At 73.0% G+C, this 57,671-nt stretch carries 49 protein-coding genes (1 of these 49 running past the window's edge); 31 read left to right on the forward strand and 18 right to left on the reverse strand.

What is annotated here, in order from left to right; all coding sequences use genetic code 11:
* Positions 1 to 670: 670 nt before the first annotated feature.
* Both FH609_RS22050 and FH609_RS22055 read right to left on the reverse strand, forming a co-directional pair.
* Positions 671 to 2,578, reverse strand: coding sequence for an ATP-binding domain-containing protein (locus FH609_RS22050; protein ID WP_226961878.1), 1,908 nt, complete (start codon positions 2,576 to 2,578; stop codon positions 671 to 673).
* A complete protein-coding gene (locus tag FH609_RS22055) occupies positions 2,575 to 3,561 on the reverse strand; it encodes an aldo/keto reductase (RefSeq protein ID WP_139670778.1) in 987 nt (328 codons plus the stop codon). The genes FH609_RS22050 and FH609_RS22055 overlap by 4 nt, the downstream gene beginning before the upstream one ends.
* 85 nt (positions 3,562 to 3,646) lie before the next feature.
* On the opposite strand from FH609_RS22055, the gene FH609_RS22060 reads away from it, so the two are divergent.
* From FH609_RS22060 to FH609_RS22075, 4 genes are all read left to right on the forward strand, one after another.
* Entirely contained in the window at positions 3,647 to 4,696 is a 1,050-nt protein-coding gene (locus FH609_RS22060) for an LLM class F420-dependent oxidoreductase (protein WP_139670779.1), read from the forward strand.
* Between the two features lie 125 nt (positions 4,697 to 4,821).
* Complete coding sequence (locus FH609_RS22065) at positions 4,822 to 5,514, forward strand: MSMEG_4193 family putative phosphomutase (protein ID WP_139670780.1); 693 nt, start codon at positions 4,822 to 4,824, stop codon at positions 5,512 to 5,514.
* A gap of 109 nt (positions 5,515 to 5,623) precedes the next feature.
* Complete coding sequence (locus FH609_RS22070) at positions 5,624 to 6,217, forward strand: DUF3090 domain-containing protein (RefSeq protein ID WP_139670782.1); 594 nt, start codon at positions 5,624 to 5,626, stop codon at positions 6,215 to 6,217.
* A complete protein-coding gene (locus FH609_RS22075) occupies positions 6,178 to 7,023 on the forward strand; it encodes an SCO1664 family protein (protein ID WP_139670784.1) in 846 nt (281 codons plus the stop codon). Before FH609_RS22070 ends, FH609_RS22075 begins: the two co-directional genes overlap by 40 nt.
* Before the next feature lie 64 nt (positions 7,024 to 7,087).
* Here FH609_RS22075 and FH609_RS22080 read toward each other — a convergent pair whose 3' ends face one another.
* A complete protein-coding gene (locus FH609_RS22080) occupies positions 7,088 to 7,648 on the reverse strand; it encodes a hypothetical protein (RefSeq protein WP_139670787.1) in 561 nt (186 codons plus the stop codon).
* A gap of 401 nt (positions 7,649 to 8,049) precedes the next feature.
* Between FH609_RS22080 and mshC the strand changes: the two genes are divergently transcribed.
* Positions 8,050 to 9,279: a cysteine--1-D-myo-inosityl 2-amino-2-deoxy-alpha-D-glucopyranoside ligase gene (mshC, locus tag FH609_RS22085; RefSeq protein ID WP_139670788.1), complete on the forward strand. Its 1,230-nt coding sequence runs from the start codon at positions 8,050 to 8,052 to the stop codon at positions 9,277 to 9,279.
* Between the two features lie 110 nt (positions 9,280 to 9,389).
* Here the strand turns inward: mshC and FH609_RS22090 are convergent, their stop codons facing one another.
* The 10 genes from FH609_RS22090 to FH609_RS22135 form a co-directional block, all read right to left on the reverse strand.
* Positions 9,390 to 10,370, reverse strand: a complete 981-nt coding sequence (locus tag FH609_RS22090; protein WP_139670790.1) for a PAC2 family protein — start codon at positions 10,368 to 10,370, stop codon at positions 9,390 to 9,392.
* A gap of 178 nt (positions 10,371 to 10,548) precedes the next feature.
* Positions 10,549 to 11,607 carry an LLM class flavin-dependent oxidoreductase gene (locus tag FH609_RS22095; protein ID WP_139670792.1) on the reverse strand — a complete coding sequence of 353 codons (1,059 nt, stop codon included), beginning with the start codon at positions 11,605 to 11,607 and terminating at the stop codon, positions 10,549 to 10,551.
* The gene (locus FH609_RS22100) at positions 11,604 to 13,277 is read right to left on the reverse strand and encodes an ABC transporter ATP-binding protein (protein ID WP_139670795.1); all 1,674 of its coding nucleotides are present in this window, start codon (positions 13,275 to 13,277) and stop codon (positions 11,604 to 11,606) included. Before FH609_RS22100 ends, FH609_RS22095 begins: the two co-directional genes overlap by 4 nt.
* Positions 13,274 to 14,140 (reverse strand): ABC transporter permease, encoded by an 867-nt coding sequence (locus tag FH609_RS22105; RefSeq protein ID WP_139670797.1) that lies wholly within the window; start codon positions 14,138 to 14,140, stop codon positions 13,274 to 13,276. The genes FH609_RS22100 and FH609_RS22105 overlap by 4 nt, the downstream gene beginning before the upstream one ends.
* Positions 14,137 to 15,087 (reverse strand): ABC transporter permease, encoded by a 951-nt coding sequence (locus FH609_RS22110; protein ID WP_139670799.1) that lies wholly within the window; start codon positions 15,085 to 15,087, stop codon positions 14,137 to 14,139. The genes FH609_RS22105 and FH609_RS22110 overlap by 4 nt, the downstream gene beginning before the upstream one ends.
* 13 nt (positions 15,088 to 15,100) lie before the next feature.
* A complete protein-coding gene (locus FH609_RS22115; protein ID WP_226961879.1) occupies positions 15,101 to 16,750 on the reverse strand; it encodes an ABC transporter substrate-binding protein in 1,650 nt (549 codons plus the stop codon).
* A gap of 76 nt (positions 16,751 to 16,826) precedes the next feature.
* Complete coding sequence (locus FH609_RS22120) at positions 16,827 to 18,425, reverse strand: glycerol-3-phosphate dehydrogenase/oxidase (RefSeq protein ID WP_139670801.1); 1,599 nt, start codon at positions 18,423 to 18,425, stop codon at positions 16,827 to 16,829.
* Positions 18,426 to 18,431: 6 nt separating this feature from the next.
* On the reverse strand, positions 18,432 to 19,976 hold the full coding sequence (gene glpK / locus FH609_RS22125; protein WP_139670803.1) for a glycerol kinase GlpK: 1,545 nt from the start codon (positions 19,974 to 19,976) through the stop codon (positions 18,432 to 18,434).
* Between the two features lie 81 nt (positions 19,977 to 20,057).
* Positions 20,058 to 20,873 carry an MIP/aquaporin family protein gene (locus tag FH609_RS22130; RefSeq protein WP_139670805.1) on the reverse strand — a complete coding sequence of 272 codons (816 nt, stop codon included), beginning with the start codon at positions 20,871 to 20,873 and terminating at the stop codon, positions 20,058 to 20,060.
* Positions 20,874 to 21,022: 149 nt separating this feature from the next.
* Positions 21,023 to 21,787, reverse strand: coding sequence for an IclR family transcriptional regulator (locus FH609_RS22135; RefSeq protein ID WP_139670807.1), 765 nt, complete (start codon positions 21,785 to 21,787; stop codon positions 21,023 to 21,025).
* A gap of 221 nt (positions 21,788 to 22,008) precedes the next feature.
* Here FH609_RS22135 and metH point away from each other — a divergent pair, with 221 nt between their 5' ends.
* The 3 genes from metH to FH609_RS22150 all read left to right on the forward strand — a co-directional run bounded on the left by metH (position 22,009) and on the right by FH609_RS22150 (position 28,168).
* A complete protein-coding gene (gene metH, locus FH609_RS22140) occupies positions 22,009 to 25,521 on the forward strand; it encodes a methionine synthase (RefSeq protein ID WP_139670809.1) in 3,513 nt (1,170 codons plus the stop codon).
* 204 nt (positions 25,522 to 25,725) lie between these two features.
* Complete coding sequence (locus FH609_RS22145; protein ID WP_139670811.1) at positions 25,726 to 26,478, forward strand: HAD family hydrolase; 753 nt, start codon at positions 25,726 to 25,728, stop codon at positions 26,476 to 26,478.
* Positions 26,479 to 26,620: 142 nt separating this feature from the next.
* Positions 26,621 to 28,168: an ABC transporter substrate-binding protein gene (locus tag FH609_RS22150; protein WP_139671122.1), complete on the forward strand. Its 1,548-nt coding sequence runs from the start codon at positions 26,621 to 26,623 to the stop codon at positions 28,166 to 28,168.
* A 32-nt stretch (positions 28,169 to 28,200) separates the two neighbouring features.
* Here the strand turns inward: FH609_RS22150 and FH609_RS22155 are convergent, their stop codons facing one another.
* Positions 28,201 to 28,869 (reverse strand): response regulator, encoded by a 669-nt coding sequence (locus FH609_RS22155; protein WP_139670813.1) that lies wholly within the window; start codon positions 28,867 to 28,869, stop codon positions 28,201 to 28,203.
* A 52-nt stretch (positions 28,870 to 28,921) separates the two neighbouring features.
* Positions 28,922 to 29,956 carry a RecB family exonuclease gene (locus FH609_RS22160; RefSeq protein ID WP_139670815.1) on the reverse strand — a complete coding sequence of 345 codons (1,035 nt, stop codon included), beginning with the start codon at positions 29,954 to 29,956 and terminating at the stop codon, positions 28,922 to 28,924.
* Between the two features lie 125 nt (positions 29,957 to 30,081).
* Between FH609_RS22160 and FH609_RS22165 the strand changes: the two genes are divergently transcribed.
* From FH609_RS22165 to FH609_RS22175, 3 genes are all read left to right on the forward strand, one after another.
* On the forward strand, positions 30,082 to 31,377 hold the full coding sequence (locus FH609_RS22165; protein ID WP_139670817.1) for a site-2 protease family protein: 1,296 nt from the start codon (positions 30,082 to 30,084) through the stop codon (positions 31,375 to 31,377).
* Between the two features lie 100 nt (positions 31,378 to 31,477).
* Entirely contained in the window at positions 31,478 to 32,371 is an 894-nt protein-coding gene (locus FH609_RS22170; RefSeq protein WP_122182585.1) for a tRNA (adenine-N1)-methyltransferase, read from the forward strand.
* A 208-nt stretch (positions 32,372 to 32,579) separates the two neighbouring features.
* Entirely contained in the window at positions 32,580 to 33,158 is a 579-nt protein-coding gene (locus FH609_RS22175; protein ID WP_139670819.1) for a hypothetical protein, read from the forward strand.
* Positions 33,159 to 33,202: 44 nt separating this feature from the next.
* Here FH609_RS22175 and FH609_RS22180 read toward each other — a convergent pair whose 3' ends face one another.
* Positions 33,203 to 33,520 carry a ferredoxin gene (locus FH609_RS22180; RefSeq protein ID WP_139670821.1) on the reverse strand — a complete coding sequence of 106 codons (318 nt, stop codon included), beginning with the start codon at positions 33,518 to 33,520 and terminating at the stop codon, positions 33,203 to 33,205.
* 247 nt (positions 33,521 to 33,767) lie between these two features.
* On the opposite strand from FH609_RS22180, the gene arc reads away from it, so the two are divergent.
* From arc to prcA, 5 genes are all read left to right on the forward strand, one after another.
* A complete protein-coding gene (gene arc, locus FH609_RS22185) occupies positions 33,768 to 35,552 on the forward strand; it encodes a proteasome ATPase (RefSeq protein WP_405379071.1) in 1,785 nt (594 codons plus the stop codon).
* 194 nt (positions 35,553 to 35,746) lie between these two features.
* Positions 35,747 to 37,258, forward strand: a complete 1,512-nt coding sequence (dop, locus tag FH609_RS22190; RefSeq protein ID WP_139670825.1) for a depupylase/deamidase Dop — start codon at positions 35,747 to 35,749, stop codon at positions 37,256 to 37,258.
* Positions 37,259 to 37,381: 123 nt separating this feature from the next.
* Entirely contained in the window at positions 37,382 to 37,600 is a 219-nt protein-coding gene (locus FH609_RS22195) for a ubiquitin-like protein Pup (RefSeq protein ID WP_097230087.1), read from the forward strand.
* Positions 37,601 to 37,741: 141 nt separating this feature from the next.
* On the forward strand, positions 37,742 to 38,584 hold the full coding sequence (gene prcB, locus FH609_RS22200) for a proteasome subunit beta (RefSeq protein ID WP_139670828.1): 843 nt from the start codon (positions 37,742 to 37,744) through the stop codon (positions 38,582 to 38,584).
* A 67-nt stretch (positions 38,585 to 38,651) separates the two neighbouring features.
* Positions 38,652 to 39,440 carry a proteasome subunit alpha gene (gene prcA, locus FH609_RS22205; RefSeq protein ID WP_139670830.1) on the forward strand — a complete coding sequence of 263 codons (789 nt, stop codon included), beginning with the start codon at positions 38,652 to 38,654 and terminating at the stop codon, positions 39,438 to 39,440.
* A 29-nt stretch (positions 39,441 to 39,469) separates the two neighbouring features.
* Here prcA and FH609_RS22210 read toward each other — a convergent pair whose 3' ends face one another.
* Positions 39,470 to 40,510, reverse strand: a complete 1,041-nt coding sequence (locus FH609_RS22210) for a LacI family DNA-binding transcriptional regulator (protein ID WP_226961880.1) — start codon at positions 40,508 to 40,510, stop codon at positions 39,470 to 39,472.
* A gap of 115 nt (positions 40,511 to 40,625) precedes the next feature.
* On the opposite strand from FH609_RS22210, the gene FH609_RS22215 reads away from it, so the two are divergent.
* The 12 genes from FH609_RS22215 to FH609_RS22270 all read left to right on the forward strand — a co-directional run bounded on the left by FH609_RS22215 (position 40,626) and on the right by FH609_RS22270 (position 53,198).
* Entirely contained in the window at positions 40,626 to 41,885 is a 1,260-nt protein-coding gene (locus FH609_RS22215) for an MFS transporter (protein WP_139670832.1), read from the forward strand.
* Between the two features lie 9 nt (positions 41,886 to 41,894).
* Positions 41,895 to 43,256: a Pup--protein ligase gene (pafA, locus tag FH609_RS22220; RefSeq protein WP_139670834.1), complete on the forward strand. Its 1,362-nt coding sequence runs from the start codon at positions 41,895 to 41,897 to the stop codon at positions 43,254 to 43,256.
* Positions 43,257 to 43,341: 85 nt separating this feature from the next.
* The gene (locus FH609_RS22225) at positions 43,342 to 44,337 is read left to right on the forward strand and encodes an FKBP-type peptidyl-prolyl cis-trans isomerase (RefSeq protein ID WP_139670836.1); all 996 of its coding nucleotides are present in this window, start codon (positions 43,342 to 43,344) and stop codon (positions 44,335 to 44,337) included.
* A 76-nt stretch (positions 44,338 to 44,413) separates the two neighbouring features.
* On the forward strand, positions 44,414 to 44,785 hold the full coding sequence (locus FH609_RS22230) for an FKBP-type peptidyl-prolyl cis-trans isomerase (RefSeq protein WP_139670838.1): 372 nt from the start codon (positions 44,414 to 44,416) through the stop codon (positions 44,783 to 44,785).
* Positions 44,786 to 44,936: 151 nt separating this feature from the next.
* Positions 44,937 to 45,890 carry a helix-turn-helix transcriptional regulator gene (locus FH609_RS22235; RefSeq protein ID WP_139670840.1) on the forward strand — a complete coding sequence of 318 codons (954 nt, stop codon included), beginning with the start codon at positions 44,937 to 44,939 and terminating at the stop codon, positions 45,888 to 45,890.
* A gap of 75 nt (positions 45,891 to 45,965) precedes the next feature.
* Positions 45,966 to 46,934 carry a helix-turn-helix transcriptional regulator gene (locus FH609_RS22240; protein WP_139670842.1) on the forward strand — a complete coding sequence of 323 codons (969 nt, stop codon included), beginning with the start codon at positions 45,966 to 45,968 and terminating at the stop codon, positions 46,932 to 46,934.
* Between the two features lie 3 nt (positions 46,935 to 46,937).
* Positions 46,938 to 47,177, forward strand: a complete 240-nt coding sequence (locus tag FH609_RS22245; RefSeq protein WP_193318003.1) for a hypothetical protein — start codon at positions 46,938 to 46,940, stop codon at positions 47,175 to 47,177.
* Between the two features lie 141 nt (positions 47,178 to 47,318).
* Positions 47,319 to 47,585, forward strand: a complete 267-nt coding sequence (gene tatA / locus FH609_RS22250; protein ID WP_139670844.1) for a Sec-independent protein translocase subunit TatA — start codon at positions 47,319 to 47,321, stop codon at positions 47,583 to 47,585.
* A gap of 82 nt (positions 47,586 to 47,667) precedes the next feature.
* Positions 47,668 to 48,570 carry a twin-arginine translocase subunit TatC gene (gene tatC, locus FH609_RS22255; protein ID WP_139670846.1) on the forward strand — a complete coding sequence of 301 codons (903 nt, stop codon included), beginning with the start codon at positions 47,668 to 47,670 and terminating at the stop codon, positions 48,568 to 48,570.
* Between the two features lie 19 nt (positions 48,571 to 48,589).
* Complete coding sequence (locus FH609_RS22260) at positions 48,590 to 49,489, forward strand: diacylglycerol kinase (RefSeq protein ID WP_139670847.1); 900 nt, start codon at positions 48,590 to 48,592, stop codon at positions 49,487 to 49,489.
* Between the two features lie 117 nt (positions 49,490 to 49,606).
* Complete coding sequence (locus tag FH609_RS22265) at positions 49,607 to 52,417, forward strand: DEAD/DEAH box helicase (RefSeq protein WP_139670849.1); 2,811 nt, start codon at positions 49,607 to 49,609, stop codon at positions 52,415 to 52,417.
* A gap of 190 nt (positions 52,418 to 52,607) precedes the next feature.
* The gene (locus tag FH609_RS22270) at positions 52,608 to 53,198 is read left to right on the forward strand and encodes a VOC family protein (protein WP_139670851.1); all 591 of its coding nucleotides are present in this window, start codon (positions 52,608 to 52,610) and stop codon (positions 53,196 to 53,198) included.
* A gap of 210 nt (positions 53,199 to 53,408) precedes the next feature.
* On the opposite strand, the gene FH609_RS22275 is transcribed toward FH609_RS22270, so the two are convergent.
* Entirely contained in the window at positions 53,409 to 54,314 is a 906-nt protein-coding gene (locus tag FH609_RS22275; RefSeq protein WP_139671132.1) for a 5'-3' exonuclease, read from the reverse strand.
* Positions 54,315 to 54,585: 271 nt separating this feature from the next.
* Here FH609_RS22275 and FH609_RS22280 point away from each other — a divergent pair, with 271 nt between their 5' ends.
* From FH609_RS22280 to FH609_RS22290, 3 genes are all read left to right on the forward strand, one after another.
* Positions 54,586 to 55,785 (forward strand): cation:proton antiporter, encoded by a 1,200-nt coding sequence (locus FH609_RS22280; RefSeq protein ID WP_139671135.1) that lies wholly within the window; start codon positions 54,586 to 54,588, stop codon positions 55,783 to 55,785.
* A gap of 216 nt (positions 55,786 to 56,001) precedes the next feature.
* Complete coding sequence (locus FH609_RS22285) at positions 56,002 to 56,931, forward strand: DUF2510 domain-containing protein (protein WP_139670853.1); 930 nt, start codon at positions 56,002 to 56,004, stop codon at positions 56,929 to 56,931.
* Positions 56,932 to 57,001: 70 nt separating this feature from the next.
* A protein-coding gene (locus FH609_RS22290) for a hypothetical protein (protein WP_226961893.1) crosses the window boundary here: on the forward strand, positions 57,002 to 57,671 show its 5' portion. 341 nt of this gene lie beyond the right edge of the window; only the first 670 of its 1,011 coding nucleotides appear in the window; it begins with the start codon at positions 57,002 to 57,004; its stop codon lies off the right edge, out of view.

The raw sequence follows: 57,671 nt of genomic DNA on the forward strand, positions 1-57,671 counted from the left end.
CCGGGTCGCCGGGTCGCCGGGTCGCCGGGTCGCCGGGTCGCCGGGTCGCCGGGTCGCCGGGTCGCCGGGTCGCCGGGTCGCCGGGTCGCCGGGTCGCCGGGTCGCCGGGTCGCCGGGTCGCCGGGTCGCCGGGTCCCCGGGTCGCCGGGTCGCCGGGTCCCCGGGTCCCCGGGGAAGGCGGGCGTGCCCCTCCGCCGGACGCGCCCCCCGCCGGGTGCGGCTTCGCCGCGCCGGACGCGCCCCCCACCGGGTGCGGCTTTGCCGCGCCGGATGCACCCGCGCTGGAAGCGGCCTCTCCCCGCCGAGAGCGGCTCCCCTCCCCGCCAGCCGCACCGCGCCGGATGGGCCCCGCCGGAGGCGGCTTCGCCGCGCCGGATGCGCCCCCCGCCGGGGGCGGCCTCTCCCCGCCGGATGCGGCCGTGTCGCTCCGCCGGCCGCACTGCGCCGGATGCGCCCCCCGCCGGGGGCGGCCTCTCCCCGCCGGATGCGGCCGTGTCGCTCCGCCGGCCGCACCGCGCCGGACGCGCCCCCCGCCGGGGGCGGCCTCTCCCCGCCGGATGCGGCCGTGTCGCTCCGCCGGCCGCACCGCGCCGGACGCGCCCCCCGCTGGAAGCGGCCCCCCGCCGGAGGCGGGCGGTCGTGGCCGGGCCGCCCGCGGCCCGGGCTCCGGTCAGCCCGCCGCAGGCGCCGGCGCCTCGTTCAGCAGGGCCCGCAGCCGCGTCGTGCGCTCGCCGGCCGGCGGGGCCGTCACGGCCCGGGCCAGCGCCGGCCCGCAGCCCTGCACCACCGACAGGTGCCGCTCGGCGCGGCCGAAGGCCGTGTACACCCAGCGCCGGTCGAGCGCCCCCGCCGCGTCCCCGGGCAGCACCGCCACCACGGCGGGCCAGCGCTGGCCCGCCGCCTGGTGGGCGGTGATCGCCCACCCGTGCCGGAGCGTCTCGGCCACCCGCTCCCTGGGCACCACGAACCGGCCGTCCTCGTCGGCCACCCACAGCCCCCGTTCGTCCGCCTCGGCCACCCGCACCAGCCGCAGCCGGCCGGGCGCGGGGGAGTAGGCCGCCCGGTCGCCGGGGTCGAAGCCGCCGAACGCGCCGGGGCCCGGGTTCAGCCGGTCCTTGAGCGCCGCGTTGAGCGCCCGGGTGCCGGCCGGCCCGCCGTGCCCGGGGACGATCACCTGGACCCGCTCGGCGCCGACCTCGAAGGCGCGCGGGATGGACTCGACGACCAGCTGAACCGTGCGGTGCACCGCCTCGCCCGGCTCGGCGACCGGAACGATCACCACCTCCCGGTTCGGCGCCTCGACGGCGAGCAGCTCGCCCACGCCGATCCCCGAGACCAACTCGCCCACCGGGCCCGGGTCCGGCGTGCGGGAGACGACCCTGGGGAAGCGCCCGGAGGCCAGCACGTCGGCCAGCACCTGGCCGGGCCCGGCCGAGCCCAGCAGCAGCGGGTCACCGCTGAGCACCAGCCGCGCCCCGTCCGGCAGCGACTCCACCAGCGCGGCGCCCGGCTCGGCCGCCAGCTGCGCCGCGTCCAGCACCACCAGCAGGTCCAGCGGGAGGTGCCCCTCCGCGTCCCGCTCCGGCCCCTCGGCGCCGGCCAGCAGCCCGGCCACCGTCACCGCCGCCACCGGCGCCTCGGCGCCCAGCGCCGCCGCCAACCGCCGCCGCCCGTCCGCCTGATGGGCCGCCACGGCGGCCCGAAGCCCCAGCCGGGCCGCGGCCAGCGCCAGCGCCACCGGCTCCGCCCTGGCGGCCTCGCCGCCCGTGTGCGCCACCACGGCCGCGCCCGCCGCCGCGCGGATCAGCTCGCCGGCCGACGCGCTCGGCGCCGCGCCGGCCGCCTCCGCCCAGCCGCCGGCCGCCTCGCCCTCCGGCGCGGCGAACGTGCCGTGCAGCCGGGCCAGGCCGTCGGCCAGGCTCTCCTCGGCCAGCGCATGGTGTTCGAGCCCGACCAACACCCGCACCTCGGCGGCCGGTTCGTCCTCACCGGCGGGCGCCTCCAGCGGGGCGCCCCGGTCCTGGAAGACCAGCACCGCGCCCTCCTCGATGGCGGTGCTGACCGCAGCCTCGGGCTCGGGTACGCCCTGCTCGCGCAGCCCGGCGGCCAGCTGGCCCGGCTCCAGCACGGTGTGTCCGGCGAGCGCCGCCCGCTCCAACAGCCAGCCGACCAGCGCCTGTCCGCGCCGTTCGTCGCCCGGGCCCGCCTCGTCGCCCAGCAGCGCCCTGGCGAACTCGTCGGCCTGGCCCGGCGGAACGCCCGGCGTCGCCAGCAGCAGCCACGGGTCGGCGCGCAACTGCGCCTCCGCGCCCTCCCCGAGCGCCAACGCGACCCGGGGCGCGAGCGCCTCCGGCGCGCCCCCGGCGGCCAACAACGCCGGCAGCCCCTCCGGCACGGCCACCGGCCCCGCCTCGGCCGCCGGCGGGCGTGGCCCGCCCCGCTGGGCCGGCTTCGGCGGCTTCGGCGGCTCGGGCCGGTTGAAGAACGAGGCGGCGGGGCGCTCACCGCTCTCCACGGCCCGCACGGCGGCCCGCAGCTCCGCCGCCGCGTCGGCGGGGGTGGCGTGCTCGGAGGTCACAGCGAACTCCAGTCCTGGTCGGGATAGTGGTGCACCGGCGCCGAGACGTCGTCCAGGGCCCGGCGAATCTCATCGGGAAGACTAAGCGCCTCCACTGACAACGCCTCCTCCAGCTGGCGCGCCGTCCGCGCGCCCAGCAGCGGCGCCGCCACCCCGGGCCGGTCCCGCACCCAGGCGAGCGCGACCTGTGCCGGCGTCACCGCGAGCCCGTCGGCCGCTATGGCCACCGCGTCCACGATCCGGCCGGCCGCCTCGTCCAGATAGGGCGCGACAAAGCCCGCCAGCACCTCGGATGCGCCCCGGGAGTCGGCCGGCCTGGCGCCCTCCCGGTACTTGCCGGTGAGCACCCCACGCCCCAGCGGCGACGACGGCAGCAGCCCCAGCCCCAGGTCCAACGCGGCCGGCAACACCTCGCGTTCCACGCCGCGTTGCAGCAGCGAGTACTCCATCTGCGTGCTGGCCAGCCGGGTCCGGCCCAGCGGCGCCGCCAGCTGCCAGGTCGCCGCCTTGGCCAGCTGCCAGCCACAGAAGTTGGAGACCCCGGCGTACCGGGCCCGGCCGGTGGCGATGGCCACGTCCACCGCCTGGAGCGTCTCGTCGAGCGGCGTCTCGGGGTCGAAGGCGTGGATCTGCCACAGGTCGACGTGGTCGGTGCGCAGCCGCGCCAGGGAGGCGTCGAGCGCCGCCAGCAGGTGGCCGCGCGAGGTGTCGAAGCGGCGGTCCGGGTCCGGCACGCTGCCGGCCTTGGTGGCGATCACCAGGTCCTCGCGCGGCACCGAGCCGCCGACCAGCCGGCCCAGCATCCGTTCCGCCTCGCCGTCCGCGTAGACGTCGGCGGTGTCGACCAGTGTGCCGCCGGCGGCCCAGAACGTCTTCAGCAGCTCGGCAGCGTTCCGCTCGTCGATCTCCCTGCCCCAGGTGAGGGTCCCGAGCCCGAGGCGGGAGACGCGCAGTCCGGTACGGCCGAGGTGCCTGAGATCCATGGGCGTTGAGGGTACTTGCGGGCACGCGCTACAGTCCGGGGGACCGGTGCGTTACCGGTGAGTAGGCGGCGGTGAAGGGGAACTCATGCGGCTCGGAATCAACCTCGGCTACTGGGGCGCCGGGATGGACGCGGACAACCTGGCGGTCGCCCAGGAGGCGGACCGCCTCGGGTACGCGGTCTGCTGGGCGGCCGAGGCGTACGGTTCCGACGCCCCGACCGTACTGTCCTGGGTCGCGGCCCAGACCGAACGCATCGACGTGGGCTCGGCGATCCTCCAGATCCCGGCCAGGACCCCGGCGATGACGGCGATGACGGCGGCCACCCTGGACAGCCTCTCCGGCGGCAGGTTCCGGCTGGGCTTGGGCGTCTCGGGGCCGCAGGTCTCCGAGGGCTGGTACGGGGTCCGCTTCGACAAGCCGCTGGCCCGCACCCGCGAGTATGTGGAGATCGTCCGCAAGGCCATGTCCCGCGAGCGGCTGACCCACCAGGGCGCGCACTGGACGCTGCCGCTGCCCGAAGGGCCGGGCAAGCCCATCAAGCTGACCGTGCACCCGATCCGCGAGCGCGTTCCCCTCTACATCGCGGCCATCGGCCCGAAGAACCTGGAGCAGACCGGCGAGATCGCCGACGGCGCCCTGCTGATCTTCTTCTCGCCCGAGCACGCCGAGGAGACGACGCTGGCGCCGCTGCGCGCCGGGCGGGAGCGGATCGGTCAGACCTTGGACGGCTTCGATGTGGTGCCGACCGTTCCGCTGGCCATCGGTGACGATCTGACCGCGCTGGCCGACCACTTCCGCCCGTACACCGCGCTCTATGTGGGCGGGATGGGCAGCCGCACGCAGAACTTCTACCACCGGCTCGCCCATCGGATGGGCTTCGGCGAGGCCGCCGACACCATCCAGGAGCGCTATCTCGCCGGGGACCGGGACGGCGCGGCCGCCGCCGTGCCGCACGAGCTGATCGACGCGACCACGCTGATCGGCCCGGTGGAACGGGTCGCCGACCGGATGCGGGCCTTCGCCGACGCCGGCGTCAGCACGCTCTCGCTCGCCCCGGCCGGGTTCACCCGCGAGGAGCGGTTCGCCGGCCTGCGCGCCGGCGTCGCCGCCCTGGAGCGCGCGGGCCTCGCCTGAGGCGCGCGGCGGCTCTCCGCGCGCCGGTGAACGGATGGCCGCCCGTTCAACAGCCCACCCCGCACGGGGGACAGCGCCTCGAAGCCCCGGTGGCCGCGTTGCCCCGCTGCTCTACCCTGGTCGCCATGCCCACGCTTCTGCTGCTCCGGCACGGCCGGACCACCGCCAACTCCTCGGGGCTGCTCGCCGGCCGCACCCCCGGCGTCGACCTCGACGACTACGGGCAGGAGCAGGCGCGGGCGCTGCCAGGACGGCTGGCCGGGGTGCCGCTGGCCCTCGTCGTGCACAGCCCCCTGCTGCGCTGCGCGCGCACCGTCGCCCCGCTGCGCGAGGCGCGCCCCGAGCTGCCGGTCCACGCCGACGAGCGGGTCACCGAGTGTGACTACGGCCGGTGGACCAACCGGCCGCTCAAGGAACTGGCCGAAACCGAGCTGATGCGCACCGTCCGCGTCCAGCCGTCCGCCGTGGTCTTCCCCGAGGGCGAGGCGCTGCGCGACGTCCAGCACCGCGTGGTGGCGGCCGTCCGCGAGTGGGACGCCCGGGTCGCCGAGGAGCACGGCGCCGACGCGGTCTGGCTCATGTGCACCCATGGTGACAACATCAAGGCCGTGGTCGCCGACGCGCTGGGGATGCATCTCGACCTGTTCCAACGGCTGTTGCCGCACCCCGCCTCGGTGACCGCGATCCGCTACACCGAGCCCCCGATGTTGCTGCGCTTCGGGGACACCGGAGACCTGGGCGAGTTCGTGCCGCAGACCGAGGCGGCCACCCGGGACGTCGCCGAGACCACCGAGTCCCCGGTGGGCGGCGGCGCCTAGGCACAACGTGGGCCGCACCCGGTGGCCGGCCACGGACGGTCCCGGGCACGGTGATCGCGAAGCGCAGTAGGGTGCACGTGTCCCAGCAATCGATCCCCCGGAGCAGTACGTGTCCCGTCAGGTCTTCCTCTACGACCCTCCCGAACGCTTTGTCGCCGGGACCGTCGGGTTGCCTGGCCGCCGCACGTTCTTCCTACAGGCGTCGGCGGCCGGCCGTACCACCAGCGTCGCGTTGGAGAAGGCGCAGGTGGAAGCGCTCGCAGAGCGCATCGACGAGTTGCTGGACGAGGTCGTCCGGCGCTCGGGAGGCAACACCTCGGTCCCGGCCGTCGCCCCCTCCGAACTCACCGACACCGCGCCGCTGACCTCGCCAGTCGACGAGGAGTTCCGGGTCGGCACCATGGCCCTGGCCTGGGACGGCGAGGCCGAGCGCATGATCGTCGAGGCGCAGGCGCTGGTCGAGCTGGAGGCGGACTCCGAGGAGGAGTTCGCCGAGGCCGAGGAGCGGCTGCTGCGCGACGACGAGAACGGCCCGCCCATGCTGCGGGTCCGGCTCAGCGGCACCATGGCGCGCGCCTTCGCCAAACGCGCCCTGGAGGTCGTCAACGCCGGCCGCCCGCCCTGCCCGCTGTGCAGCCTGCCGCTCGACCCGGAGGGACACGTATGTCCGCGCCAGAACGGATACCGTCGCAGCCGGGCGTGAGCACGTACGAGGTCCTCGCCGAGGGCGAGTTGACGATCCTGGGGCAGATCACCGACGCCTCCAACGCGGTCCTCTACGCCACCGTCGAACGGGCCGGCCGCACGCTGCACTGCGTCTACAAGCCGGTGTCCGGCGAACGCCCGCTGTGGGACTTCCCCGACGGCACCCTCGCCGAGCGGGAGGTCGCCGCCTACGAGGTCTGCCGCGCGCTGGGCTGGGACCTGGTGCCGCCGACGGTGCTGCGCGAGGGGCCGCTGGGCGTCGGGATGTGCCAGCTGTGGGTGGGCCCTAAGCCGGACGCGGCCGACTTCGGCCGGGGTCCCGAGCGGCTGCTGGCCCTGGTCGAGGGGGAGGAGCCGGGGCCAGGCTGGAAGGCCGTCGGCTTCGCCGAGGTCGCGGAGGGCCGGACGGCGCTGCTGGTGCACGCCGACGACGCGCGGCTGCGCCGGCTGGCCACCCTGGACGCGGTGATCAACAACGCCGACCGTAAGGGCGGCCACCTGCTGCCGCTGGACGACGGCCGGCTGCACGCCATCGACCACGGGGTCAGCTTCCACGCGGAGAACAAGTTGCGGACGCTGCTGTGGGGTTGGGGCGGCGAGCCGCTGCCGGCGGAGATCCGCGCGGCCCTGGCCGGGCTGGGCGATGAGTTGGCCGACGGGCGCCCGCTGGCGAAGCGCCTCGCGGAGCTGCTGACCGGGGAGGAGTGCGAAGCGCTCCGCGAACGGGTTGCCGACCTGCTCGCCACCGGCATCCACCCCCTCCCCGGCGGCGAGTGGCCCGCGATCCCCTGGCCCCTGATCTGACGGCCCCTGATCTGGCTGGCCCCTGATCTGGCCGGCCCCTGATCTGGCCGTGGGCGGCGGTCCCTCAGTCCTCCTCCGGGCCCTCCGGGCCCTCGGGGTCCGTGCGGGAGAGCGCCTCCGCGACCATGCGGGTGGCGAAGTCCGGGTCGTCGGTGACGCGGTTGATGTGTTCGGCGAGGAGGAGGGCGGTGACCTCCAGGGGGGTCATCTCCTCCTTGGTCCAGTCCCCGTACTGGAGGCGCCACAGGTTCGGGCTCAGGCCGGTGCCGGCGGCGATGACCAGACCGGCCATGGTCGGGATGGTCTCGGGCCGGACGCTCCTGGGCATCATCCGCATCGTGCTCACGAGGGTGGGGACCACGTACTCGATGACGTCCTTGTCCTCGTCCTCGTGGGCCTGGCGCAGCCAGCTCATGAACATGTAGATGAGCGAGCAGGCGCCCTCCAGGACGTCCCGGGCTCCCTTGGGGCTCAGGGAGGCGGTGAACTGGTCGATCATCGCCTGGTGTTCGGGGTCGGTGCCGTCTTTCCCGGCGTGGAAGCTCTTGAGCCGGGAGTCGATGATCATGAGCGCCGCGCCCACGTCACCGGTCGGGGAGTGTTCGGGGCCGTAGGGCGAGGACACGGGATCTCCTTCTCAGCTGTCTGCGCCGCGTGTGGACGGTGCCGCGCGACATCGCCGCCGCGCGTGACCGGTGCCGCGCGTGACGGCGGTGCGCGACACGCCGCGTCCGTACAGTAACGGCCCGACCGGCCGGCCCGGCAGGGCCCCGGCCCGCCCGCCCGTGTGCCGTGCCTCCGTCGAACGGGCGCCGGCGCGGCGAAACCACTGCTCAACTCGGGGAACGCCGGGCCGGCCCGCCGCGAGCGCACCCGGAGCCCGTGGCCAGGAGCGTCCGCCCGCACAGAAGTCCGATGGTGTGACGGGCGCCGGCGGGGCCCTCGGCGGAGCGGCGACGACCGGGGCCCGCCCCCGGGGGGCTCCCGCCGGGACGGGGCTCGGCCCAGGACGTTAGGCTCGGTGGCATGTATGCCTGGCCTGCCTCCAAGGTCCCCGTTCTGCCCGGTCAGGGCCCGGATCTGACGATCCACGACACCTCGGCGCGGCGGTCGGTGACGCTGCCGCCCGGGCCCGTCGCGCGGCTCTATGTCTGCGGCATCACCCCCTATGACGCGACCCACATGGGGCACGCGGCCACCTACACCGCGTTCGACCTCGTGCAGCGGATCTGGCTGGACTCGGGGCGGCAGGTCGAGTACGTGCAGAACGTCACCGACGTCGACGACCCGCTGCTGGAGCGGGCCGAGGCCACCGGGGTGCCGTGGACCGAGCTGGCGGAGCGCGAGACCGCGCTGTTCCGCGAGGACATGACCGCGCTGCGGATGCTGCCGCCCGACCACTACGTCGGCGCGGTGGAGGCCATACCCCGGATCGTCCCGCTGATCGAACGGCTCCGGGAGGCCGGTGCCGCCTACGACGTGGACGGCGACACCTACTTCTCGGTGGCCTCCGACGCCCGCTTCGGATCGGTCGCCGGGCTGGACGCCGCCACGATGCGCGAGCTGTCCGCCGAGCGCGGTGGCGACCCGGACCGGCCCGGCAAGAAGAACCCGTTGGACCCGCTGCTGTGGCGGGCCGCCCGCCCGGGCGAGCCGTCCTGGGACGGCGCCAGCCTCGGTGCCGGCCGGCCCGGCTGGCACGTGGAGTGCGTGGCCATCGCGCTGGACCACCTCGGCATGGGCTTCGACATCCAGGGCGGCGGCTCCGACCTCGCCTTCCCGCACCACGAGATGGGCGCCTCGCACGCCCGCGTCCTCACCGGCACCCACCCGTACGCGCACGCCTATGTGCACGCTGGGATGGTGGGCTACGAGGGCGAGAAGATGTCCAAGTCCAAGGGCAATCTGGTGCTGGTCTCCCAGTTGCGGAGGGACCACCGGGACCCGGCGGCCATCAGGCTGGCGCTGCTGGCGCACCACTACCGCGCCGACTGGGAGTGGACCGACGACGTGCTCGGCGCGGCCGAGGCCCGGCTGGCCCGCTGGCGGCACGCCGTCTCCCGGCCCGAGGGCCCGCCGGCCGAGGCGCTGGTGGCCGAGGTGCGGGCCGCGTTGGCGAACGACCTGGACGCGCCGGCCGCGCTGCGCGCCGTCGACCGCTGGGCCGAGGCCCAGGACCGCGACGGCGGCGACGACCCGGGCGCGCCCGGCGTGGTCACCCGCGCGGTGGACGCGCTGCTGGGCGTCGCCCTGTAGGCGCGCCGAGGGCCCCCGCCCCCGGCCGAAGAACCAGCGACGCGCGACAACTTCCCGCTCATACAAGGAAGTTGACGCGCGTCGCACAGGCCGATCGACCGCCGGGGTGGCTACTCCTCCGGCTCCTTGCCGCCCCCGTCCTGCGGGCCGCCCTCGCCCTCGGGCGGGCGCGGCCGGCGGGGCCGGTGGCTGCCTGGGTCGCGCAGATAGGAGCCCTGCTCGCCGCTGCCCGGCGGCTGCCCGTCGCGGCGCCGCAGATACCGTTCGAACTCCTTGGCGATGGCCTCACCCGACGCCTCCGGCAGCTCGGCGGTGTCCCTGGCCTCCTCAAGGGACTTCACATACTCCGCCACCTCGCTGTCCTCGGCGGCGAGTTGGTCGACGCCGATCTGCCAGGCGCGGGCGTCCTCCGGCAGGTCGCCCAGCGGGATGCCCAGGTTCAGCAAATCCTCCAGCGCGTGCAGCAGCGCCAACGACGCCTTCGGGTTGGGCGGTTGGGCCACATAGTGCGGCACGGCCGCCCAGAGCGTCACCGCCGGGACGCCGGCGTGGCCACAGGCCTCCTGGAGGATGCCGACGATGCCGGTCGGTCCCTCGTACCGCGACTCCTCCAGGTCCAGGGTCCTGGCCAGGTCCTCGTCCGAGGTGACGCTGGTGACCGGAACGGGACGGGTGTGCGGGGTGTCACCCAGCAGGGCGCCCAGCACCACCACCATCTCCACGCCCAACTCGTGGGCGAAGCCCAGGATCTCGTTGCAGAACGAGCGCCAGCGCATACTCGGTTCGATGCCCCGCACCAGCACCAGGTCCCGCCGCCTGACCGGGCCGTCGTCGGAGCCGATCCGGACCACGGAGAGCCTGGTCGTGGGCCAGGTGATGCGTCGCACCCCGCCGTCCAGCCAGATGTGGGGACGGTTGACCTGGAAGTCGTAGTAGTCCTCGGCGTCCAGGGCCGCGAACACCTCGCCCTTCCACTCCCGTTCCAGGTGTGCCACCGCTGCGGAGGCGGCGTCACCAGCATCGTTCCAGCCTTCGAACGCGGCCACCATGACCGGGTCAACCAGCTCGGGAACTCCGTCGAGCTCGATCACCCAGCGCCTCCTCCCGGCCGGGACGGGACGGTGTTGTCCGACCCGGCTGCATCAAGTTTCCGTGCGGCCCCAGCCTACGGCGTGACCGTGCCCAGCCGGCCGTCCTCGTACGCCTGCCCGGGGCAGGCTTGTCGCCGAACGGCTCGCCCCCGGGTCCGGAACGGCTCCGACGGACCGTTCATTCCCACAGGGCGGTGGGCGCCTCGCGGCGCAGCACGGGGGCGACCTCCTCGGCGAACCGGTGCAGCGTCTCGATCTGTTCGGAGCGCCCGGCGCCGAGCCCGTCCACGGTGAGGGACAGCAGGTCATGGCGGTAGGAGGCGTGGAAGCCCAGGATCTTGTCGATCACCCGCTGGGGGCTGCCGATCAGCGCCGGGCCGCTCTCCACTGCCTCCTCGACGGTGGTGAACGGTGTGTTGTAGCCGGCCCTGCCCACCAGGTGCGGCTTGAACGACTGGCGCACCCGGGCCTCGTAGAGCGCGCCGTAGCGCTCGATCGCGCGCTCGGTGGTGTCCGCGAGACACAGCCCGCCCGAGCCCGCGCCGAGGAACGCCAGGGCCGGGTCGTGGCCGTGCGCCGCGTACCGCTCCCGGTAGTGGTCAACCAGCCGAACGTACGCCTCCCTTGGCTGGATCGCATTGGCCGTGAAGAGCGGGTCGCCATAACGGGCCGCCAGCTCCGTGGAGTTCTCGCTGGTGGCCGAGCCGTGCCAGACCCGGGGCGGCCCGTCGAACGGGCGCGGCACGGTGGTGACGCCGTGCAGGGGTGGCCGGAACTCACCCTTCCAACTGACGTTCTCCTCCCGCCACAGCCGGCGCAGCAGCGCGTACTTCTCGGCCAGCAGGTCCCACTGCCGCGCCTCGTCCAGCCCGTAGAGCGAGAAGTGGCCGGCCTCGGCGCCCTTGCCGATCACCAACTCCAGGCGGCCGTGCGCCAGTTGGTCGAGGGTGGCGTACTCCTCGGCGACCCGCACCGGGTCCAGGACGGAGAGCACGGTTACTCCGGTCAGCAGCCGCACCCGGGAGGTGCGGGCGGCGATCGCGGCCAGGACGACGGCCGGGCTGGAGGACAGGAAGTCGCCGGCGTGGCGTTCGCCGACGGCCACCGCGTCGAAGCCGAGCCGCTCGGCGGCGACGGCCACCTCGACCACGTCGGCCAGCCGCTCGGCGGCCGGCGTCACCGCCCCGGTCAGCGGGTGCGGGGCGGAGCCGATCAGCGACAGCACCGAGAACCTCATGCGGTGGGCACCTCCTTCGGGTCCCGGCCGGGCCGGGCCCGGGTGCCGGGGATGGCGGCCAGCAGCTCGCGGGTGTAGGGGTGCGCGGGCTCGGCGAAGATCCGGCCGACCGGCCCCTCCTCGACCACCTCGCCCCGGCGCATCACCGCGACCCGGTGCGCGATCCGGCGCACCACCGCGAGGTCGTGCGAGATGAACAGGTAGGCGAGCCCCAACTGCTCCTGGAGCGTGGCCAGCAGGTCCAGGATCTGGGCCTGTGAGGTCACGTCCAGCGCGGAGACCGGCTCGTCGCACACCACCAGGTCCGGCTCCAGCGCCAGCGCCCTGGCGATGGCGACGCGCTGCCGCTGCCCGCCGGACAGCTCGGCCGGCCGCCGGTGCAGGGTGCGGGCGGGCAGGCCGACGCGCTCCAGCAGGTCGGCGGCGCGGGCCTGGCGGACCCGGCGCGGACCGACGCCGAAGGCCCGCAGCGGCTCGCCGATCACCTCGCCCACCGAGAAGCGGGGGTTCAGCGAGGCGTACGGGTTCTGGTAGACGATCTGCGCCCGGCGCCGCAGCCGGCGCAGGGCCGAGCCGCGCAGCGCGGTGATGTCCCGCCCGTCGAAGTCGATCCGGCCCGAGGTGGGGTCGGTCAGCCGCACCAGCATCCGCGCGGTGGTCGACTTGCCCGAGCCCGACTCGCCGACCAGCGCGAGGGTCTCGCCGGTGCGCACCGCCAGGCTGACCCCGGCGACCGCCCGGGTCGGTGCGGCCCCGCTGCCGCGCGGCGCGGGGAAGACCTTCACCAGGTCCTCGGCCCGCACCAGCGGCGGCCGCTCCGGGTCGGCGGCCGGCGGGCGGGCGGCGACCGGGCCGCCGTCCAGGCTGGGCGCGGAGCGCAACAGGGCCTTGGTGTAGGGGTGTTGGGGGTCGCCCAGCACCCGCTCGGCCGGGCCGACCTCCACGATCCGGCCCTGCGACATCACCGCGATCCGCCGGGCCCGGTCGGCCGCGACGCCCAGGTCGTGGGTGATCAGCAGCACGGCGGTGCCGGTGGAGCGGGTCAACGTCTCCAGGTGGTCCAGGATGTGCCGCTGCACGGTCACGTCCAGCGCGCTGGTCGGCTCGTCGGCGATCACCAGGCGCGGGTCGGCGGCCAGCGCGATGGCGATCAGCACCCGCTGCCGCAGGCCGCCGGAGAGCTGGTGCGGGAACTGCCGGGCGCGCACGGCAGGTTCGGGCACGCCGGCGCGCTCCAGCAGGGCCACGGCCCGCTCCCGCGCCTCGGCCCGGTCGGCGAGCCGGTGGATCAGCAGCACCTCGGCGACCTGGCGGCCCACCCGTTGCACCGGGTTGAGGGAGACGGTCGGGTCCTGCGGCACCAGGCCGATCTCCCGGCCGCGCAGCGAACGCAGCCGGCGCTCGTCGGCCCGGGCCAGGTCCGTTCCGTCGAAGTCGATCCGGCCGGCCACCCGCACCCCGCCCGCCGGCAGCAGCCCCATCACGGCGTGCCCGGTGCTGCTCTTGCCCGAGCCGGACTCGCCGACCAGCGCCACCACCTCGCCCGGCGCGACGTCCAGGCTCACCCCGCGCACCGCCTCCTCGACCCCGCCCCGGGTGCGGTAGTTCACCCGCAGGTCGGCGATCGACAGCAACGGCCGCTCGGCGACCCGCTCCTGAGGTTCCGTCACGACGCCTCCCCCGTTCCCCGTTCCAGCGCGCGGGCGACCCGGTTCGCCGCCAGCACGGTCAGCGCGATCGTCAGCCCGGGCAGCGTGGTCAGCCACCAGGAGGTGGCCAGGTAGTCGCGGCCGCCGGCGACCAGCGAGCCCCACTCGGGCTCCGGCGGCACGGCCCCGTAGCCGAGGAAGCTCAGCGAGGAGATGGCCAGCACCACCGTGCCGAACTCGACGGCCGCGAAGACCACGACCGGTCCCCACGCCCCGGGCAGCACATGGCGCAGCAGCACGCCGGGCCAGCGGGTGCCGGAGGCGTGCGCGGCCTCCACGTAGTCGCTCTCCCGCACCCGGAGCACCTGCGCGCGCATCACCCGGGCGAAGCCCGCGATGCTGACGGCGCCCACCGCGACGGCCACCCGCGTGGTGCCGAAGCCGAGCGCGGTGATCAGCGCCAGCGACAGCAGCAGCCCGGGGATCGCCAGCAGCACGTCGGCCACCCGCATCAGCACGTCGTCGACCACGCCGCCCACCGCGCCGGCCAGCAGCCCGAGCAGCGAGCCCGGCACCAGGCCGATGGCGATGGCCAGCAGCGCGGCGCGCAGCGTCGGCGCGGTGCCGTGCACCGTGCGCGACAGCAGGTCGCGGCCCAACTGGTCGGTGCCAAAGGGGTGTTCGAGGCTGGGCGGCAGCAGCTTGTCGGCCGGCACCCCGGTCAGCGGGTCCTGCCCCGTCAGCAGCCCGGGCACCAGCGCGGCCAGCCCGACCAGCACCAGTAGCACCACGGACAGCACCAGGCCCGGGGCGCGCAGCAGGGCCCGCGCCCGGGACGGCCACGCGGCGGCGGGCGAACGTTCCACGGTCGTCTCGGACGTCATCGCGCCACCGCCCCGCCCGTGGTCACCCGGGGGTCGAGCAGCGGGTAGACCAGGTCGACCAGCAGGTTGGCCAGCACGAACGCCACCGCGCCCAGCACCACCAGGCCCTGCACCACCGGAATGTCCTGCACGGTGACCGAGGTCGCCGTGATCCGCCCCACCCCCGTGCGGGAGAAGACCGTCTCCACCACCACCGAGCCGGCCAGCAGGTTGCCCACCAGCACGCCGAAGACCGTGAACGCCGGCAGCGAGGCGTTGCGCGCCGCGTGCCGCAGCGTCACCCGCGCCCGGCTGGCGCCCTTGGCCAGGGCCGTCTCCACATAGGGCTCGCGCAGCGCGTCCCGCAGGCTCTTGGCGAAGACCTGCGCCAGCACCGCCGAGGTCGGCAGCGCCAGCGTCAACGCCGGCAGCACCAGACTGCGCCACCCCTGGTCGCCGATCGCCGGCAGCAAGCCCCAGCGGAACGACACCAGTTGGATCAGCAGCAGCCCCACCCAGAAGGTGGGCGCCGAGGCGCCGACCGAGGGCAGCGACAGCAGCAGCTGCCGCAGCCAGGGCCGCCGGGTGTGCGCGCCGGCCAGCGCCACCGCCGAGCCGAGCAGCAGCGCCAACGCCCCGCCCGCGCACGTCAGTTGGAGCGTCGCCGGCAGCTGCTCGGCGACCATGGCCGAGACCCGCTCCCCGGTCTGCACCGAGGTGCCCAGGTCCCCGGTGAGCGCCGCGCCCAGCCGGTCCAGGTACTGCTCGGCCAGCGGCGCGTCCAGCCCGTACTCGGCCCGCACCGCGTCCAGTTGCTCGTCGCTGATCTCGGTGACCTCGCCGCCGCCGGCGGCCATGATCTCCACTGGGTCGCCGGGCAGCAGATAGAGCACCGCGAAGGAGAGCGTGTAGGCCGCCCACAGCACCAGCACCGCCTGGAGCAGCCGGCGCGTCACATACCGTCCCATCCCTGGCCGCCGCTCAGCCGCGCCAGGTGTCGTGGAACTGGAGCCGCGAACTGGCCTCGAAGTCCAGGTCGTGGACGTCCCCGTCCAGACCCAGCACCGTGGTCAGCTCGAAGACCGGCACCAGATAGCCCTTCTCCAGCAGCTCCCGCTGGAGCCGCTCCACCAGCGGCCCGCGCACCTCGGGGTCGACGGAGGCGTTCTGCTCGTGCAGCAGCGCCTCCAGGTCGGGGTCGTCCACCCGGGAGAGGTTGGCCAACTCACTGGAGAACGCGGCCCGCAGGATGTCCGGGTCGGTGCGGGTGGTGTTGGACCAGGCGTAGTCGTAGTCGCCCTCCTCGCGGACGGCGTTGTACTCCGCGATGGTGACCGTCCGCAGCGTGACGTCGATGCCGACCTCCCGCAGCTGCTGCTGGATCAGCTCCAACGAGGGTTGGTTCGGGCCGAAGTTGGCGCCCCACACGATGTCCAGGTGCAACGGCTGCCCGTCCCGCACCCGGATGCCGTTGGGCCCCTCCTCCCAGCCGGCCTCCGCCAACAGCGCCTCGGCGGCGGCCGGGTCGTGGGCCAGCAGCTCGGAGTGGTCGGCGTACAGGTCGGTGGTCGAGGCCAGCGAGCTGGTCGCCGGCCGGTAGGACTCCGACAGCACGGTGTCCACGACCTCCTGCCGGTCGATGGCCAGCGAGACCGCCTGCCGCACCCGGGGGTCGGCCGGGATGGGCCGTTCCAGCTGCGGGAAGAGGGAGAACGGCAGCCCCGGGTTGGCGCGCCGGTCCAGCGTCAGGCCCGCCGCCTCCAGCGTCGCCTCGTCCTGCGGGGCCACGCCGCCGATCGCGTCCACCTGCTGCGAGGACAGCCCGCCGGTGCGCACCCCCGACTCGGGGATCACCTCGAACGTCAGCCGCTCCAGGCGCGCCGGTCCCTCCGGCTCGTCCCACAGCGAGGAGCCCCAGGCGTAGTCCTCCCTGCGGACCTGCCGCACGAAGCTGTTGAGGCGGTACTCCTCCAGCGTGAACGGGCCCGAGCCCACCACCGTCACGCACCGGTCGGCCGGGTCGCTCTCCAGGGTGGCCGGCGACAGCAGGCCCAGTGCCGGCGTCGAAGTGGCCTGGAGGAACTGGGCGTTGGGCCGCTCGAAGGTGACCTCTGCGGTCAACTCGTCCAGCACCTCCGTGTCCTGGTAGCCCGTCAGATAGCTGGTGGCCAGCGGCGCCCTGGCGCCCAACTCGACGATGCCGTCCAGGTTCCGCCGCAGCGCCTCGGCGTCGAGCGGCGCCCCGTCGCTGAACGTCACGTCCTCGCGCAGGGTGAACGTGTAGACCGTGGCGTCCTCGTTGACCTCCCAGGACTCCGCCAGCCAGGGCACGATCTCCCCGGTCTCGGGGTCCTGGTCGGTGAGCGAGTCCACCAGCTGCCTGGCCGGATAGATCGAGTCGTTGGTGCCCGCCTGCTGCGGGTCGGCGCAGGTCGGCGCCGAGGCCAGGGCGAAGGTCAACTCCCCGCCCGAGATTGGCTCCCCGGCTTCCTCACCGGAGCCGGAGGACGAGGCGGCCGAGGAACAGCCGGAGACCAGCAGCGCGCCACACAGCAGCGCCGCCGGCACGACCGGCCGGCGGCGGGCGGCGGGGAACAACGACGGAGACGACGACGAGAGACTGAACCGCACGGGCGACAACTCCTTCAGGTCGCAACGCAGTTCAGTCTCTCGCCGTCGTGTTGACGGGGTATGAAGGGAAGATGGTCTAAACGCCGGTGCCCAGCACCCGCTCGACCTTCTCCCGCACCTCCGGCGTGTCCAGGCCCCTGACGGTCAACGTGGTGCGCCGGCGCAGCACGTCGTCCGGCGTCTCGGCCCACTCCCGGTCCCTGGCGTAGACGAGCTGCGCCATGATCTCCGGGCTGTCCGGATGCACCCGCTCGCCCAACGCCCGGTCCTGGCGCGCCAGTTCGGCGACGTCCAACGCCAAGGAGCCGTAGTGGCCGGCCAGATGAGCCGCCGTCGCCGGGCCGAGCAGCTCGCCCAGCTCCGGGTCGGCCAGCAGCCGGTGGGCCACCGCGTTGGGCACCGCCACGCCCGGCAGCGGCACCCGCCGCACCAGGTCGGAGACCGGCTCCATCTCCGCGCCCAGCGGGCCGCCCGGCAGCTTCGCCAGCTTGCGCAGCACGGTGCGCCCGATGTGCCGGTAGGTCGTCCACTTGCCGCCCGCCACCGACAGCATCCCGCCGGCGCCCTCGGTGACCACCGTCTCCCGCTTGGCCTTGGCGACCCCGCCCGGACCGCCCGGCAGCACCCGCAGCCCGGCGAAGGCGTAGGTCATCAGGTCCCGGTCCAGCTGCTCGTCGCGCACCGAGTGCCCGGCCTCGTCGAGGATCTGCGCGATGTCCGCCTCGGTCGGCGCGACCTCGCCCGGGTCGCCCTCGTAGGTCTCGTCGGTGGTGCCCAGCAGCAGCTGGTCCTCCCAGGGCAGGGCGAACGTGATCCGGTACTTGTCCACCGGGGTGGCCAGCGCCACCGGCCAGGGCGCGACCCGCCGCATCACCAGGTGCACGCCCTTGGAGAGCCGCACGCTGGGCTCGGCGCCGGGGTCCTCCATCAGCCGCAGCCGGTCCACCCACGGGCCGGTCGCGTTGAGCACCAGCCGCGCGTTGACGCCGAACTCCGTGCCGTCCAGACGGTCCCGCAGCTCGGCCCCGGTGACCCGCCCGGCCGTCTTCCGCAGCCCGGTGACCTCGGCGTGGTTGAGCACCGTCGCGCCGGCCTCGGCGGCGGCGCGGACCGTCATCACCGCGACGCGGGCGTCGTTCATCTGGTGGTCGCCGTAGACCGCGACAGCCTTGAGGCCCTCGGTGCGCAGCGCGGGCACCGTGGCCGCCGCCTTCTTCGGCGAGACGACCCGGCCGACGCCGTCGCCGAAGGCGGAGAGCGCCGAGTAGGCGAAGACCCCGGCGCCGAGCTTGGCCGCGCCGTGCGGGCCGCCCTCGTAGACCGGGAGGTAGAAGGTGAGCGGGTTGACCAGGTGCGGCGCGACGTCCTTCGCCAACACCCGCCGCTCGTGGTGGTTCTCGGCCACCAGGCGCACGGCGCCGGTCTGGAGGTAGCGCAGGCCGCCGTGCACCAGCTTGGAGGACGCGGACGAGGTGGCGCCGGCGAAGTCGCCGGCGTCCACCATCGCCACCCGCAGACCCGACTGGGCGGCGTGCCAGGTGACCGAGGTACCCAGGATGCCGCCCCCGATGACCAGCAGGTCATAGGCAGCCTCGGCGAGCCGCTGCCGGGTCTCGGCGCGCCGCTCGGCGCGGGCTATCGCGGCCGGTTCGGCTGTCGGGTGCGGGGTGTTCATCTGATGTCAGCCTTCCTCGTCGAGCCAGCCCATGGTCCGCTGCACGGCCTTGAGCCAGAACTGGTACTCCCGGTCGCGCTCGGCCGGGTCCATCTCGGGCGTCCACTCGGCCGCGCGTCGCCAGTTGGCCCGCAGGTCCTCGATGTTGGACCAGAAGCCGACGGCGAGCCCGGCGGCGTAGGCGGCGCCGAGACAGGTCGTCTCGGAGACCATCGGCCGCACCACGGGTGCGTCCAGAAAATCCGAGATGTTCTGCATGAGTAGATTATTGGACGTCATCCCGCCGTCCACCTTGAGGGAGGTCAGCTCGACGCCGGAGTCCTTCTTCATGGCGTCGACGATCTCCCTGGTCTGCCAGGCCGTGGCCTCCAGGACCGCCCTTGCGATGTGGGCCTTGGTGACATAGCGGGTCAGACCGGCGATGACGCCCCGCGCGTCGGCCCGCCAGTAGGGGGCGAACAGCCCGGAGAACGCGGGCACGAAGTAGGCGCCGCCGTTGTCGTCCACCGAACGGGCCAGCGTCTCGATCTCGGCCGCGCTGTGGATCAGGCCCATCTGGTCGCGCATCCACTGCACCAGCGCGCCGGTGATCGCGATGGACCCCTCCAGCGCGTAGACCGGCTGCTGGTCGCCGATCCGGTAGCCCACCGTGGTGACCAGGCCGGCATAGGAGTTGATGGCCTGGTTGCCGGTGTTCATCAGCAGGAACGTTCCGGTGCCGTAGGTCGACTTCGCCTCGCCCACCGAGAAGCAGGTCTGCCCGAAGAGCGCGGCCTGCTGGTCGCCCAGCGCCGAGGCGACCGGCACGCCGTCCAGCACGCCGCCCTTGGCGTGGCCGTAGACCTCGGAGGAGGAACGAATCTCCGGAAGAACCCCCATCGGTACGCCGATCGAGTCACAGATGCGCTCCTCCCAGCGCAGCGTGCGCAGGTTCATCAGCATCGTGCGGGAGGCGTTGGTGACGTCCGTGACGTGCGTCCCGCCGTCGGGGCCGCCCGTCAGGTTCCAGATCACCCACGAGTCCATCGTCCCGAAGAGGATCTCGCCGCGCTCGGCGCGCTCCCGCAGCCCCTCCACGTTGTCCAGCAGCCACCGGATCTTCGGCCCGGCGAAGTAGGAGGACAGCGGCAGCCCGGTCTCCCGGCGGAAGCGGTCCTGGCCGACGTTGCGCCCCAGCTCGCGACAGAGCGCGTCGGTGCGGGTGTCCTGCCAGACGATGGCGTTGTGGACCGGCTCGCCCGTGGACCGGTCCCACAGCAAGGTGGTCTCGCGCTGGTTGGTGATGCCGATCGCCTTGACGTGTTCCTTGGTGATCTCGGCCTTGGCCAGCGCGCCGGCCACGACCTCCTGGACGTTCGCCCAGATCTCCCTGGCGTCGTGTTCCACCCAGCCCGGTTTGGGAAAGATCTGCTCGTGCTCCTTCTGTTCGACGGAGACGATGCGCCCGTCGCGGTCGAAGACGATGCAGCGGCTGGAGGTGGTGCCCTGGTCGATCGCGGCGATGTACTCGCGCGCCTCGGTGGTGAGTGCGGGGTCCTGAGCGTCAGTCATGGTTGGCGACTCCTGGTCGTGGCGGTGCGGTCGTGCGTGAGGCGGGTACCCGTTCCGGTCGCGGTGCGCCCGGTGGAACGGTCAGAAGAGGAGATTGAAGACGACGGCCGCGATCGTGGCGCCGATCAGCGGTCCGACGACGGGAATCCAGGAGTAGCCCCAGTCGGAGCCGCCCTTGTTGGGCAGGGGGAGGAGCGCGTGGACGATGCGGGGCCCGAGGTCACGGGCCGGGTTGATCGCATAGCCCGTCGGCCCACCGAGCGAGAGGCCGATCCCGAGCACGATCAGGGCCACCATCAGCGGACCCGTTCCGGAGAGCGCCAGGTCGTCGTTGACGCCGATGGTCAGCACGCCGATCACCAGCACGGCCGTCGCGATGATCTCGGTGGCCAGGTTCTGCACGGTGTTGCGGATCTCCGGCGCGGTGGCGAAGACGCCCAGCACCGGGCCCGGCTCGCCGGGCTGGGTCGCGCGCCGCTCGGCCTTCCGTTCGGCGCTCTCGTCGAAGGCGCGCACGCCCGGCGTGGCCGAGCCGCTGACCTCCTCGCGGTCCAGCAGATGCGCCTGGAAGTGGCCGTAGTAGGCGAGCCAGACCAGCACGGCGCCGAGCATCGCGCCCAGGATCTGCCCGGCGACATAGGTGGGGACGTCGCTCCACTCGCCGGTGTCGATGGCGATGCCCAGGGTCACCGCCGGGTTGATGTGGGCGCCGGAGAGCTGGGTGGAGGCGTAGGCGCCGGTGAGCACCGCCATACCCCAGCCCAGGGTCACGACGACCCAACCGGCCTCGAACGCTTTCGACTTCTTGAGAACGGTGCCGGCGACGACGCCACCACCGAGCACGATCAGTACGGCGGTGCCGAGCACCTCGCCGAAGAAGATATCGGAGCTGGACACCCGTGACTCCTTTGTCCTTCGTCCAGGGGATTCCTGGCCGACATCCGTCCAGTGTTCGACATTATCGACCAACGAACGGCAGTGTTCTCCCCGGGGAGGGCTCCGTCAAGTGGGTAAGCGCCAGATACCTCTCCGGTGTCTGGATTGTCCTAGAAGCGTCCGGCTCCGAGGTCCCGCGACACGGCCCGGGCGCAGTCCCGCACCGCCGCCACCAGCCGGGGCCGGGGCGCCTCGCCGTCGAGCACCCGCTCCACGGCGCCCGTGATGCCCACCGCGCCCACCGGCATCCGGCGACGGTCCACGATCGGCGCGGCGACCGAGGCGACGCCGTCCCAGGTCTCCCCGACGTCACTCGCCCAGCCGCGTGCCCGCACCGTCGCCAACTCCCGGTCGAAGGCGGCCGGGTCCGTGACCGTCAACGGGGTGATCCCGGCGAAGTCCGAGTCCATCACCTCGTTGTGCGCCACCGGGTCGAACGCCGCCAGCACCTTCCCCAGCGCCGTGCTGTGCAGCGGCTGCATCGCGCCGACCTCCAGCACCTGCCGGCTGTCGTCGGGCCGGAAGACATGGTGGACGATCAGCACCCCACGCTGGTGGAGCACGCCCAGATAGGTGCTCTCGCCGCTGGACCTGGCCAGGTCGTCCGTCCACACCAGCGCCCTGGCGCGCAGCTCGTGGACGTCCAGGTAGCTGTTGCCCAGGCGCAGCAGCTCGGCGCCCAGCTGGTACTTCCCCGAGATCTTGTCCTGCTCGACGAAGCCCTCCTGCTGGAGCGTGCGCAGCAGCCCGTGTGTGGTTGCCTTGGCCAGCCCTATGGCCGAGGCGATGTCGGACAGACCCAGCCGCCGCTCGCCGCCGGCGAGCAGGCGCAGCACCGCGGCCGCGCGTTCCAGTGACTGGATGGTCCGAGCCATGAGGCCGCCTCCCTGCGTCCCGCCTCGCGAAACATCTTGCGTTCGACATTGTCGAACTCCAGTGGGGGATGTCGATACCCCCAGGCCAGGAATGAGTTTACGGCGGACCGATTCCCGGAAAGTTCCGCTCTCTGGCGCGGCCACCCGGTTAGGCTGCTGGGGTGCGTCACCGTGAGCGGAGGCGCATAGCCGACAGCCGTCGCACTCTGGGAGAGAAGCCCATGGCCCTTGCCAGCCTGCCCACCACCAGCCAGGCGCAGCGCGCCCAGGCCCTGCGAGACGCCCTCGCCAGCCGCGTCGTGGTCGCCGACGGGGGCATGGGCACCATGCTCCAGGCGCAGGACCCCTCGCTGGAGGACTTCCAGCAGTTGGAGGGGTGCAACGAGGTCCTCAACGTCACCCGCCCCGACATCGTGGCCAACGTCCACCGCGAGTACCTGGCCGCCGGCATCGACTGCGTGGAGACCAACACCTTCGGCGCCAACCTCGCCGCCCTCGGCGAGTACGACATCCCCGAGCGGGTCCACGAGCTGTCCGAGGCCGGCGCCCGGGTGGCCCGCGAGGTGGCCGACGCGTTCGCCGCCGAGGACGGCCGCGTCCGCTGGGTGCTGGGCTCCATGGGCCCCGGCACCAAGCTGCCCACCCTCGGCCACACCAGCTACCGGCCGCTGCGCGACGCCTACCAGCAGAACGCCGAGGGCCTGATCGCCGGCGGCGCCGACGCGCTGCTCGTCGAGACCAGCCAGGACCTGCTCCAGACCAAGGCCGCCACCCTGGGCGCCCGCCGCGCGCTCGCCGCGCTCGGCGCCGACCTGCCGCTGCTGGTGCAGGTGACCGTCGAGACCACCGGGACCATGCTGCTCGGCTCCGAGATCGGCGCCGCGCTCACCGCCCTTGAGCCGCTGGGCATCGACATGATCGGCCTCAACTGCGCCACCGGCCCCGCCGAGATGAGCGAGCACCTGCGCCATCTGGCCCGGCACAGCCGGCTGCCGCTGTCCTGTATGCCCAACGCCGGCCTGCCCGTGCTCGGCAAGGACGGCGCCCACTACCCGCTGACCCCCGAGCAACTGGCCGACGCGCACGAGGAGTTCGTGGCCGAGTTCGGCCTCTCCCTGGTCGGCGGCTGTTGCGGCACCACGCCCGAGCACCTGCGCCAGGTGGTGGAGCGGGTGCGCGGCGTCACGCCGCCCGCCCGCGATCCGCAGCCCGAGCCCGGCGCCTCCTCGCTCTACCAGAGCGTGCCGTTCCGTCAGGACACGGCCTACCTCGCGATCGGCGAGCGCACCAACGCCAACGGCTCCAAGAAGTTCCGGACGGCCATGCTGGAGGGCCGCTGGGACGACTGCGTGGAGCTGGCGCGCGAGCAGATCCGCGAGGGCGCCCACCTGTTGGACCTGTGCGTGGACTACGTGGGCCGGGACGGCGCCGCCGACATGAGCGAGGTCGCCAGCCGGCTGGCCACCGCCTCCACCCTGCCCATCGTGCTGGACTCCACCGAACCGGCCGTGCTGGAGGCCGGGTTGGAGCATCTCGGCGGGCGCGCGGTGATCAACTCGGTCAACTACGAGGACGGCGACGGCCCCGACTCCCGGTTCGCCCGCGTCGCCCGGCTGGCCGCCGAGCACGGCGCCGCGCTGATGGCCCTCACCATCGACGAGGAGGGGCAGGCCCGCACCCCGGAGCACAAACTCGCCATCGCCGAGCGGCTGATCGCCGACCTCACCGGCAACTGGGGCTTCCAGCCGTCCGACATCCTGATCGACTTCCTGACGTTCACCATCTGCACCGGGCAGGAGGAGTCCCGCAAGGACGGCGTCAACACCATCGAGGCCATTCGGCAGTTGAAGCGCCGCCACCCCGACGTCGGGACCACGCTCGGCCTGTCCAACATCAGCTTCGGCCTCAACCCGGCCGCCCGCCTCGTCCTCAACTCCGTCTTCCTCGACGAGTGCGTCAAGGCCGGCCTCGACTCCGCGATCGTGCACGCCGCCAAGATCCTGCCGATCGCCCGCATCGACGAGGAGCACGTCCAGGTCGCCCGGGACCTGATCTTCGACCGCAGGCGCGAGGGCTACGACCCGCTCCAGGAGTTCCTGACCCTCTTCGAGGGCGTGGACACCAAGACCATCAAGGCCGGCAAGGCCGAGGAACTGGCCGCCCTCCCGCTGGAGGAACGGCTCCGCCGCCGGATCATCGACGGCGAGCGCAACGGCCTGGAGGCCGACCTCGACGAGGCCCTGACCGAACGGCCGGCCCTGGAGATCGTCAACGACACACTGCTGGAGGGCATGAAGGTCGTCGGCGAACTCTTCGGCTCGGGGCAGATGCAGCTGCCGTTCGTGCTCCAGTCCGCCGAGGTGATGAAGAACGCGGTGGCCCACCTGGAGCCGCACATGGAGAAGTCGGACGACGAGGGCAAGGGCACCATCGTGCTGGCCACCGTGCGCGGCGACGTCCACGACATCGGCAAGAACCTCGTCGACATCATCCTGACCAACAACGGCTACAACGTGGTCAACCTCGGCATCAAGCAGCCGGTTTCGGCCATCCTGGACGCCGCCGAGGAGCACAAGGCCGACGTGATCGGCATGTCCGGGCTGCTGGTGAAGTCCACCGTGATCATGAAGGAGAACCTGGAGGAGCTGAACCGGCGCGGCCTCGCCTCCGGCTACCCCGTCATCCTGGGCGGCGCCGCCCTCACCCGCGCCTATGTGGAGCAGGACCTCCACGAGATCTACGAGGGCGAGGTCCGCTACGCCAGGGACGCCTTCGAGGGGCTGCGGCTGATGGACGCGCTCGTCGCCGTCAAGCGCGGCGTGCCCGGTGCCACCCTGCCCGCGCTGAAGCCGCGCCGCGTCGCCCGCCGCGACACCCCCGCCGTCGCCGAGCCGACCGACGAGGCCCCCGCCCGTTCCGCCACCGCGACCGACGTGCCGCTGCCGACCCCGCCGTTCCTCGGCACCCGCGTCGTCAAGGGCATCCCGCTCAAGGAGTACGCGGAGTGGCTCGACGAGGACGCCCTCTTCAAGGGCCAGTGGGGCCTGAAGGCCGCCAGGGGCGACGACGGGCCCGACTACGCCGAGCTGGTGGAGACCGAGGGCCGGCCCCGGCTGCGCGGCTGGCTGGACCGGCTGCACACCGACAACCTCCTCCAGGCCGCCGTCGTCTACGGCTACTTCCCCTGCCGCGCCGAGGGCGACGACCTGGTGATCCTCGACGAGGAGGGCGCCGAGCGGACCCGCTTCACCTTCCCCCGGCAGCGCCGGGGGCGGCGGCTGTGCCTGGCCGACTTCTTCCGCCCGGCGGAGAGCGGCGAGACCGACGTGGTCGCGCTCCAGACCGTCACCATCGGCCCGAAGGTCAGCGAGGCGACCGCCGAGCTGTTCGCCGCCGACGCCTACCGCGACTACCTCGAACTCCACGGCCTGTCCGTGCAGTTGGCCGAGGCGCTGGCCGAGTACTGGCACTCCAGGGTCAGGTCCGAGCTGGGCATCGCCCAGGCCGACCCCACCGAGCTGTCCGGCATGTTCCGCACCGAGTACCAGGGCTGCCGCTACTCGCTCGGCTACCCCGCCTGCCCGGACCTGGAGGATCGCGCCAAGATCGCCGAGCTGCTGGACTCCGAGCGGATCGGGGTGACCCTCTCCGAGGAGTTCCAGCTCGACCCGGAGCAGTCCACCGACGCCATCGTCGTCCACCACCCGGAGGCCAACTACTTCAACGCCAGGTGACCGGGGGCCCGGGGCCGCACGCCTACCGCACGCCGGGCACCCGGGCGCGTTCAACGGCACTTCACTGCCCCGACCGGGTGAGGTCAGCCGTTCGGCTCGGAACGGTTCCCACGTCCGACGTAGACTGATCGGTCCGGTGCTGGCCGGTCGCCCCCGGGGGCGACCGGCCGGTTCGCTCCCTGCGGCCGCTACGGAGGCGTGCGGATGACGAGTTCCACTCCTGCCCTGGACACCCCACGACCCGTCGGTTCCGTGCCGCGCGCGGTGCTGCTCGACATGGACGGCACCCTCGTGGACACCGAGGACTTCTGGTGGGACGCCGAGGTCGAGGTCTTCGGCGCCCTGGGCCACGTGCTGGCCGAGGAGCACCGCGAGGTGGTCGTCGGCGGCCCGATGACCCGCTCCGCCGGCTACCTGATCGAGGTCACCGGCGCCGACATCACCCTCGACGAGGTGCGCGACCTGCTCAACGCGGCCTTCCTGCGCCGCCTCGACCAGGGCGTGCCCCTGATGCCGGGCGCTCGCCGCCTGCTGACCGAGCTGGCCGCCCACCGGGTGCCCACCGCCCTGGTCTCCGCCTCGCACCGCGAGGTCATCGACCGGACGCTGCGCTCCCTGGGCGCGGAGTTCTTCGCCACCACCGTCGCCGGCGACGAGCTGGCCAGGACCAAGCCGCACCCCGACCCCTACCTCACCGCCGCGCTGCGGCTCGGCGCCGAGCCGGCGCACTGCGTGGCCATCGAGGACACCGCGACCGGCGTCGCCTCCGCCGAGGCCGCCGGCTGCCGGGTGCTCGCCGTTCCCTCCGTCGCGGCGATCCCGCCGGCCGCCGGGCGGACCGTCGTCGACTCCCTGGAGGCCGTCGACCTGGCCTTTCTACGGGGCCTGGTCACCGGCCCGCCGGCCAGGCCGGCGCCCGACCCGGCCGGCGGCGGGATGGCCGAAACCCGTCCGTGATCCATCTCACGCCGGTCCCGTGTTGCGGGAGAGCTGCGCCCGCTAAGGTCGGTTGGGCTCGTCGAGACAGGCTCGCGACCGAAGGACCGACCACGTGAAGACCCGCTTGGGGAGGGCGTACCCCACACTCATCGCCCTCTCGATGGCCGTGGCCCTGCTGGCCGGCTGTGGACTGACCGAAGAAGAGGGGGCCGGCCAGGGCGAGCGCATCACCCTGGGCATGACGGACGAGGTGCTCGCCGTCGACCCGGCCTCCGGCTACGACCCCGGCTCCTGGCTGGTCTTCAACAACGTCTTCCAGTCGCTGCTCAGCTTCCCGCCCGGCGGCACCGAGCCCCAGCCGGAGGCCGCCGAGGAGTGCGGCTTCACCGACCGGGCCAGCCAGCGCTACACCTGCACGCTGAGAGACGGGCTGACGTTCAGCAACGGCAACGCGCTCACCTCGAAGGACGTCAAGTTCTCCTTCGACAGGACGCTGCGCATCGACGACCCCGACGGGCCGGCCGTGATGCTCGCCACGATCGACCAGATCGAGACGCCGGACGACCGGACGGTCACCTTCCACCTCAGCGAGCCGGACGCCACCTTCCCGCAGAAGATCGCCTCCGGCGCCGGGTCCATCGTCGACCACCGCGAGTACCCGGCCGACGCGCTGCGGACCGACGGCGAGGCCGACGGCTCCGGCGTGTACACGCTGGCCGGCTACGGCGAGGACGAGGCCGTCTTCGAGGTCAACCCGGACTACCAGGGGCCCGCCGAGGTCAAGAACTCCGGCATCACCATGCGGCTCTACCACGGCGACCAGCAGGCCCTCGACGACGCCGTGCGCGGCGGCGAGGTGGACGTGGCCTACCGGGGGCTCGCCGCCGAGGACATCGCCACGCTGCACACCGCCGACCGCAGCGGCGACGGCGAGTTGAAGGTCGTCGACGGCACCAGCGCCGAGGCCCAGTACCTCGTCTTCAACCTCGACGACCCGGTCACCGGCGACCCGGCCGTCCGCCGCGCGGTCGCCCAGCTCATCGACCGCGAGGCGCTGGTGCGCGACGTCTACCAGCGCACCGCCGAGCCGCTCTACTCGGTCGTGCCGGCCGGCATCACCGGCCACAACACCGCGTTCTTCGACCGCTACGGCGGCACCGGCGACCGCTCGGCCGCCGAGGAGACCCTCCGCGAGGCCGGCATCACCGAGCCCGTCGAGCTGACCCTGTGGGCCACCCCGGTCCGCTTCGGCCCGGACACCGTCGCCGCGTTCGAGCACCTGGCCGCCCAGCTCAACGCGAGCGGGCTCTTCGAGGCCAGCGTGCGCAGCGCGGACGCCGACGAGTTCGCCCAGGGCGTCGCCGACGGCGAGTACGGGGCGTTCGTCCGTGGCTGGGTGCCGGACTTCCCCGACCCGGAGAACTTCACCGACCCGTTCTTCGGCCCGGACAACGTCCTCGCCAACGGCTACGTCTCGGAGCGGATCACCGAGGAACTGCTGCCCGCGACGCGCAGGGAGGCCGACCGGGCCGACTCCGCCGACGACTTCAGTGCCCTCCAGGACATCGTGGCCGAGGAGGTCCCGATGATCCCGATCTGGCAGGGCCGGCAGTACGCGGTCGCCGACGAGAACATCAACGGCCTCCAGTGGACGCTCGACCCCTCCACGGTCTTCCGCTTCTGGGAGCTGGAGATGGCCGAGGTCTGAGCGCCCGTCTTCGGGGTCCGTCCCGGCCGCGCTCAGCTGCCGGGCCGGACCAGCCCGCTCTCGTAGGCGAAGACCGCCGCCTGCACCCGGTCCCGCAGCTCCAACTTGGTGAGCACATGGCCCACATGGGTCTTCACCGTGGTCTCGCTGACGAAGAGGTCGGCGGCGATCTCCGCGTTGGACAGGCCACGGGCCACCAGCTTGAGCACCTCCACCTCCCGCTCGGTGAGGGTGCCCAGCGCGTCGGGAACGGGCTCCTCGCCGGAGGGCAGCTTGGCCGCGTACATATCCAGCAGCCGGCGGGTGACGCTGGGCGCCAGCATCGCCTCGCCGTTCGCGACCACCCGGATCGCCTGCACCAGCTCGGCGGCCGGCGCGTCCTTCAACAGGAAGCCGCTGGCCCCGGCGCGCAGCGCCTCCACCACGTACTCGTCCAGGTCGAAGGTGGTCAGCACCAGCACCTTCACCGGCCCGTCCTTCGCGGGCCCGGTGATCTGCCGCGTCGCCTCGACCCCGTCCATCCTGGGCATCCGGATGTCCATCAGCACCACATCGGGCTGGAGCGTCCGCACCTGCTCCAACGCCTGGAGGCCGTCGCCCGCCTCGCCCACCACGGCCAGGTCCGGCTCGGCCTCCAGGATCATCCGGAAACCGGTGCGCAGCAGGGGCTGGTCGTCCACCAGCAGAACGCGGATCGGCATCGAAGCGCCCTTCGGTCGGGGAGGTCGGTCACATCGGTGCGGCCGGGCACGATCATTCTGGCCCACCCGCCCCAGCCCCCGTCGCCCGGGCGTCCTCCGGCGCCGCCTCGCCGGCGGCCTGGGCCGGCAGCGGCAACGCCGTCTGGATGTGCAACGGGTACGGCGGGGGAGTGCCCCCGAACTCCGGGCAGCGCGCCTGGTGGTCGCACCAGCCGCACAGCCGCCCGCGCCTGGGCCGCCAGTCGCCCGACTCCGTGGCCCGCTGGATCGCCTCCCACAGCGCGAGCACCTTCCGCTCCACGCCCCGCAGATCCGCCTCCTCCGGGTCGTAGGTCAGCACCTCGCCGCTGCCCAGATACACCAACTGGAGCCGGCGCGGCACCACTCCCCGCAGCCGCCACAGCACCAGCGCGTAGAACTTCATCTGGAAGAGCGCCCCGGCCGCGAACTCCGCCGGCGGCGCCTTGCCCGTCTTGTAGTCGACGATCCTGATGTCCCCGCCGGGCGCCACGTCCACCCGGTCGATCACCCCGCGCAGCCGCAGCCCGGACTCCAGCGTGGTCTCGACCCACAACTCCCGCTCCGCCGGCTCGAGTCGCGTCGGGTCCTCCAGCGTGAACCACCGCTCCACCAGCCGCTCGGCCTCCGCCAGGAACGCCGCCAGCCGCTCCTCGTCCAGCTCCGGCTCCGGCTCCGGCTCGCCCGCCGCGTCCGCGCCCGCCGACGCCCCGTCAGCTGCGGCGGCCCCGGCGGCCCCGTCCTCGGCCCCGGCAGCGGCGGCGTCCTCCTCGGCCGCCGCCACCCCGCCCGCCCGGAACAGCCGCGCCAACTCCGGCCGCCGCTCCAGCAGTCGGCGCCACTCCGGCGCGACCAGCGCCCGCGCCCCCGGCACGCTCCGCTCGGCCGCCGGCGCGTCGAAGACCCGCTCCAGCACCGCGTGCACCACCGTGCCCCTGGTGGCCGCCTCGTTCGGCTCCTCGGGCAGCCGGTCGATGACGCGGAACCGGTAGAGCAGCGGGCACTGTTGGAAGTCGGCGGCCCGGGAGGGGGAGAGGGAGCGCGGTGGCGCGGCGGCGGAGCGAGTCATGCGGCGTACCCTACGGCGCGTCACTGACACTCAGCCCATACCATCGACTCCACGCTCACGGTGCGGGACCATCGGACCGCGTCCCGGAGGCGAGGCGCGAGGCCGCGAGGCGACGAGGGGATCAGGTGGCAGAGACCACGACCGACCGGTCACCCGACCCGGAGAACCCGGAAGATCCGGAGAACGCGCGGAACCTGGCGGACCCGGAGAGCCCGGAGCACCGGGACGCCCCGGACACCCGGGACCCGCGCCGCCCGCGCGGCGCCCTCCTGGTGGGCCGCGTCCGGGACGTGCCCATCTATGTGACTCCCAGCTGGTTCCTGGTCGCCGCCCTGATCACCCTGCTCCTCGGCCACCAACTCGACCGCGCGCTGCCCGAACTGGGCCAGGAACGCTACCTGGTGGCCCTCTTCTTCGCCGTCGCCTTCTACGGCTCCGTGCTGGTCCACGAGTTGGCCCACACCTACGCCGCCCTCCGCCTCGGCCTGCCCGTGCACCGGGTGTTGATCCAGTTCATCGGCGGTGCCTCGGAGATCGACGACCGGTCCACCACGCCCCGCAGGGACCTGGTGGTCGTCGGCTCGGGGCCGTTGCTCTCCCTCGTCCTGGCCGGCGTGTTCGCCCTCGCCATGCTCGCCGTCGAACCCGGCACCGTGCCCGGCGTGCTGGTCGCAGCGCTGATGATCTCCAACCTGATCGTCGCCGTCTTCAACCTGCTGCCGGGACTGCCCTTGGACGGCGGCCGGATGCTGCGCGCCGTCATCTGGTGGCGCACCGGCGACGTGCTGCGCGGCACCGTCGTCACCGCCTGGACCGGACGGGCGCTGGCGCTGGTCGTGCTCGTCGGGTTCCCCACCGCGACCCAGCTGGCCGCCGGCGACCGCGGCGCGTTCGGCGGGCTGCAACCGCTGCTCGACGCGCTGCTCGCCGCCGTGCTGGCCGCGATCATCTGGCTGGCCGCCGGGCGCGGCCTGAGCCAGGCCAGGCGCAACGCCCAACTCCCCTCGCTCACCGCCCGCGCGCTGACCCGCCGTGCCATCCCCGTGCCCGGCGAGACCTCCCTCGCCGAGGGGCTGCGCCGCGCCAACGAGGTCGGCGCCCAGGCCCTCATCGTGGTCGACGACGACGGCGCCCCGCTCGCCCTGGTGCGGGAGGCGGGCATCGCCGGCGTCCCCGACGACCGCAGGCCCTGGGTGCCGGTGATCGCCCTGGCCGAGGAGTTGACCGACGGGATGCGGGTGCCGGCCGACCTCACCGGCGAACCGCTGCTGGACCACCTCGACGCCACCCCGGCCAGCGAGTACCTGGTCGTCGAGGAGAACGGCGAGGTGTACGGCGTGCTGTCCTACCGCGACGTCGACAAGGCCCTGCTGGCCATGGAACGCCGCCGCCCGGCCGCCGCGCCCCGCCCCGCCGGCTGACGCGCGCCCCCGGCTGACCGGCCAACGCCCACCCGCCCGCATCGACCGCCGACCGGCCTCGATTACGGCCCGGCAGCACGCCTGGTCTAGGCTGGCCGCCATGTCCGAACCGACCGGTGCCGCCCGCCGTCGCGGGCCCTTCGAGGTCGGGGACCAGGTACAGCTGACCGACCCCAAGGGACGCCACTACACGTTCACGCTTGAGGCGGGCAAGAGCTTCCACACCCACAAGGGAGCCTTCCCGCACGACGAGCTGATCGGCGCCCCCGAGGGGACCGTGGTCCGCACCACGGGAAACGTCGCCTATCTGGCGCTGCGCCCACTGCTCCCCGACTACGTCCTGTCCATGCCCCGTGGGGCCGCCGTGGTCTACCCCAAGGACGCGGGGCAGATCCTGGCGATGGCCGACATCTTCCCCGGCGCCCGCGTCGTCGAGGCCGGCGTCGGCTCGGGGTCGCTCTCCACGTTCCTGCTGCGGGCCATCGGCGACCAGGGGATGCTGCACTCCTACGAGCGCCGCGCCGACTTCGCCGAGATCGCCCGGGAGAATGTCACCCGGTACTTCGGAACGCCCCACCCCGCCTGGGAGTTGACCGTCGGGGACCTCCAGGACCACCTCTCCGACACCGAGGTGGACCGCGTCATCCTCGACATGCTCGCGCCCTGGGAGTGCCTGGACCCGGTCGCCAAGGCCCTGGTGCCCGGCGGCATCGTGTGCGCCTACGTCGCCACCACCACCCAACTCGCGCGCACCGTCGAGACGATCAGGGAGCACGGCAGCTTCAACGAGCCGACCGCCTGGGAGACGATGGTCCGCACCTGGCACGTCGAGGGCCTCGCGGTCCGCCCCGACCACCGGATGATCGGCCACACCGGCTTTCTGCTCACCGCCCGCCGGCTCGCCGACGGGGTCACCCCGCCGCTGCGCCGCCGCCGCCCGGCCCCGGGCGCCTACGGCTCGGACTACACCGGGCCCGGCTCGGCCACCGGCTGAACCTCCACGCTCGATCTCCACACCGAACTCCCGCCGGGCGGCACAGGGTTGACGCGGACGCGGGTGGGACGCGAAGGAACGGGTGGGAACGGTGAGGGGCGTGGGACGAGGGGTACCCCGCCGTTCCCGGCCGATGTGAGATATGGCACCATGCCGGTCTGCCGGCGAGCCTCAGCCGACGCCCCCTCCCGCCCCCAGGAGACCCCGCGTGCAGCAATCGGCAGCGCCCCAGGGCGCCACGACCGACGGTCTTCCGCACACCCACGCCCGCCCCCGGCACTGGCTGGTCACCGCCGTCGGCGTGGCCGCCGTGACCGGGGTCGCCGCCTTCGTCCAGCCGACCGGCGCCGGTGCCACCTCGGGCGGCGCGGTCGCCACGGCCGGACCCGACGCCACCGTCGCCGAATACCCGCTGGACTGCGGCCCGTTCGACGTGCTGGTCACCGACCAGGCCGAGGTGGACCTCGACGCCGACGGCCAGGGCGAGACCGTCGCCGTGGTCCGCTGCGACGCCGGCTCAGGCTCCCCGCCCAACGGCATGTACCTGCTCACCCACGCCGCGGGAACGGACGCCGCGCCCGAGGTCACCGCCACCCTGGTCGACCCGGGAGAGCAGATGACCGTGGACCGGCTGGCCACCGAGGGTGCCGGCTTCTCCGCCCGGCTGGTCGGCTACTCCTCGCCCGACGTCCGCCGCTGCTGCCCCGACCTCCAGCGCGACGTGCGCTGGGAGTGGCGCGACGGCCGGCTGGAACTGATCGCCGACCGGGCCCCCAACAGCGTCTGAGCCGGCCGCGGCGCGGGACCCCGCCGGAGAAAGGGCGCCGCGACTCAGTCCGCGTCGGGCCCCAGCACCTCGACGCCGTCCGAGGCCCGCCGCACATGGATGCACTGCCCCGGACAGTCCTTGACCGAGTCGGACACCTCGCGCAGCAGCGGCAGCGGAACGACCGCCCTGGCCCCGGGATCGGTCAGCAACTCGGCCTCCTCGCCCGGCTGAGCCGGCGGCTTCACATAGGCCAGACCGTCGATGTCCAGCTCGAACACCTCGGGCGCGTACTGGGCGCAGATCCCGTCCCCGGTGCAGAGGTCCTGGTCGATCCAGACCTCCAGCTCCTCGGCCTCGGGAGCCTCGTTCCGCGTGCTCATCCGGCTGTCGCTCCTTGCCCGCTCGTGGCGGCCCGTACGGCGCGGGAACGGCAAAAGCGGCTGTCCCCGACGGGTGTTGACCACCACCGACGATACAACCGGCCGCTTCCTTACGGCGCGGGGTGGGTATCCCCCTGGCGTGAGGGAGTGCGCAAGGGTGAAGATCGGACACGCCCCGACCGTCTTTGTGATCTAGGGGTTTCGAACTGCACCGGTCCAGGTAGGGTCTGGAAGCGTCCAGCTCCCCTTGGAGGAGGTGAGGACCGTGGTATCCCAGAACGACGACAGCAACCGCGGCATCCGGTCCGGGCGAGGTTCCGACGACCAGGCCCGCCAGATCGCCGACCTTGAGCAGGAGATCACCGTCCTGCGCCGCAAGCTGGCCGATTCGCCGCGGCACACTCGGATTCTCGAAGAGCGGATCGTTGAGCTACAGACGAATCTGGCCGGCGTGTCCGCGCAGAACGAACGGCTCGCGAGCACCCTTCGGGAGGCGCGCGACCAGATCGTCGCGCTCAAGGAGGAGGTAGACAGGCTGGCCCAGCCGCCCTCGGGCTTCGGGGTGTTCCTGACCGCCAACGAGGACGGCACCGCCGACATCTTCACCGGCGGCCGCAAGCTCCGGGTCAACGTCAGCCCCGGACTCGAACTCGCCGAGCTGCGGCGTGGCCAGGAGGTCATGCTCAACGAGGCGCTGAACATCGTCGCCGCGATGGAGTTCGAGAACGCCGGCGACATCGTCACCCTCAAGGAGGTCCTGGAGGACGGCGAGCGCGCGCTGGTCGTCGGCCACACCGACGAGGAGCGCGTCGTCAAGCTCGCCGAGCCGCTGATGGCCTCGACCCTGCGGGCCGGGGACGCGCTGCTGCTGGAGCCGCGCTCCGGCTACGTCTTCGAGGTGGTGCCCAAGAGCGAGGTCGAGGAGCTGGTCCTCGAAGAGGTCCCGGACATCGACTACACCAGGATCGGCGGCCTCGGCGGCCAGATCGAGCTGATCAGGGACGCGGTCGAGCTGCCCTACCTCTACCCTGACCTGTTCCGCGAGCACGAGCTGCGCCCGCCCAAGGGCGTGCTGCTCTACGGCCCGCCCGGCTGCGGCAAGACGCTCATCGCCAAGGCCGTCGCCAACTCCCTCGCCAAGAAGGTCGCCGAGGTCACCGGCAAGCCGGCGGGGAAGAGCTTCTTCCTCAACATCAAGGGCCCCGAGCTGCTCAACAAGTACGTGGGCGAGACCGAGCGCCACATCCGCCTGGTCTTCCAGCGGGCCAGGGAGAAGGCCAGCGAGGGCACGCCGGTCATCGTCTTCTTCGACGAGATGGACTCCCTCTTCCGTACCCGTGGCTCGGGCGTCAGCTCGGACGTGGAGAACACCATCGTTCCCCAGCTGCTCTCCGAGATCGACGGCGTGGAGGGCCTGGAGAACGTCATCGTGATCGGTGCCTCCAACCGCGAGGACATGATCGACCCGGCGATCCTGCGCCCGGGACGACTCGACGTGAAGATCAAGATCGAGCGCCCGGACGCCGAGGCCGCCCGCGACATCTTCTCCAAGTACCTCACGCCGCGCCTGCCGCTGCACGACGACGACCTCGGCGAGCACCAGGGGAACGCGGAGGCCGCCGTCGACGGCATGATCCAGACCGTCGTGGAGCAGATGTACGCGGAGACCGAGGAGAACCGCTTCCTGGAGGTCACCTACGCCAACGGTGACAAGGAGGTCCTGTACTTCAAGGACTTCAACTCCGGCGCCATGATCCAGAACATCGTGGACCGGGCCAAGAAGATGGCGATCAAGGACTTCCTCGACCACCAGCAGAAGGGCATCCGCGTCTCCCACCTGATCTCGGCCTGCGTCGACGAGTTCAAGGAGAACGAGGACCTGCCCAACACCACCAACCCGGACGACTGGGCCCGGATCTCCGGCAAGAAGGGCGAGCGGATCGTCTTCATCCGCACGCTGGTCACCGGCAAGCAGGGCGGCGACACCGGCCGTTCCATCGACACGGTGGCCAACACCGGCCAGTACCTGTAGGACCTGTAGGACCGAATCAGAGCAGCGAGCGACGACGTCCGGCTGCGGGGCACGCGAGACGCGTGGCCCGCAGCCGGACGCGTTCCCAGACCGTCCAAGGAAACTCGCGGTGATCTCCTCACCGCACCCCGTGTCGCCTAGGCTGCTAGGCAGCGACCGGGTCCTTGAGGACACCGCGAGGCAAGGAGGGCCGCATGACCGTACGGCGAGTGATGGGCATCGAGACCGAGTACGGCGTCTCCGTCCCTGGCCACCCCAACGCCAACGCCATGCTCAGCTCCTCCCAGGTCGTCAACGCCTACGCGGCGGCCATGCACCGCGCCAGAAGAGCCCGTTGGGACTTCGAGGAGGAGAACCCGCTCCGCGACGCCAGGGGCTTCGACCTGGCCAGGGACAACGCGGACGCCAGCCAGCTCACCGACGAGGACATCGGCCTGGCCAACGTCATCCTCACCAACGGCGCCCGGCTCTACGTCGACCACGCCCACCCCGAGTACAGCGCCCCCGAGACCACCAACCCGCTGGACGCGGTGCTCTGGGACAAGGCGGGGGAGCGGATCATGGCCGAGGCGGCCCAGCGCGCCGGCGAGGTGCCGGGCGCCCAGCCGATCCTGCTCTACAAGAACAACACGGACAACAAGGGCGCCTCCTACGGCACCCACGAGAACTACCTGATGAAGCGGGAGACCCCGTTCTCCGAGATCGTGCGGCACCTGACGCCGTTCTTCGTCTCCCGCCAGGTGGTCTGCGGCGCCGGCCGGGTCGGGCTCGGGCAGGACGGCGGGGAGCACGGCTTCCAGATCAGCCAGCGCGCCGACTACTTCGAGGTCGAGGTGGGCCTGGAGACCACCCTCAAGCGCCCCATCATCAACACCAGGGACGAGCCGCACGCGGACGCCGAGCGCTACCGCCGCCTCCATGTGATCATCGGCGACGCCAACCTCTCGGAGATCTCCACCTATCTGAAGCTGGGCACCACCGCGCTGGTGCTGTCCATGATCGAGGACGGCTTCATCGCCGTCGACCTCGCCGTGGACCAGCCGGTGCGCACCCTGCACCGGGTCAGCCACGACCCCTCGCTCAAGGAGCTGGTGACGCTGCGCAGCGGCCGGCGACTGACCGCCGTCCAGCTCCAGATGGAGTTCTACGAGCTGGCCCGCAAGTACGTCGAGGAGCGCTGGGGCGCGGACGCCGACGAGCAGACGGCGGACGTGCTCACGCGCTGGGAGGACGTGCTGACCCGGCTGGAGAGCGACCCGATGAGCCTGGCCAACCAGCTGGACTGGGTGGCCAAGCGGGAGCTGATGGAGGGCTACCGGCGCCGCGACGGGCTGGGCTGGGAGGCCGCCAGGCTGCACCTCGTCGACCTCCAGTACGCGGACGTCCGGCCCGACAAGGGCCTCTACAACCGGCTGGTGGCGCGCGGCCGGATGCGCACCCTGCTCGACGAGGACGAGGTGACCCGCGCGCGGCGGCAGCCGCCGGAGGACACCAGGGCCTACTTCAGGGGCCGCTGCCTGGAGCGGTACGCGGAGCATGTGGCGGCCGCCTCCTGGGACTCGGTGATCTTCGACCTGCCCGGGCGCGACTCGCTCCAACGGGTGCCGACCATGGACCCGCTGCGGGGCACCAGGGAGCACGTGGAGGGGTTGCTGGAGCGCTCCGAGACGGCCGAAGATCTCGTCAAGGCGCTCTCCGGCGGCTGACTCGCCCCCGATCAGGGAATGATCGGGGTGGGTTCCGGACGTTGTTGCTCCGAGAAGCCGATGTCAGCCCCGGCTAGTAGGGTCTGATCTTGTCACGTCACAGCTGAGCATGGGGTGAGGGAGATGGCGACCAAGGACACCGGCGGCGGCCAGCAGAGGGCGTCGCGTACCAGCGAGGAGACCGAGGAGCAGGCGCAGGACGCCGAGGTCTCCGAGGATCTCAAGGAGCGTCAGGAGGCCCTGACGGACGATGTGGACTCGGTCCTGGACGAGATCGACGAGGTGTTGGAGTCGAACGCCGAGGACTTCGTGCGCAGCTTCGTTCAGAAGGGCGGCCAGTAGGCCGGCGGCTGCCGGGTTATCGCTTCCGACGCATGTGGATCATGTCCATGTGACGGGTAGGGTCCGTGACGTACGCTGCCTCTGCCCGGCCCACCGCTGGCCCGGAGCAGCGGACCGTTTCGCCTATCTGGAAGGAAACCTGTGGCAGCCAACTCCCACGACCAGGGGCGACTCCCGGCGGCCTTCCTGCGGCCGGGGTCGTCCTCGTTTCTGGACTTCCTCTCCGAGCACGCGCCCGAGCGGCTGCCCGGCCGGTCGCTGCCCCCGATCGAGGGCCCGGTGGAGGCGGTGCACGGCACCACCATCGTGGCCGCGAGCTTCGCCGACGGGGTGGTGCTGGCGGGCGACCGCCGCGCCACCATGGGCAATGTCATCGCCACCAAGGACATGGAGAAGGTCTTCCCGGCCGACGAGTACTCGGCGGTCGGCATCGCCGGCACGGCGGGCATCGCCGTGGAGCTGGTGAAGCTCTTCCAGCTGGAGTTGGAGCACTTCGAGAAGGTCGAGGGCGAGGTGCTCTCGCTGGAGGGCAAGGCCAACCGCCTCTCCACGATGATCCGGGGGAACCTGGGCATGGCCATGCAGGGCCTGGCCGTGGTCCCGCTCTTCGCCGGGTACGACCTGGTCCACGGGCGTGGCCGGATCTTCTCCTACGACGTGGCCGGCGGCCGCACCGAGGAGACGGGCTTCGCCTCCGTCGGCTCCGGATCGGTCTTCGCCCGCGGCTCGTTGAAGAAGCTGCACCACGCGGACCTGACGGAGGAGCAGGTCGTCACCGTCGTGGTGCAGGCCCTCTTCGACGCCGCCGACGACGACTCGGCGACCGGCGGCCCCGACCTGCTGCGCCGGATCTACCCCATCGTCATGGTGATCACCGAGGACGGCATCCGCCGCCTGACCGAGGACGAGGCGTCCGAGGTCGCCAGGACCGTCCACGACGCGCGCCTGGGACGGCCCAACGGCCCGCAGGCGCCCGTCGTCTAGGGGCCTCGCCCAGCCCGCGATGCCGACCATTTCGCTGTGACCGACCAGATGTGAAGGGACAACTCCGGTGTCCACGCCGTTCTATGTCTCACCCCAGCAGGCCATGGCCGACCGCGCCGAGTACGCCCGCAAGGGCATCGCGCGCGGCCGGAGCCTGGTGGTGCTCCAGTACGCCGACGGCATCGTGTTTGTCGCCGAGAACCCCTCGCGCGCGCTGCACAAGGTGAGCGAGATCTACGACCGGATCGCGTTCGCCGCGACCGGCAAGTACAACGAGTACGAGAGCCTGCGCATCGGCGGCACCCGCTACGCCGACCTGCGCGGCTACACCTACGACCGGCAGGACGTGACGGCCCGCGGCCTGGCCAACCTCTACGCCCAGACACTGGGCACGATCTTCTCGGCCACCGTGGAGAAGCCCTACGAGGTCGAGTTGCTGGTCGCCGAGGTCGGGGCCACCCCGGCCGAGGACGAGATCTACCGGCTGCCCCACGACGGTTCGATCATCGACGAGCACGGCTCGGTCGCCGTCGGCGGGAACTCCGACCAGATCGGCAGCTACCTCAGCCAGCGGCACCGGGACGACATGAGCCTGGGCGAGGCGCTGCGGCTGGCCGTTGCGTCGCTGGCCAGGGAGAGCGGCGGCACCGAGCGGGAGATCACCACCGAGCAGCTCGAGGTCGCGGTCCTGGACCGCAAGCGGCCGCAACAGCGCAAGTTCAAGCGGGTGTTGCAGCGTCAGCTCGCGGACCTGCTGGCGGCGGGCGACGATGTCCCCGACGGCGACAGCGACGCCCCGGAGGAGTCGGACGACGCCCCGAAGAAGAGCGACCCCAAGAAGAACGGCGAGAAGTGACCCCGCCGCCGCCCGACTGATCCCGGGGCTCATCCCGGGGCTCGGTCGGGCGGCGGCGCCGTGGTGCCGCGCCGGACCAGGCGCACCGGAAGCACGGTGTCACGCCGACCGGTGCTCCGCGAGCCCTCCGGGGCACCCTCCAGCACGGCCAGCAGCGCCCGCATCCCCGCCGCGCCCAGTTCCTCGGCCGGCAGGCTGACCGTGGTCAACTCCGGCTCCACCGTGGTGGCCAGCGCCAGATCGTCGAAGCCGGTCACCGACACGTCCTCCGGCACCCGCAGCCCCAGCCGCCGCACCGCCTTGCAGGCGCCGGCGGCCAGCACGTCGTCGTCGCAGACCAGCGCGGTGGGGCGGGGCGTGGCGGCCAGCGCCCGTTCGGCGGCCACCAGCCCGCCGACCACGCTCAGCTCGGCCCGCTCGGTGCGCGGCGCCGGGGCGCCCGTCGAGCGCAGCCGCTCGGCCAGGGTCGCGGCCCGCACCGCGAAGGTCCAGGAGTCGACGTCGGCCGCGACATGGGCGATCCTGCGGTGCCCCAACTCCCGCAGGTGGTCGGCGACCTGCCGCATCCCGGCCGCGATGTCCGGGTTGACGGTGGCCGCCGCCGGGGCCCGGCCCGGCTCGCTGTCCAGCATCACCAGCGGCAGCCCCGCCGCGCTGAGCGCGCTCAGCGCCTCGGCCGCCATCGACGAGGCCAGCACCCCGTCCAGGGTCGCCGCCGCCGAGGCGAACGGGTCGGGCGCCGGGCCCACCCCCTCGGGCGAGGGGTAGAGCACCAGGTGCAGCCCGTTCTCGGCCGCCACCGTCGCCGCGCCCGCGTGCACCCGCCCGAAGAAGTCGTTGGTCAGCGCCGGCACCACCACCAGCGCGGTGCGGGTGCGGCCCAGGCGCAGGGTGCGGGCCGCCAGGTTCGGCCGGTAGCCCAGCTCCCGCGCGGCGGCCCGCACCGCCTCGGCGCGGGCGGGCGAGACCCGGCCGCGCCAGCGGTCGCGCAGCACCAGCGAGACCGTCGCCTGGGAGACGCCGGCGCGCTCGGCCACGTCACGGCTGGTCGGCGGGCGCGCCTGGGCCACGGGCCCTCCTCGGGGAGCGGGTCACGGGCGAGAGACCGGTTCTCGGCCTTCCGGATCGGGCCATCGTACGTAGAATCGGAGGTCGTTATACGTAACACTGACGAAGGGTGAACCCATGGCCGCCGGCTACGGGGAACTGCTGCGCTCCCCCCATGTGCTGCGCCTGCTGACCGGCACGCTGGTGGGCCGACTCCCGCACGGCACCGCCCCGTTGGCCATCGTGCTCTTCACCAGGGCCGAGGGCGGCGGCTACTCGCTGGCCGGCGCGCTGGCCGCCGTCCACGGCCTGGCCACCGCCGTCGGCCAGCCGCTGCTGGGCCGGCTCGTGGACCGGCGCGGGCAGCGCCTGATGTTCCCCGCCGCGCTGGTCTCCGCGCTGGCCATGACCGCGCTGGCGCTGGTCGGCACCGGCTCAGTGCCGCTGGCCGCCGCCCTGGTGCTGCTGGCCGGGCTCACCACCCCGCCGCTGGAGGGTGCGCTCCGCGCGCTGTGGTCGACCGTGCTGGGCGCGCCCGAACGGGTGCGCAGGGCCTACGCGTTGGACGCCGTCGCCCAGGAGGTGATGTTCGCCGGCGGCCCGCTGGTGGTGATGCTGCTGGTCGCCGCCTGGTCGGAGGGCGCGGCGCTGCTGGTGATCAACGTGGTCGGCCTGCTCGGCGCGCTCACCGTGGTGGTCTCCGAGCCGTCCAGGGCCTGGCGCGGCGAGCGGCGCGAGGCGCACTGGCTGGGCGCGCTGCGCTCCGGCGGGCTGCGCGCGCTGCTGGGCTGCTTCCTGTGCATAGGGATGGCGCTGGGCGCGATCTCGGTGGCCGCCGTGGCCTACGCGGACGCGCGGGGCGACGAGTTGGTGGCCAGTTATCTGCTCTCCGCGCTGGGCGTGGGCGCGTTGGTCGGCGGGCTGTGCTACGGCGCCAGGCCCTGGGTCGGGCCTGCCGAGTCGCGGCTGCTGGTGCTGGTGACCGCGCTGGCGGCCGGCTATCTCCCGCTGGCCCTGGTGCCCGCCTCCGTGGCGCTGATGACGCTGCTCGCCGGGGTCTGCGGGATCTTTCTCGCGCCCGCGCTGGCCTGCGCGTTCGTGGTCATCGACCGGCACGCGCCGCGCGGCACCGTGACGGAGGCGTTCTCCTGGCTGGTCACCACCTTCGGGGTCGGCGCGGCCGTCGGCACGGCGGTCGCGGGGCCGGTCATCGAGTGGGGGCAGGAGGCGGCCGGCTTCCTGGTCGCCGGCGTCTCGGGGTGGCTCGGGGTGCTGGTGCTGCTCGCCACCCGCCGCGTTCTCGCAGTTCCCAGGGGCGAGTCCACGCCGTCGGCGGAATCGCGAAATGATCGAAACGCCGCGCTCGAACCCGGTTTCAGAAGCGGGCATCAGGCGTAATGTTCACTCATGGATCGCCGCATTTTCGGGCTGGAGAACGAGTACGGCGTCACCTGTACGTTCCGTGGCCAGCGACGGCTGTCCCCGGACGAGGTGGCCAGGTACCTCTTCCGCCGCGTCGTGTCATGGGGCCGCAGCAGCAACGTCTTCCTGCGCAACGGTGCCCGGCTGTATCTGGACGTCGGCTCGCACCCGGAGTACGCCACCCCGGAGTGTGACAACGTCACCGAGCTGATCACCCACGACAAGGCGGGCGAGCGCATCCTCGAGGGCCTGCTCGTCGACGCCGAGCGGCGGCTGCACGAGGAGGGCATCGCCGGCGACGTCTACCTCTTCAAGAACAACACCGACTCCGCCGGCAACTCCTACGGCTGCCACGAGAACTACCTGGTCGCCCGGCACGGGGAGTTCTCCCGGCTGGCCGACGTGCTGATCCCGTTCCTCGTCACCCGGCAGCTGATCTGCGGCGCCGGCAAGGTGCTCCAGACGCCCAGGGGCGCGGTGTTCTGCGTCAGCCAGCGCGCCGAGCACATCTGGGAGGGGGTCAGCTCGGCCACCACCCGTTCCCGGCCGATCATCAACACCAGGGACGAGCCGCACGCGGATGCCGAGCGGTACCGCCGCCTCCATGTGATCGTCGGCGACTCGAACATGTCCGAGACCACCATGCTGCTCAAGGTGGGCGCGACCGACCTGGTGCTGCGGATGATCGAGGCGGGCACGGTGATGCGCGACCTCACCCTGGAGAACCCGATCCGGGCCATCCGCGAGGTCAGCCACGACACCACGGGCCAGCGCAAGGTCCGCCTGGCCACCGGCCGGGAGGCGTCCGCGCTGGAGATCCAACAGGAGTACTTCGACAAGGCGTTGGACTTCTGCGAGCGCCGAGGGATGCGCTCCGGGCTCACCGAGAAGATCCTGGAGCTGTGGGGGCGGACGCTGGAGGCGATCCGCAGCGAGCAGCTGGACAAGATCAACACCGAGATCGACTGGGTCATGAAGTACCAGCTGATCGAGCGGTACCGGGCCAAGCACAACCTGACCATGTCGCACCCCAGGGTGGCGCAGATAGACCTCGCCTACCACGACATCCACCGCCGCCGTGGCCTGTACTACCTGCTGGAGCGCAGGGGCCAGGCGGAGCGGATCTGCAACGACCTGAAGATCTTCCAGGGCAAGTCCGTTCCCCCGCAGACCACCAGGGCCAGGCTGCGCGGGGACTTCATCCGCCGGGCGCAGGAGCAGCGGCGGGACTTCACGGTGGACTGGGTCCATCTGAAGCTGAACGACCAGGCCCAGCGGACGGTCCTGTGCAAGGACCCGTTCCGGTCCGTCGACGAGCGGGTGGAGAAGCTCATCGCCGGCATGTGAGCGACACGCGGAGCGTGCCGGAGGTCGTAGGGTGGGCGGGACCAGCGGGGTCCCGCCCCGGCCGTTCCTACCGCGAGTTGGACTCATGATCCCCACACAACGAGCGCACCGCATCGTCGCGGCGCTGGCCGTGCCGGCGTTCTTCCTGACCGCCGCCTGCGGCTCCGAATCGGGCGACGACGAGGGCAATGGCGACGGTCCGGTGGCGACCGTCTCGGGCGAGCCAGGTGAGCAGCCCGAGATCGAGATCGACGCCGACGCCTCGGTCGCCGAGGAGACCGTCGTCGAGGTGCTCAGGGAGGGCGAGGGCGCCGAGGTCGCCGAGGGCGACTACCTGCGGATGGACGTGGTCGCCACGGCCGTGGCGCAGGAGGCGGAGCTGGTCAACACCTGGCGCACCACGGAGGGCGAGCCCACCGAGCAGTCCGAGGACGGCGCCAAGCCGCAGGTGATCGCGCAGGCCAACGTGGAGTCCTCGCTGCCGCAGACGGTCACCGAGCCGCTGGTCGGGCAGCAGGTCGGGAGCCGGGTGCAGGTCGAGGGCCAGGCGGGCGAGCTGCTCGGGGCCGCCGCCCAGCAGGTCGGGCTCCAGGAGGACGACGGCGTCGTCTGGGTCTTCGACATCGTCGCCGCCGCCAGCGTGGACCCGGCCGGGTCCGTCGAGGGCGAGCAGGCCGAGACCGAGGACGGCCTGCCGACCGTGGAGATGGCCGACGAGGGCCCGCAGATCACCGTCCCCGAGGGCGAGGACCCGCCGGCGGAGCTCCAGGAGCAGCTGCTGGTCGAGGGCGACGGGCCCGAGGTCGCCAACGGGCAGGCCCTGGTCGTCCAGTACACGGGCGTGACCTGGGCCGACGGCGAGGTCTTCGACTCCTCCTGGGAGCGCGAGTCGGCCTCCGCCTTCCAGATCGGCACCGGCTCCGTGGTCCCCGGCTGGGACCAGGGCCTGGTGGGCAAGCACGTCGGCGACCGGGTCCTGCTGGTGATCCCGCCCGACATGGCCTACGGCGACCAGGAGAACGGCGGCATTCCGGCCGGCTCGACCCTGGTCTTCGTGGTCGACATCATCGGCGCCGCCTGAGGGCTCTTCGAGCCCGAGGCGCCTCGCGCGTCGACAACCGACGCGATGCGACGATCCTTCGTAGGAGTGGTTTTCGGTGAAGAACGAGAAGCCCGAGGTTGACTTCCCGGGAGGCGAGCCGCCGGCCGACCTGGAGATCAAGGACCTCTGGGTGGGGGAAGGCCCGGTCGCCGAGGCCGGGGCCCAGGTCTCCGTCCACTATGTGGGCGTGGCCTTCAGCACCGGTGAGGAGTTCGACGCCAGCTGGAACCGGGGTCAGCCCCTGCGGTTCCAGCTCGGCGCCGGCCAGGTCATCACCGGCTGGGACCGGGGCGTGCAGGGGATGCGGGTCGGCGGCCGCCGGCAGCTGACCATCCCGCCGCACCTGGCCTACGGCGACGCCGGGGCCGGCGGACGCATCAAGCCGGGCGAGACGCTGATCTTCGTCTGCGACCTGGTCTCGGCCTGAACGACGCAGGCGGTACCGTGGGCCCATCCCCTTCGCGGGGGTGGGCCCACGCGTTGTGTCCCCGAACGCCCCCGCGCCCGGGGGAGGTTGGGGCGACCGCCGCGCGCCGGCCGGGGAACGAGACGGACGAACGGAAGGGGGTGGCGGTGCGATGGCCATCGCCAAGGCCGAGCGGCTGATGAACCTGGCCCTGTGCCTGCTGAACACCGCCCGCCCGTTGAGCAAGCGCGAGCTGCGCACCTCCATCGAGGCGTATATCGAGGTGACCTCGGAGGACGCGTTCAACCGCACCTTCGAGCGGGACAAGGACGACCTGCGCGAGCTGGGCATGGTGATCGAGACCGTGGAGAGCCTGGACGGCGAGGTGGGCTATCTGGCCCGCCGCGACCTGAACCGGCTGCCCCCGGTCACCCTGGACGCGGCCGAGGCCGCCGCGCTGGGCCTGGTCGCCAAGGTCTGGCAGCAGGCCAGGCTCGCCGGCGCGGCCAGCGGCGCGCTCCAGAAGCTGCGCGCCGCCGGCGTGCCCATGGTCGAGGCCGAACAGGACCGCTACAGCGCCATCGAGCCGAGGGTGCCGGCCGGGGAGGCGGCGTTCGAGCCGCTGATGATCGCCTGCCGGGACCGCCGGCTGGTGACCTTCGACTACCGCAAGTCCAACGCGGCGACCGCGCAGGTGCGGCACGTCGAGCCCTGGGCGCTTGAGTGCTGGCACGGCAACTGGTACCTGGCCGGCTGGGACCGGGAGCGGCGGGCGCAGCGGGTCTTCCGGCTCTCCCGGATCGTCGGGCGGGTCAGGTCGCGGTCCGGGGAGTTCACCGCCGAGGTCCCCGACCAGGTGGCGGTGCGCGAGAACGTGGCCGCGTTCGCCGGGGAGCACGCCACCGCGCAGGCGCGGATCAGGCTGCGCGCCGGCGCTGGCTACCCGCTGCGCGCCCGCGCGACGCGGTTCATCAGCCGGGGCGTGGAGTGGGACGAGCTGGAGATCCCCTACGGGCACGGACTCGACGCCTGGCTGGTCGAGTTCGGGCCCGACGTGCTGGTGCTGGAGCCGGCCGAGCTGCGGGCCGACGTGCTGGAACGGCTGCGCGCCGTCGCCAAGGGCTGACGGCGGGGCGAGGGCACGGCCCGGCGACACGGGCCCACGCAGGGCAGGAGAAGGGCAGGAGGGGGAGACGACGACATGGCGACCACCGCCATTGACCGCACCAGGCGACTGCTGTCGCTGGTGACCTATCTGCGGGAGCGGCCGGGCGCCAGGGTCGACGAGGTGGCGCGCGCCTTCGGCGTGAGCCAGGACGAGCTGATCTCGGACCTGAGCGTGCTGCCGATGTGCGGCACCAGCTTCCGGGGCGGCGACCTACTGGACATCGACACCGACGGCGAGCACATCTGGTGGTACAACGCCGAGGCCACCGGCTCCACCACCGGGCAGCCGCTGCGGCTGGCCGCCGACGAGGCGACCGCGCTGCTGGTCGCGGCGCGCGCCGTGGCCACCATGCCCGGGCTGCGGGAGGGCGACCGGGACGCGCTGCTGCGGCTGACCGCCAAGCTGGAGGCGGCGGCGGGGGAGAGCGCCAGGGCCAGCTCGCGGGTCTCGGTCACCTTCGAGTCGGAGGGCGGCGTCTTCGCCGAGGTGGACCGGGCCATCGCCGAGCGGCGGCGGCTGCGCATCCGCTACTACTCGCCGGGCCGCGACGAGTTGACCGACCGGGAGATCGACCCGATCAGGCTGTTCGCCGTCGGCCACACCTATGTCGAGGCGTGGTGCCACCGCACCGAGGCACGGCGCACGTTCCGGCTGGACCGGGTGGCCAGCATCGAGCTGCTGGACGTGCCGGCCGACCCGCCGCCGATCGAGCCGCGCGACCTGAGCGAGGGCCTGGTGCAGCCGGCGCCCACCGACCCGGAGGTGGTGATCGAGGTCGGCCCCGGCGGCCGGTGGGTCGCCGAGTACTACGCGCACGACGAGGCCGAGGAACTGCCGGACGGCGGGCTGCGGATCACGTTGCGCACCCCCGACCCCACCACGCTGCGCCGGCTCGCGCTCCGGCTCGGGGGCGACGGGCGGATCGTCGCCCCCCGGGGGCTGGCGGACAGCGCGCGCGAGGCGGCCAGGGCCGCGCTGCGCGGCTACGAGGAGTTGGGATAGCCCGTGTTCTGGCCGATGGCGCTCGTTCTTCTGACCTTCACCGGGGTCGCCGTGCTCGGGGTTCTCGCGGTGCGGGTGGGGATCGAGGTGGCTCGTTTCTCCCGCGCCGTCGCCGAGGGAACGGAACGGCTCGGCCGCGCCGCCGACGAGCTGGAACGGGCCGCCGCACCGCTCGCGACCAGGTCGGGCCGGGTGCGCCGGGAGATCTCCCCGGGTGTCGGAACGGAGATCCGGGAAGAATAGAGCGACGCCCAAGCATTGCTTTGTGTTTACCCCTGGGCGTTAAGATTGCTGATCGTGTGGCTGGTGGTCGCGATTCCTCCATCACCGCCAGCGTCAGATCCCAAATCTCGAAGAGAGACCCGAAGAGAGAGAAGACACATCATGGGCGCTATCTCCCCTATGCACCTTCTCATCGTCTTCCTCGTCGTCGTTGTGGTCTTTGGCTCCAAGCGCCTGCCGGACACCGCCAGGGCGCTGGGCAAGTCGATGCGGATCATGAAGAGTGAGACGGCCGCCATGAAGGCGGAGAACAACAAGCCGGCCGACGACGCCGAACCGGTCGTCGCCCCGCGCAGCATCGAGCCCACCCCCGGCGAGGCGACCGCCGCCCGGCCCGTGGACGAGCCCAGGGGTCAGACCAAGGGCTGACGCCGCGACGTTCACCGTGACCGTGCAGTGAGGGCAGGCGGCCGGGTGGGACACCGGCCGCCCGACGAGATGAGGACGTGGGGTGCTCAAGACCGCGCGTAAACCGCCGAAGGACCCCGAAGGGCGGATGCCGCTCACCGAGCATCTTCGTGAGTTGCGCAACCGGCTGGGGATCGCGGCGCTCTCGGTCGTCATCGTGGCGATCGTGGCGGCGTTCTTCGCCAAGGACATCATGGATTTCCTCACCGATCCGGTGCCGATCTGTGATCTGAGCGACCCCGAGGCCGAGGAGAAGCGCTGCGCCGTGCTGGCGCAGAACGGCCTGACCGCGCCGTTCGCCACCTATCTGCGGGTGTCCCTGCTGGTGGGCCTCATCGGGGCCTCGCCGGTCTGGCTCTACCAGTTCTGGGCGTTCATCGCGCCCGGGCTGCACCGCAACGAGAAGAAGTACAGCCGGGCCGTGGTCGGGGTCGGCGTCCCGCTGTTCCTCACCGGCACCTACTTCGCCTACTGGCTGCTGCCCCGGGCGATCCCCGTGCTGCTGAGCTTCAGCGCCGACGACGCGCAGAACTTCGTGAGCGTCGAGGAGGTCCTCGACATCACCGTCCGGCTGGCCCTCGCGTTCGGCATCTCCTTCGAACTGCCGCTGCTGCTGGTCCTGTTGAACCTGGGCGGGGTGGTCTCCGGCAAGCGGATGATCAGCTGGTGGCGCTGGATGGTGATGGGCATCGCGCTCTTCGCCGCCGCCATCACGCCCACCGACCTGATGTCGATGATCGCGCTCCAGATCCCCGTCACCGGCCTCTACTTCCTGGCCTGCGGCATCGCCATGCTCAACGACCGCCGCCGGCGCAAGCGGGACGCCGACGCCGAGCTGGCCGACGACGAGGCGTCCGAGTTGGACCTGACGCCCGAGCCGGTCGGCCCCGCCCAGCGGCTCGACGACGACCGGCCGGTCAACGGGTACGACGACGACGTGACATGAGCCGTGGAACGGCCGCCGGATGAGCGGTGAGGTCACCCTGCTGATCAATCCGGTGGCCGGGCGGGGGAGAGGGCGGCGCGCCGCCGAGCCCGTGGCCGGGACGCTGCGCGAGGCCGGGATCGCCGTCCGGGTGCTGGTCGGCCTCGACGCGGACGACGCGCTGGCCCGCGCGCACGAGGCGGTCGCCGCCGGCACCGGGGCCCTGGTCGCCCTCGGCGGCGACGGGATGTCCTCCCTCGCGCTGCGCGCCGTCGCCGGCACCGCCACCCCGCTGGGGCTGGTCGGCGTCGGCACCGGCAACGACATCGCCCGCGCCCTCGGGCTGCCGCTGCGCGACCCGAGGGCCGCCGCCCGCGTGATCGCCGAGGCGCTCAAGCGCGGGCAGCCGCGCGCCGTCGACCTGGGGCGGGCCGGCGGGACCTGGTTCGGCAGCGTGCTGGCCACCGGCTTCGACTCCCGCGTCAACGACCGCGCCAACGGGATGCGTTGGCCACGTGGCGGGCTCCGCTACGACCTGGCGATGGTCGCCGAGCTGGCCGCGCTGCGCCCGCTGCCCTACCGGCTGCGGCTGGACGACGGGCCCTGGCGCGAGCTGGACGCCACCCTGGTCGCCGTCGGCAACGGCCCCTCCTACGGCGGCGGGATGCGGATCTGCGCCGACGCCGACCTCGGCGACGGGCTGCTGGACGTCACCGTCGTCGGCCCCTGCCGCCGCTCGACGCTGCTGCGGGTCTTCCCCCGCGTCTACCGGGGCACGCACCTGAGCCACCCCGTCGTCACCACCCACCGGGCCCGCCGCGTGGAGCTGGCGTCGCCCGGCGTCACCGGCTACGCCGACGGCGAGCCGCTGGGGCCGCTGCCGCTGGTCGCCGAGTGCGTTCCCGGCGCGGTGCGGGTGCTGACGCCCGGGCCGGCCTGATCCCGGCCTCCGCCCCCGCCCGGGCCGGATGGCTCGCCCGGCCCGGATGGCCCGGCCGGCCGGCCCCGGAAGAACGCCAGGGAGAGCGGGCCGGCGGGCCGGTAGGCTCGGGAGACGATGACCGAGCACATGTCTCCCGCCGAGCGGTACGCCGAGTCGAGGCGTCGGGCCGCGGACGAGCGGACCGCTCTCGCCCCGTTCCGTGATCTCTACGACTTCGCCCTGGACGACTTCCAGATCGAGGCGTGTCAGGCCCTGGAGGCCGGGCAGGGCGTGCTGGTCGCGGCGCCGACCGGCTCGGGCAAGACGATCGTGGGGGAGTTCGCCGTCCACCTGGCGCTCAGCCAGGGCCGGAAGTGCTTCTACACCACGCCGATCAAGGCCCTCTCCAACCAGAAGTACGCCGACCTGCTGCGCCGCTACGGCGAGGACAGGGTCGGCCTGCTGACCGGCGACAACAGTGTCAACTCCGACGCCCCCGTGGTCGTGATGACCACCGAGGTGCTGCGGAACATGCTCTACGCCAACTCCACCGCCCTGACCAACCTCGGCTATGTCGTGATGGACGAGGTGCACTACCTCTCCGACCGGTTCCGGGGCGCCGTCTGGGAGGAGGTGATCATCCACCTCCCCGAGTCCGTCTCGCTGGTCTCGCTGTCGGCCACGGTCTCCAACGCCGAGGAGTTCGGCGACTGGCTGGACACCGTGCGCGGCGACACCCGGGTGATCGTCTCCGAGCACCGGCCGGTGCCGCTGTGGCAGCACGTGCTGGCGGGGCGCCGGCTCTACGACCTGTTCGCCGAGTCCGACAGCAAGCGGGAGGTCAACCCCGACCTGCTGCGGATGGCACGCCTGGAGAACACCCGCTCCTGGGGCGCGCGTGAGCGCAACCGCAACGTCCGCGACCGGCGCAGGGCCGCCGAGCGGGAGCGCGAGAAGCGGCAGCGGAACCGGCTCTACACGCCCAGCCGCGTCGAGGTCATCGACCGGCTCGACGCCGAGGGCCTGCTCCCGGCCATCACGTTCATCTTCAGCCGCGCCGGCTGCGAGGCCGCCGTCCAGCAGTGCCTCGCCGCCGGGCTGCGCCTGAACGACGCGCCGGCGCGCGCCCGCGTGCGGGAGATCGTCGAGCGCCGCACCTCCGCCATCCCCGACGAGGACCTCCATGTGCTGGGCTACTTCGAGTGGCTGGAGGGCCTGGAACGCGGCATCGCGGCGCACCACGCGGGGATGCTGCCCCGGTTCAAGGAGATCGTCGAGGAGCTGTTCGTCGAGGGCCTCGTCAAGGCCGTCTTCGCCACCGAGACCCTGGCCCTGGGCATCAACATGCCGGCGCGTTCGGTGGTGTTGGAGAAGCTGGTCAAGTGGAACGGCGAGCAGCACGCCGACATCACCCCCGGCGAGTACACCCAGCTCACCGGCCGCGCCGGGCGGCGCGGCATCGACATCGAGGGGCACGCGGTCGTCCTCTGGCAGCGCGGCATGGACCCGGCGGCGCTCGCCGGGCTCGCGGGGGCGCGCACCTATCCGTTGCGCTCCTCGTTCAAGCCCTCGTACAACATGGCCGTCAACCTGGTCGCCCAGTTCGGCCGGCACCGCTCCCGGGAGCTGCTGGAGACCTCGTTCGCCCAGTTCCAGGCCGACCGCTCGGTGGTGGGGATCTCCCGCCAGGTGCAGCGCAACGAGACCGGTCTCGAGGGCTACCGGGAGGCGATGACCTGCCACCTGGGCGACTTCGAGGAGTACGCCGGGCTGCGGCAGCAGCTCAAGGAACGCGAGACCGAACTGGCCCGGCAGGGCGTCGCCCAGCGCAGGGCGGCGGCCTCCGACGCGCTGGAGAAGCTGCGGCCCGGCGACATCATCCACGTGCCCACCGGCAAGTTCGCCGGCCTCGCGCTCGTCCTCGACCCGGGAATGCCGGACGGGCGCAGCGGCGGACACCGGGGCTTCGACCACCACGACGGGCCGCGCCCGCTGGTCCTCACCGTGCAGCGGCAGGTCAAGCGGCTGGGCTCGATGGACTTCCCGGTGCCGGTCGAGGCGCTCGGCCGGATGCGCATCCCCAGGTCGTTCAACCAGCGCAGCCCGCAGTCCCGCCGCGACCTGGCCTCCGCGCTGCGCACCAAGGCCGGGCACGTGGAGCCGCGCCGGCACCGGAAGGAACGCGCCCAGGCCGCCGACGACCAGGAGATCGCGCGCCTGCGCCGCGAGATCAGGGCGCACCCCTGCCACGGCTGCGAGTCCCGCGAGGACCACGCGCGGTGGGCCGAGCGCTACCACCGGCTGCGCCGCGACACCCGGCAGCTCGAACGCCGGATCGCGGGCCGCACCAACACCATCGCCAGGACCTTCGACCAGGTCGCCGCGCTGCTGACCGAGCTGGACTACCTGCGCGGCGACGAGGTCACCGAACACGGCCGCCGACTGGCCCGGCTCTACGGCGAGTTGGACCTGCTGGCCAGCGAGTGCCTGCGGGACGGCGTGTGGGAGGGGCTCGACCCGGCCGAACTGGCCGCGTGCGTCTCCGCGCTGGTCTACGAGGCGCGCTCCGCCGACGACGCGCCCGCGCCGGACGTGCCCGACGGGCGGACCCGGCAGGCGCTGGGCGAGATGGTGCGGATCTGGGGGCGGCTGGACGCGCTGGAGGAACGCCACCGGATCAGCACCGTGACCGGCGTCGGGCAGCGCGAACCCGACCTCGGCTTCGCCTGGCCCGTCTACCGCTGGGCGCAGGGCCAGGGCCTGGACGCGGTGCTGCGCGACGCGGAGATGCCGGCCGGGGACTTCGTCCGCTGGTGCAAGCAGGTCATCGACGTGCTGGGCCAGCTGTCCGCCGCTGCCCCCGAGGGCAGCGGCGTGGGCAGGACCGCGCGGCAGGCCGTGGACCAGCTCCTGCGGGGCGTGGTGGCGTACAGCTCCCTGGGCTGAGCCCGGGTCGGGCCGGGTCGGGCCCAGGGCCGGCGGGGCCTGCGGCCGGCGAACAGGTCTGCTTGGTGGGGGAGTTGGCGGTATGCGCTCGCGCCCGGCGGCCGGCCGCTTCGGGGTGCGGGCGTTCGGCCCCTGCCGGGGGCGCGGCGGGCGAGGGCAGGCGACGGGTTCGAACGGCTAGGGGAACGGGATGCTGACCGGGATCGTGATCGACGCGCTGGATGTCGCGCGCATGGAACGCTTCTGGCAGGACGCGACGCGGGGCCGGACAGGCGGCCTGCGGCTGCGGTTCGTGCCGACGGCGAAGCCGAAGGCGGGCAAGAACCGACTCCACCTCGACCTGGCCGGGGGTCCGGACTGGGAGATCGAGGTGGCGCGCCTGCTCACACTCGGTGCGACGCGAATCGACATCGGCCAGGGGGACGTCCCCTGGGATGTGCTGGCCGATCCGGACGGCAACGAGTTCTGCGTGCTGCGTCCCGGGCATCCCGGAGTGCTCGCTGACTCCGGCCTCGTCGCGATCTGCCTTGACGTGACCGAGGAGGACCGTTACACGCAGCCCTCCTTCTGGGAGTCCCAGGCGGACTGGCACGCGGTCGAGTCCCACGACTGGGGCGTCCGCCTTCGGCAGAGCCCCACCAGCACGGTCTCGCTGGTGATGGGGCCGCCTGCGGCGCCGAAAGCGGCGCGGAACAGGCTGCGACTGGAGGTCACCCATCGCGACCGCCAGCCCGGCGAGTTCCTCGACGCCGGCGGCAACGAGTTTCACGTCACCAACTGATCCCGTTCCCGACGGGCTGGGGGAGCGGGGCGGTGCCGCTCGCCCACATCGTCATCCGCCTCCGCCGCCTCCGCCGCCTGCGCACCTCGTTCCGAGATGGGCTGGTTGGGCGGTGAACCCCCCCGGGCGGCCGCGCCTCCCGCACGCGTGGCCCTGGCCGGTGTCCGGGGCGCGGGCGCCCCGAGTCGCCGGCCCGCCCAGCGGGCCGGCTCAGCGAGCCAGCGCAGCGACCAGGCGGGAGAGGGAGCCGCCCAGGCCCCAGCGTTCGTTCAGCGCGGCCAGCGCCTCCGGGTCCCGGGGGGAGGCCGGCAGCGTGGCGTCCCGTTCGGGCAGCGGGAGGTCAGTGACCACCCGCACCACCCGGGGCGCGACCGCCAGATAGTCCGCCGCCTCGCGCAGCCGGCGGTGCTGCGCCGGCGTCAGCCCGGAGGTCGGGTCGTCCAGCGCGGCGATCAGGCCGGCCAGGTCGCCGTACCTGGCCAGCAGCTTGGCCGCCGTCTTCTCGCCGATCCCGGGCACCCCGGGAAGCCCGTCGCTCGGGTCGCCGCGCAGCAGCGCCAGCTCCGCGTAGCCGGGGCCGTCCACGCCGTACTTCTCCCGCAGCGCTGCCTCGTCGAACGCCGCCAGGTTCGCCATGCCACGGACCGGGTAGAGGACCCGAACTCCCCGGGAGTCGTCGATCAGTTGGAACAGGTCGCGGTCCCCCGTGACGATGTCCACGGGCCCGGCGGCGCGGTGGCTGAGCGTGCCGATGACGTCGTCGGCCTCGTGCTCGGGGGCGCCGACGCGGAGGATGCCCACCGCGTCGAGCACCGCCTCGATCACCGGCACCTGGGGGCTGAGGGTGTCCGGCACCTCCTCGACGTCGGCGCCGTCGGGCACCTCGTCGGCCACCCGGTGGGCCTTGTAGGTGGGGATCAGCGCCACCCGCCAGGCGGGCCGCCAGTCCTCGTCCATGCAGGCCACCAGCGCGTCGGGCCGGTGGTCCTTGACCAGCCTGGCGATGAAGTCCAGCAGTCCGCGCACCGCGTTGACCGGGGTGCCGTCGGGGGCGCGAACGGAGTCGGGCACGCCGTGGTAGGCGCGGAAGTACAGCGAGGCGGTGTCGAGCAGCATCAGACGTGTGGTCACAGGACGGATCATGCCGCACACCACCGACAATTTCGCCACGCCCTCTGGTGGCCCAGAAATCGTTTGGTAAGCTAAATATTAACGATTTCTTGACGCTCACTTTGCCGAGCCGTCCGGACGCCGAGAAGGAGACATTCACTTGCCGACGCCCACCCGACCCGGCACCCTCACTGGTCCCGCCGCTCTCCCGTCCGTTTCCCCGTCGCTCCGCCCCCGGGGGTGATGCGGGATGGGACACGCTGACACCCTGCTCGCGATGGGCGGCGCCTTCGTCGCCGCCGCGTTCCTCGCCCGCCTCGGCGGCCGCATAGGCCTGCCCACGATTCCGCTCTTCATCCTGGCCGGGATACTCCTCGGCCCCAACACCCCCGGCTTCGTGCTGCTGGAGGACCCGCACGACCTGGAGATGCTCTCCGCGCTCGGCCTCGTGCTGCTGCTGTTCTACCTCGGTCTCGAGTTCCACATGGACGACCTCAAGACCGGCGGCAAGAAGATGGCGGTGGCCGGCTGCGCCTATCTGGCGCTCAACGTCGGCGCCGGGCTGGGGTTCGGCTTCGCGCTGGGCTGGGGCACGTCCGAGGCGCTGGTGCTGGCCGGTGTGTTGGGCATCTCGTCCTCCGCCATCGTCACCAAGATCCTGGTGGACGCCGGCCGCATCGGTAACCCGGAGACCAAGCCCATCCTGGGCATCATCGTGGTCGAGGACATCTTTCTCGCCCTCTACCTGGCCGCTCTCCAGCCGGTGATCTCGGGCTCCGAGAGCGCCGGCGAGACCGCCTGGCAGATCGCCAAGGCGTTCGGCTTCCTGCTGCTGCTGGCCATCGCGGCCCGCTGGGGCACCAAGCTCATCGGCCGGCTGTTTGCCATCAAGGACGACGAGCTGCTGGTCATCTCGTTCCTCGGCGCGGCCGTGCTGGTCTCCGGGATCGCCGAGCAGTTCGGGGTCGCCGACGCCATCGCCGCCTTCATGGTCGGCCTGATCCTGGGCAACACCGCCAACGGCGAACGGATCAGGGAGCTGGTCCACCCGCTGCGCGACGCCTTCGCCGCGATCTTCTTCTTCGGCTTCGGGCTCTCCATCGCGCCCGGCGACCTGCCGACCGTCATCTGGCCGGTGCTGATCGCGGTGCTGATCACCGTGGTGATGAACGTGGGCGCCGGCCTGTTCACCGCCCGGATCTACGGGTTCGGCGCCGAGCCCACCGCCAACGTCTCCACCACCCTGCTGGCCAGGGGCGAGTTCGCGCTGATCCTGGCCACCATGGCCGCGGCGGCCGGGCTCGACGAGCGGCTGTCGCCGTTCATCGCCGGCTATGTGCTGATCCTCGCGGTGCTCGCGCCGCTGGTCGCCGGGCGTTCGCACTGGCTGGCCAAGATCCTGCCCGGCGGCCGGAACACCCCTGGCGAGGAGGCGGCGGCCATCCCCGAGCCGGAGCCGGCGAACTCCGGCAGGTAGCTCGGGGCGCTGCGGGAGCCACCCCGACGGGCCGCCCCGGCCCGAGCGTCCCGCGCGCCCGGTCCCGTTCCACCGTGTCCTCCGACGTCCCCCCATGCGTTCAGTTCCGCGTCAACGCCCGGCCGTGTGCCGGGCGTTGGTCGTATCCGACGGTGGTGATCACGGGTCATCGCGCGGCCACTGGCCGCGACGGCGCTGGTGTGAGAAGTTCAGCGGGTGAGCCAGACCACACCGCCCGGCTGGTACCAGGACCCGGGCCGACCAGCGGGCGAGCCGGCGCGCGAGCGCTGGTGGGACGGTGCGGCCTGGACCGCCAGGACGAGGCCGGCCGAGGGGGCGCGCACCCCGACCGTTCCCTCGCTGCCCGCCGACGCCGCCGCCCGCCCGCACTCGCTGCCCACGCTGCCCGGCGAGCCGCCCTCCGCCCCGCCGGCCGCCGACCCGGCGCCCGACCCCGCCGCCCGGGGCCGGCGGCGGGACCGGGCCGTCGTTGGCTTCGGGCTGCTGGCCCTGGCGGTGACGGCCGCCCTGGTCGCCGCGCTCTTCCTGGGCGACGGCGGCCGGCCGGCGCCCCTGCCGACCGACGGCGAGGGCCCCTCGCCCACGGGCGAACACCCCGCGCTGGACGGCCCGTTGACCGAGACCCAGGTCGAGGGCGTGGCCCTGCCGCTGCCCGAGGGATGGGACGAACGCCGGACGGACGGCGTGGTCTCGCTGGCGCGCGACACCTACCCCTGCCCGGCCGACGAGACCCTGGACTGCCTGGCCGGCGCCGCCAGCCTGCACGCGGTGCCGGACGCCGGAACGCTCTCCGCCGAGGGCGCGGCCCGCTCCGACGTCGCCGCCTTCCAACGGGCCGCCTACCCGGCCGAGGCCTACGGCGGCGTCTTCGGCAGCGAGGAGTTGCTCGCCGAGCCGGTCACCGTCGCCGGCCAGCCCGGATACCGGGTGCGGGTCGGCCTGACCACGCCGTTCAGCTCGGCGGTCGTCGAGTCGGTCGCCTTTCCCTCGCCCCGGGACCCGTCCATCCTCCTGCTGCTGCGGCTGAGTTGGGACGACACCGACAACGGTCCGCCTTTGTCCGATCTGGAGCTGATTCTGAACGGTGCGACGACCGTCTCCGACGGGCCAGGTACCGCTGCCTAGCCGCGCGCCCGTAAAGTAACCCCGTTCACGTGTGACCAGCAGGTCGCCGGTTGGCCGGGGAGTGGGGCGGATGAACACCGAGCAGGGGCCGCGTTCGATCCCCGTCCCCCCGCTCGCCCACACGCTGCCCCCGCAACCGGCCCCCGGCGCCGCCCCGCCGCCCCCGACCGTCCCGCCGTCGCCCCTCGGGCCGCCGCCCCCGCCGGGCGCACCGCCCCAACCGGGCGCCCCACCGCCCCCGTTCGCGCCCCCGGCGCCCGCCAACCACCCCCCGGCGTCCGCCAAGCGCCGCCCGGCACGGCGGCTCTGGCAGGCGCTCGGCGCCCGCGTTCCGCTGCGGCTCGTCGGGGCCGTGGTCTGCCTGGTGCTGGGCACCGGCCTGCTGGGCGGCGCCGCCGCCGGCGCCTGGCTCGCCGGCGGCGACGAGAGCGCCGAGGCGGCCGAGGCGTCCTGGGAACGGGGCCGGCAGCTGTGGCACGAGGTGCCCGTGGACGAGCTGTTCCCGCCGGAGTTGACCGCCGAGGAGGCCGGCCCAGGCGGCGCCGACCGCCGCTGGCTGCGGCTGGGCGTCGCCCCCGACAGCGGCTGCTCCGACGCCTTCGACCCGCTGCTCACCGAGGTGCTCTCCGCCGTGGGCTGCCACCGGCTGATACGCGCGACCTACACCGACGAGACCGAGACGACTGTGACCACCGTCGGACTGCTCTTCACCACGGCCGACCGGGTCGGCATGGCCGCCC

Source organism: Streptomyces sp. 3MP-14 (genome assembly GCF_006334905.2).
Classification (GTDB): domain Bacteria; phylum Actinomycetota; class Actinomycetes; order Streptomycetales; family Streptomycetaceae; genus Streptomyces; species Streptomyces triticirhizae.

Bases quoted from the DNA above. Each gene is read 5' to 3' on its own strand.
- FH609_RS22065 (WP_139670780.1), top strand. From the start codon at position 4,822: ATGCCCACGCTTCTGCTGCTCCGGCACGGCCGGACCACCGCCAACTCC.
- FH609_RS22105 (WP_139670797.1), bottom strand. From the start codon at position 14,140: ATGACGTCCGAGACGACCGTGGAACGTTCGCCCGCCGCCGCGTGGCCG.
- FH609_RS22275 (WP_139671132.1), bottom strand. From the start codon at position 54,314: ATGCTGCTCGACACCGCCTCGCTGTACTTCCGCGCCTACCACGGCGTG.
- FH609_RS22135 (WP_139670807.1), bottom strand. From the start codon at position 21,787: ATGGCTCGGACCATCCAGTCACTGGAACGCGCGGCCGCGGTGCTGCGC.
- FH609_RS22280 (WP_139671135.1), top strand. From the start codon at position 54,586: ATGGGCGGCGCCTTCGTCGCCGCCGCGTTCCTCGCCCGCCTCGGCGGC.
- FH609_RS22155 (WP_139670813.1), bottom strand. From the start codon at position 28,869: ATGCCGATCCGCGTTCTGCTGGTGGACGACCAGCCCCTGCTGCGCACC.
- glpK (WP_139670803.1), bottom strand. From the start codon at position 19,976: ATGACTGACGCTCAGGACCCCGCACTCACCACCGAGGCGCGCGAGTAC.
- FH609_RS22270 (WP_139670851.1), top strand. From the start codon at position 52,608: ATGCTGACCGGGATCGTGATCGACGCGCTGGATGTCGCGCGCATGGAA.
- FH609_RS22225 (WP_139670836.1), top strand. From the start codon at position 43,342: ATGATCCCCACACAACGAGCGCACCGCATCGTCGCGGCGCTGGCCGTG.
- FH609_RS22265 (WP_139670849.1), top strand. From the start codon at position 49,607: ATGACCGAGCACATGTCTCCCGCCGAGCGGTACGCCGAGTCGAGGCGT.
- FH609_RS22060 (WP_139670779.1), top strand. From the start codon at position 3,647: ATGCGGCTCGGAATCAACCTCGGCTACTGGGGCGCCGGGATGGACGCG.
- FH609_RS22260 (WP_139670847.1), top strand. From the start codon at position 48,590: ATGAGCGGTGAGGTCACCCTGCTGATCAATCCGGTGGCCGGGCGGGGG.
- dop (WP_139670825.1), top strand. From the start codon at position 35,747: ATGACCGTACGGCGAGTGATGGGCATCGAGACCGAGTACGGCGTCTCC.
- FH609_RS22150 (WP_139671122.1), top strand. From the start codon at position 26,621: ATGGCCGTGGCCCTGCTGGCCGGCTGTGGACTGACCGAAGAAGAGGGG.
- pafA (WP_139670834.1), top strand. From the start codon at position 41,895: ATGGATCGCCGCATTTTCGGGCTGGAGAACGAGTACGGCGTCACCTGT.
- metH (WP_139670809.1), top strand. From the start codon at position 22,009: ATGGCCCTTGCCAGCCTGCCCACCACCAGCCAGGCGCAGCGCGCCCAG.
- FH609_RS22180 (WP_139670821.1), bottom strand. From the start codon at position 33,520: ATGAGCACGCGGAACGAGGCTCCCGAGGCCGAGGAGCTGGAGGTCTGG.
- FH609_RS22170 (WP_122182585.1), top strand. From the start codon at position 31,478: ATGTCCGAACCGACCGGTGCCGCCCGCCGTCGCGGGCCCTTCGAGGTC.
- FH609_RS22235 (WP_139670840.1), top strand. From the start codon at position 44,937: ATGGCCATCGCCAAGGCCGAGCGGCTGATGAACCTGGCCCTGTGCCTG.
- FH609_RS22055 (WP_139670778.1), bottom strand. From the start codon at position 3,561: ATGGATCTCAGGCACCTCGGCCGTACCGGACTGCGCGTCTCCCGCCTC.
- FH609_RS22215 (WP_139670832.1), top strand. From the start codon at position 40,626: ATGGCCGCCGGCTACGGGGAACTGCTGCGCTCCCCCCATGTGCTGCGC.
- FH609_RS22075 (WP_139670784.1), top strand. From the start codon at position 6,178: ATGTCCGCGCCAGAACGGATACCGTCGCAGCCGGGCGTGAGCACGTAC.
- FH609_RS22240 (WP_139670842.1), top strand. From the start codon at position 45,966: ATGGCGACCACCGCCATTGACCGCACCAGGCGACTGCTGTCGCTGGTG.
- tatA (WP_139670844.1), top strand. From the start codon at position 47,319: ATGGGCGCTATCTCCCCTATGCACCTTCTCATCGTCTTCCTCGTCGTC.
- FH609_RS22120 (WP_139670801.1), bottom strand. From the start codon at position 18,425: ATGAACACCCCGCACCCGACAGCCGAACCGGCCGCGATAGCCCGCGCC.
- FH609_RS22145 (WP_139670811.1), top strand. From the start codon at position 25,726: ATGACGAGTTCCACTCCTGCCCTGGACACCCCACGACCCGTCGGTTCC.
- FH609_RS22160 (WP_139670815.1), bottom strand. From the start codon at position 29,956: ATGACTCGCTCCGCCGCCGCGCCACCGCGCTCCCTCTCCCCCTCCCGG.
- mshC (WP_139670788.1), top strand. From the start codon at position 8,050: ATGTATGCCTGGCCTGCCTCCAAGGTCCCCGTTCTGCCCGGTCAGGGC.
- FH609_RS22110 (WP_139670799.1), bottom strand. From the start codon at position 15,087: ATGGGACGGTATGTGACGCGCCGGCTGCTCCAGGCGGTGCTGGTGCTG.
- FH609_RS22195 (WP_097230087.1), top strand. From the start codon at position 37,382: ATGGCGACCAAGGACACCGGCGGCGGCCAGCAGAGGGCGTCGCGTACC.
- FH609_RS22095 (WP_139670792.1), bottom strand. From the start codon at position 11,607: ATGAGGTTCTCGGTGCTGTCGCTGATCGGCTCCGCCCCGCACCCGCTG.